Origin of the sequence: Phyllobacterium endophyticum (assembly GCF_003010935.1) — a bacterium.
Taxonomy (GTDB): Bacteria; Pseudomonadota; Alphaproteobacteria; order Rhizobiales; family Rhizobiaceae; genus Phyllobacterium; species Phyllobacterium endophyticum.
The window spans coordinates 230,686-288,356 of record NZ_PGGN01000004.1 but is presented as its reverse complement, the minus strand read 5'-3'; the positions used below and the strand labels follow the sequence as shown (position 1 = coordinate 288,356).

Annotated in this window: 51 protein-coding genes and 1 tRNA gene (1 of these 52 running past the window's edge); 39 read left to right on the top strand and 13 right to left on the bottom strand. The window is 56.8% G+C overall.

Annotated elements, in window-relative coordinates:
• The 3 genes in view from CU100_RS19590 to CU100_RS19580 are tightly spaced (at most 49 nt apart) and all read left to right on the top strand, a layout consistent with a single transcriptional unit that may run on beyond the window.
• Positions 1 to 119 carry the 3' end of an SARP family transcriptional regulator gene (locus CU100_RS19590; protein ID WP_245419135.1) on the top strand. It extends 1,708 nt beyond the left edge of the window, so the window shows 119 of its 1,827 coding nt (coding positions 1,709-1,827); its start codon lies beyond the left edge, outside the window; it ends in the stop codon at positions 117 to 119.
• 48 nt (positions 120 to 167) lie between these two features.
• Positions 168 to 1,121, top strand: a complete 954-nt coding sequence (locus CU100_RS19585) for a phosphatase PAP2 family protein (protein WP_146141881.1) — start codon at positions 168 to 170, stop codon at positions 1,119 to 1,121.
• A gap of 49 nt (positions 1,122 to 1,170) precedes the next feature.
• The gene (locus CU100_RS19580) at positions 1,171 to 2,865 is read left to right on the top strand and encodes a S8 family serine peptidase (protein WP_106718274.1); all 1,695 of its coding nucleotides are present in this window, start codon (positions 1,171 to 1,173) and stop codon (positions 2,863 to 2,865) included.
• An 85-nt stretch (positions 2,866 to 2,950) separates the two neighbouring features.
• On the opposite strand, the gene CU100_RS19575 is transcribed toward CU100_RS19580, so the two are convergent.
• Entirely contained in the window at positions 2,951 to 4,276 is a 1,326-nt protein-coding gene (locus CU100_RS19575; RefSeq protein ID WP_106718273.1) for a dicarboxylate/amino acid:cation symporter, read from the bottom strand.
• A 266-nt stretch (positions 4,277 to 4,542) separates the two neighbouring features.
• Here CU100_RS19575 and CU100_RS19570 point away from each other — a divergent pair, with 266 nt between their 5' ends.
• Positions 4,543 to 6,381 carry a sensor histidine kinase gene (locus CU100_RS19570; protein WP_245419170.1) on the top strand — a complete coding sequence of 613 codons (1,839 nt, stop codon included), beginning with the start codon at positions 4,543 to 4,545 and terminating at the stop codon, positions 6,379 to 6,381.
• Position 6,382: 1 nt separating this feature from the next.
• On the top strand, positions 6,383 to 7,738 hold the full coding sequence (locus CU100_RS19565) for a sigma-54-dependent transcriptional regulator (protein WP_106718271.1): 1,356 nt from the start codon (positions 6,383 to 6,385) through the stop codon (positions 7,736 to 7,738).
• On the opposite strand, the gene CU100_RS19560 is transcribed toward CU100_RS19565, so the two are convergent.
• Positions 7,735 to 8,778: a LacI family DNA-binding transcriptional regulator gene (locus CU100_RS19560; RefSeq protein WP_106718655.1), complete on the bottom strand. Its 1,044-nt coding sequence runs from the start codon at positions 8,776 to 8,778 to the stop codon at positions 7,735 to 7,737. The two genes, CU100_RS19565 and CU100_RS19560, sit on opposite strands and share 4 nt — an antisense overlap.
• A gap of 271 nt (positions 8,779 to 9,049) precedes the next feature.
• On the opposite strand from CU100_RS19560, the gene CU100_RS19555 reads away from it, so the two are divergent.
• The 9 genes from CU100_RS19555 to CU100_RS19515 all read left to right on the top strand — a co-directional run bounded on the left by CU100_RS19555 (position 9,050) and on the right by CU100_RS19515 (position 19,428).
• Positions 9,050 to 10,024 (top strand): ABC transporter substrate-binding protein, encoded by a 975-nt coding sequence (locus CU100_RS19555; protein ID WP_407070363.1) that lies wholly within the window; start codon positions 9,050 to 9,052, stop codon positions 10,022 to 10,024.
• A gap of 93 nt (positions 10,025 to 10,117) precedes the next feature.
• On the top strand, positions 10,118 to 11,656 hold the full coding sequence (locus CU100_RS19550; RefSeq protein WP_106718654.1) for a sugar ABC transporter ATP-binding protein: 1,539 nt from the start codon (positions 10,118 to 10,120) through the stop codon (positions 11,654 to 11,656).
• Positions 11,653 to 12,648, top strand: a complete 996-nt coding sequence (locus CU100_RS19545) for an ABC transporter permease (protein ID WP_106718269.1) — start codon at positions 11,653 to 11,655, stop codon at positions 12,646 to 12,648. Before CU100_RS19550 ends, CU100_RS19545 begins: the two co-directional genes overlap by 4 nt.
• Positions 12,645 to 13,634 (top strand): ABC transporter permease, encoded by a 990-nt coding sequence (locus tag CU100_RS19540; RefSeq protein WP_106718268.1) that lies wholly within the window; start codon positions 12,645 to 12,647, stop codon positions 13,632 to 13,634. Before CU100_RS19545 ends, CU100_RS19540 begins: the two co-directional genes overlap by 4 nt.
• Positions 13,634 to 14,653 carry an aldose epimerase family protein gene (locus CU100_RS19535; RefSeq protein ID WP_106718267.1) on the top strand — a complete coding sequence of 340 codons (1,020 nt, stop codon included), beginning with the start codon at positions 13,634 to 13,636 and terminating at the stop codon, positions 14,651 to 14,653. The genes CU100_RS19540 and CU100_RS19535 overlap by 1 nt, the downstream gene beginning before the upstream one ends.
• 54 nt (positions 14,654 to 14,707) lie before the next feature.
• Complete coding sequence (locus tag CU100_RS19530; protein ID WP_106718266.1) at positions 14,708 to 16,027, top strand: NAD(P)H-dependent oxidoreductase; 1,320 nt, start codon at positions 14,708 to 14,710, stop codon at positions 16,025 to 16,027.
• Between the two features lie 42 nt (positions 16,028 to 16,069).
• Positions 16,070 to 17,107 (top strand): thiamine pyrophosphate-dependent dehydrogenase E1 component subunit alpha, encoded by a 1,038-nt coding sequence (locus CU100_RS19525; RefSeq protein WP_106718265.1) that lies wholly within the window; start codon positions 16,070 to 16,072, stop codon positions 17,105 to 17,107.
• A complete protein-coding gene (locus CU100_RS19520) occupies positions 17,107 to 18,105 on the top strand; it encodes an alpha-ketoacid dehydrogenase subunit beta (protein WP_106718264.1) in 999 nt (332 codons plus the stop codon). Before CU100_RS19525 ends, CU100_RS19520 begins: the two co-directional genes overlap by 1 nt.
• Positions 18,106 to 19,428: an acetoin dehydrogenase dihydrolipoyllysine-residue acetyltransferase subunit gene (locus CU100_RS19515; protein WP_106718263.1), complete on the top strand. Its 1,323-nt coding sequence runs from the start codon at positions 18,106 to 18,108 to the stop codon at positions 19,426 to 19,428.
• On the opposite strand, the gene CU100_RS19510 is transcribed toward CU100_RS19515, so the two are convergent.
• Positions 19,409 to 20,047, bottom strand: a complete 639-nt coding sequence (locus CU100_RS19510; protein ID WP_106718262.1) for a hypothetical protein — start codon at positions 20,045 to 20,047, stop codon at positions 19,409 to 19,411. The genes CU100_RS19515 and CU100_RS19510 overlap by 20 nt on opposite strands.
• A 170-nt stretch (positions 20,048 to 20,217) precedes the next feature.
• On the opposite strand from CU100_RS19510, the gene CU100_RS19505 reads away from it, so the two are divergent.
• The 5 genes from CU100_RS19505 to ptsP are packed head-to-tail and all read left to right on the top strand — an operon-like array spanning position 20,218 to position 24,917.
• Positions 20,218 to 20,652: a transcriptional regulator GutM gene (locus CU100_RS19505; protein ID WP_106718261.1), complete on the top strand. Its 435-nt coding sequence runs from the start codon at positions 20,218 to 20,220 to the stop codon at positions 20,650 to 20,652.
• 41 nt (positions 20,653 to 20,693) lie between these two features.
• Positions 20,694 to 21,452 (top strand): PTS glucitol/sorbitol transporter subunit IIC, encoded by a 759-nt coding sequence (srlA, locus tag CU100_RS19500; protein WP_106718260.1) that lies wholly within the window; start codon positions 20,694 to 20,696, stop codon positions 21,450 to 21,452.
• Positions 21,453 to 21,473: 21 nt separating this feature from the next.
• The gene (gene srlE, locus CU100_RS19495; RefSeq protein WP_106718259.1) at positions 21,474 to 22,499 is read left to right on the top strand and encodes a PTS glucitol/sorbitol transporter subunit IIB; all 1,026 of its coding nucleotides are present in this window, start codon (positions 21,474 to 21,476) and stop codon (positions 22,497 to 22,499) included.
• A 29-nt stretch (positions 22,500 to 22,528) separates the two neighbouring features.
• Positions 22,529 to 22,906 carry a PTS glucitol/sorbitol transporter subunit IIA gene (locus CU100_RS19490; RefSeq protein ID WP_106718258.1) on the top strand — a complete coding sequence of 126 codons (378 nt, stop codon included), beginning with the start codon at positions 22,529 to 22,531 and terminating at the stop codon, positions 22,904 to 22,906.
• A gap of 34 nt (positions 22,907 to 22,940) precedes the next feature.
• Complete coding sequence (ptsP, locus tag CU100_RS19485) at positions 22,941 to 24,917, top strand: phosphoenolpyruvate--protein phosphotransferase (RefSeq protein ID WP_106718257.1); 1,977 nt, start codon at positions 22,941 to 22,943, stop codon at positions 24,915 to 24,917.
• Here ptsP and CU100_RS19480 read toward each other — a convergent pair.
• Complete coding sequence (locus CU100_RS19480; RefSeq protein ID WP_106718256.1) at positions 24,909 to 25,661, bottom strand: hypothetical protein; 753 nt, start codon at positions 25,659 to 25,661, stop codon at positions 24,909 to 24,911. The genes ptsP and CU100_RS19480 overlap by 9 nt on opposite strands.
• Positions 25,662 to 25,814: 153 nt before the next feature.
• On the opposite strand from CU100_RS19480, the gene CU100_RS19475 reads away from it, so the two are divergent.
• From CU100_RS19475 to CU100_RS19430, 9 genes are all read left to right on the top strand, one after another.
• Positions 25,815 to 26,837, top strand: coding sequence for a sugar-binding transcriptional regulator (locus CU100_RS19475; RefSeq protein ID WP_210280551.1), 1,023 nt, complete (start codon positions 25,815 to 25,817; stop codon positions 26,835 to 26,837).
• Between the two features lie 279 nt (positions 26,838 to 27,116).
• Complete coding sequence (locus CU100_RS19470; RefSeq protein WP_106718254.1) at positions 27,117 to 28,094, top strand: TRAP transporter substrate-binding protein; 978 nt, start codon at positions 27,117 to 27,119, stop codon at positions 28,092 to 28,094.
• A gap of 74 nt (positions 28,095 to 28,168) precedes the next feature.
• On the top strand, positions 28,169 to 28,759 hold the full coding sequence (locus CU100_RS19465) for a TRAP transporter small permease (protein ID WP_106718253.1): 591 nt from the start codon (positions 28,169 to 28,171) through the stop codon (positions 28,757 to 28,759).
• A 3-nt stretch (positions 28,760 to 28,762) separates the two neighbouring features.
• Complete coding sequence (locus tag CU100_RS19460; RefSeq protein WP_106718252.1) at positions 28,763 to 30,043, top strand: TRAP transporter large permease; 1,281 nt, start codon at positions 28,763 to 28,765, stop codon at positions 30,041 to 30,043.
• Positions 30,044 to 30,051: 8 nt separating this feature from the next.
• A complete protein-coding gene (locus tag CU100_RS19455) occupies positions 30,052 to 30,828 on the top strand; it encodes a FadR/GntR family transcriptional regulator (protein WP_106718251.1) in 777 nt (258 codons plus the stop codon).
• A gap of 18 nt (positions 30,829 to 30,846) precedes the next feature.
• Positions 30,847 to 31,698: a 5-dehydro-4-deoxy-D-glucuronate isomerase gene (gene kduI / locus CU100_RS19450; RefSeq protein WP_106718250.1), complete on the top strand. Its 852-nt coding sequence runs from the start codon at positions 30,847 to 30,849 to the stop codon at positions 31,696 to 31,698.
• Positions 31,699 to 31,723: 25 nt separating this feature from the next.
• Positions 31,724 to 32,062 (top strand): cupin domain-containing protein, encoded by a 339-nt coding sequence (locus tag CU100_RS19445; protein ID WP_106718249.1) that lies wholly within the window; start codon positions 31,724 to 31,726, stop codon positions 32,060 to 32,062.
• A 667-nt stretch (positions 32,063 to 32,729) separates the two neighbouring features.
• Positions 32,730 to 33,464 (top strand): hypothetical protein, encoded by a 735-nt coding sequence (locus CU100_RS19435; RefSeq protein WP_146141880.1) that lies wholly within the window; start codon positions 32,730 to 32,732, stop codon positions 33,462 to 33,464.
• A 388-nt stretch (positions 33,465 to 33,852) separates the two neighbouring features.
• Positions 33,853 to 35,136, top strand: a complete 1,284-nt coding sequence (locus CU100_RS19430) for a calcium-binding protein (RefSeq protein WP_170113906.1) — start codon at positions 33,853 to 33,855, stop codon at positions 35,134 to 35,136.
• 214 nt (positions 35,137 to 35,350) lie between these two features.
• Here the strand turns inward: CU100_RS19430 and CU100_RS19425 are convergent.
• The 5 genes from CU100_RS19425 to CU100_RS19410 form a co-directional block, all read right to left on the bottom strand.
• Positions 35,351 to 35,427: transfer RNA gene (locus CU100_RS19425), tRNA-Ile, on the bottom strand.
• A gap of 173 nt (positions 35,428 to 35,600) precedes the next feature.
• Positions 35,601 to 37,487 (bottom strand): adenylate/guanylate cyclase domain-containing protein, encoded by a 1,887-nt coding sequence (locus tag CU100_RS19420; protein ID WP_170113905.1) that lies wholly within the window; start codon positions 37,485 to 37,487, stop codon positions 35,601 to 35,603.
• A 126-nt stretch (positions 37,488 to 37,613) separates the two neighbouring features.
• On the bottom strand, positions 37,614 to 37,754 hold the full coding sequence (locus tag CU100_RS26995) for a hypothetical protein (protein ID WP_170113904.1): 141 nt from the start codon (positions 37,752 to 37,754) through the stop codon (positions 37,614 to 37,616).
• Between the two features lie 65 nt (positions 37,755 to 37,819).
• Entirely contained in the window at positions 37,820 to 38,218 is a 399-nt protein-coding gene (locus tag CU100_RS19415; RefSeq protein WP_106718244.1) for a hypothetical protein, read from the bottom strand.
• 83 nt (positions 38,219 to 38,301) lie between these two features.
• On the bottom strand, positions 38,302 to 39,633 hold the full coding sequence (locus CU100_RS19410; RefSeq protein WP_106718653.1) for a PAS domain S-box protein: 1,332 nt from the start codon (positions 39,631 to 39,633) through the stop codon (positions 38,302 to 38,304).
• A 264-nt stretch (positions 39,634 to 39,897) separates the two neighbouring features.
• Between CU100_RS19410 and CU100_RS19405 the strand changes: the two genes are divergently transcribed.
• Positions 39,898 to 40,341: a hypothetical protein gene (locus tag CU100_RS19405; RefSeq protein ID WP_245419134.1), complete on the top strand. Its 444-nt coding sequence runs from the start codon at positions 39,898 to 39,900 to the stop codon at positions 40,339 to 40,341.
• A gap of 436 nt (positions 40,342 to 40,777) precedes the next feature.
• Here the strand turns inward: CU100_RS19405 and CU100_RS19400 are convergent, their stop codons facing one another.
• Complete coding sequence (locus CU100_RS19400) at positions 40,778 to 42,958, bottom strand: sensor histidine kinase NtrY-like (RefSeq protein WP_106718242.1); 2,181 nt, start codon at positions 42,956 to 42,958, stop codon at positions 40,778 to 40,780.
• 125 nt (positions 42,959 to 43,083) lie between these two features.
• Between CU100_RS19400 and CU100_RS19395 the strand changes: the two genes are divergently transcribed.
• A complete protein-coding gene (locus CU100_RS19395; RefSeq protein WP_106718241.1) occupies positions 43,084 to 43,587 on the top strand; it encodes a peptide deformylase in 504 nt (167 codons plus the stop codon).
• Here CU100_RS19395 and CU100_RS19390 read toward each other — a convergent pair.
• Positions 43,578 to 44,072 (bottom strand): cupin domain-containing protein, encoded by a 495-nt coding sequence (locus CU100_RS19390; protein ID WP_106718240.1) that lies wholly within the window; start codon positions 44,070 to 44,072, stop codon positions 43,578 to 43,580. The genes CU100_RS19395 and CU100_RS19390 overlap by 10 nt on opposite strands.
• Before the next feature lie 244 nt (positions 44,073 to 44,316).
• Here CU100_RS19390 and CU100_RS19385 point away from each other — a divergent pair, with 244 nt between their 5' ends.
• From CU100_RS19385 to CU100_RS19350, 8 genes are all read left to right on the top strand, one after another.
• Positions 44,317 to 45,198: a glycine betaine ABC transporter substrate-binding protein gene (locus CU100_RS19385; RefSeq protein ID WP_106718239.1), complete on the top strand. Its 882-nt coding sequence runs from the start codon at positions 44,317 to 44,319 to the stop codon at positions 45,196 to 45,198.
• Between the two features lie 111 nt (positions 45,199 to 45,309).
• On the top strand, positions 45,310 to 45,930 hold the full coding sequence (locus CU100_RS19380; RefSeq protein WP_106718238.1) for an ABC transporter permease: 621 nt from the start codon (positions 45,310 to 45,312) through the stop codon (positions 45,928 to 45,930).
• 1 nt (position 45,931) lies between these two features.
• On the top strand, positions 45,932 to 46,573 hold the full coding sequence (locus CU100_RS19375; RefSeq protein ID WP_106718237.1) for an ABC transporter permease: 642 nt from the start codon (positions 45,932 to 45,934) through the stop codon (positions 46,571 to 46,573).
• A complete protein-coding gene (locus tag CU100_RS19370; RefSeq protein WP_106718236.1) occupies positions 46,570 to 47,502 on the top strand; it encodes an ABC transporter ATP-binding protein in 933 nt (310 codons plus the stop codon). Before CU100_RS19375 ends, CU100_RS19370 begins: the two co-directional genes overlap by 4 nt.
• Positions 47,503 to 47,510: 8 nt before the next feature.
• Entirely contained in the window at positions 47,511 to 48,602 is a 1,092-nt protein-coding gene (locus CU100_RS19365; RefSeq protein WP_245419133.1) for an LLM class flavin-dependent oxidoreductase, read from the top strand.
• Entirely contained in the window at positions 48,599 to 49,915 is a 1,317-nt protein-coding gene (locus tag CU100_RS19360; RefSeq protein ID WP_106718234.1) for an LLM class flavin-dependent oxidoreductase, read from the top strand. Before CU100_RS19365 ends, CU100_RS19360 begins: the two co-directional genes overlap by 4 nt.
• An 8-nt stretch (positions 49,916 to 49,923) precedes the next feature.
• Positions 49,924 to 50,925, top strand: a complete 1,002-nt coding sequence (locus CU100_RS19355; RefSeq protein WP_106718652.1) for an ornithine cyclodeaminase family protein — start codon at positions 49,924 to 49,926, stop codon at positions 50,923 to 50,925.
• Positions 50,922 to 52,394: an HAL/PAL/TAL family ammonia-lyase gene (locus CU100_RS19350; protein WP_106718233.1), complete on the top strand. Its 1,473-nt coding sequence runs from the start codon at positions 50,922 to 50,924 to the stop codon at positions 52,392 to 52,394. The genes CU100_RS19355 and CU100_RS19350 overlap by 4 nt, the downstream gene beginning before the upstream one ends.
• Positions 52,395 to 52,396: 2 nt before the next feature.
• On the opposite strand, the gene CU100_RS26990 is transcribed toward CU100_RS19350, so the two are convergent.
• Positions 52,397 to 52,543 (bottom strand): hypothetical protein, encoded by a 147-nt coding sequence (locus tag CU100_RS26990; RefSeq protein WP_170113903.1) that lies wholly within the window; start codon positions 52,541 to 52,543, stop codon positions 52,397 to 52,399.
• 439 nt (positions 52,544 to 52,982) lie between these two features.
• Between CU100_RS26990 and CU100_RS19345 the strand changes: the two genes are divergently transcribed.
• The gene (locus CU100_RS19345) at positions 52,983 to 54,743 is read left to right on the top strand and encodes an acyl-CoA thioesterase (protein ID WP_245419132.1); all 1,761 of its coding nucleotides are present in this window, start codon (positions 52,983 to 52,985) and stop codon (positions 54,741 to 54,743) included.
• A 13-nt stretch (positions 54,744 to 54,756) separates the two neighbouring features.
• Here the strand turns inward: CU100_RS19345 and CU100_RS19340 are convergent, their stop codons facing one another.
• A complete protein-coding gene (locus CU100_RS19340) occupies positions 54,757 to 57,048 on the bottom strand; it encodes a putative bifunctional diguanylate cyclase/phosphodiesterase (protein WP_245419131.1) in 2,292 nt (763 codons plus the stop codon).
• Positions 57,049 to 57,671: the final 623 nt, after the last annotated feature.

Below are 57,671 nucleotides of genomic sequence, written 5' to 3'. Positions count from 1 at the left end.
CTGTCGAACCGAATTTCTCGATCGAGTCTCTTCAGGAGAATCGCTATCCGCTGTTGAACACTGGGGGAGGCAAGATGCTCATCGCCGGCCTTAGAAAAGCCGGCGTCAAGCTCCGGTAACCCTTCCCTTCATCGATTTCTGTTCGAGCTCATGAAGGATACCAGACGATGGACCATGCGCCGCAATCGCCACTGACTCAGTTCCTCAACAGTTTTCGCTTTCAGGTTGATGCTGACCACGTGTCGCCCTGCCCTCAACCACCATTCGTGGCGACTGACCGGCGACCGGCAATGCCTTCGGCAGATCAACCCGGTATCGACAGTCCGGCCTTGCCGATGGCGGGGGCAGCCGTGGCGAGCGGCGGCGTCGCCAACAAAGCCGTATTGAACAAGTCCTCGCTGAACAAGAATAAGAATAAGAATAAGAATAAAGCCGCATTCGGCGGAATCAGTACCGGCGATGGGCAATTGATACCCGCGTTCCAGTTGCGCAGGCTACATCAGCAACCTTCCAGGAATGCCTTCACGGCCGCGGCGCGGTTCACATGGGAACTGCTCGACATCACCCCTCCGCCAGGTCCGGATTTCACTCGCCTTGAAACCAAAGTGCTCCTGTCGATGCAGAAGCGCGACCGCGAACGGGTTAGAAGGTTGCCCGATATTCAACAGGAAACGGCGCTGACTGTCGCCGAGTTTACGCGACCTCTCTACATCGAGAACATAGCGGGATATGAACAGACCGACGGCCTTTTTCAGGGCATTCTGACGGCGTGCGAATATGTTGGGCTGATTTACAAGAGTAAGTTCAACCGGCTGCGACCCAACCAGTTCGAACCGCGCCTCCGGCCGCTTTTGCCAGTTCCAGCGCACGAAGCTTTCCCAAGCAATCATGCATTCCAATGCTTTTCCATTGTATTTGCGTTCAACACGATCCTTCCAGAGCATCCTGCGACCGAAGAATTGGCGCGAGTTGCCCAAAATGTTGCAGAGAACCGTGAATGGGCAGGTCTTCACTATCCGAGCGATACAAAGGCGGGACGTGATCTTGCCCGCCGTTTTGCTCCTTATCTGAGAGACGCGTTCGCTGCGACGTATAATGCAGTACACAAGGAATGGGTGTGACGAAGATACATTCATCTTCAGTGGTTCCTCTAAGTGAACGAGGTTTGTAATGTCCCGCCAGTCAGACAACATGAGGCCACCCGCCAGTTACTATTTTCTCTGGCACCTGGCTGCTCTAAAGGTAGTTTCCGTGGACTTCGGGCCCCCTGGTGAGCCGCCGACCTCCAACGAAGAAAGTGCGGTGCGGACTGCTTCTTCTCCCCATATCAACGGTTCGGTCTGGGATAGTATCGCCAATCTGGGTCAGACTTCGCCGGCCAGGGTCGCACTGATTGACGTGGGAATATCTCCCGATCATCCAAATCTCACGACGAGGATCGACCATGATGCCTCGATCGACCTTGCAACGCACAAGTATGGTGCGCGCGCCCTCGAAATACTCGACGACACAAATACCTCCTACAAGGAGGAGAAAAAGGCATTCTTCGCCGGGCTGGACATTTCAGGACTTGGAAACCTCGGGCTGTCGGAGGACGACAAGGAGTACCTGGACGATATTGTAACCGAGTATGCAGCCTCCTATGGCACTTTGCGGCGCATTCTCGATTCGAACACGATGTTCGCATCTCACGGTACCGCCTGCGCCGGCTTGATTGTGGGTGAGCCGGCCGCGCTGTTATCTGAAGGTGGCGAAAGTTTATCGCCTCCAGAAACCTTTCTCACCAGTTCAAAGCCAGGTGAGACACGTCCCAACAAGAATCCCAACCTCTTGCCTTATTTTGGCGCCGATCCTTTTTCCCGTCTCGTGAACATTACGACATCATTTGAAGAAGATGCGAGACAGTTCGTTGCGGCTTTCCTTTATGCCTATTCGCAGAACGTCGATGTCATCGTCATACCCCGGGGCATACCCGATCCGAAGCGAAGCGTCGTCGAACCCAAGAACGAATTGAAGGCTGATCTCGAGCGCTGGGCAAATCGGGATGCTGCGGATCTGTTTGCGCGCATATCGGTGGCCGAACAAGGCACGGCGGAACTCGAACCCAAGGCCATCCAGCCAGGTTCGAACCCGGACAGATTGTGGAATATCCTCAGAAGTCTGATCATTGGAGTCAGTCGCAAGATCCCGGTAATCTGCGCCGCCGGCAATAGTGGTGAAAGCCAGCTTATCTATCCAGCGAACCTGGCAGCTCACGACAATGGCATTGTCGCGGTCGGCGCCGTAACAGTCGAGGGTTTTCGGGCAGGCTACAGCAATTACGGCGAAGGCCTCACCTTGGTTGCCCCTTCTGACGATAGTGAGGTTTTAAATCGTCATCAATTGCGTGTCGATCGCCGGTCTCCCTTCACGGCCAAACATCAGTATAGTGCAGGTACCGGAAAGGAATATTGCTATTCCTACTTCAGTCTCCTCAGTACTGACCTTCCAGGCGTCTTCGGTTATGATGAAGGCAAAGCACCATGGTCCTCACTGCTTCCGTCTGCAAACAATCCGGGCGTGGGTGGGGGCTACTATACGAGCTTTGGCGGTACATCCGGCGCGGCAGCTCTGGTCGGCGGCGTTGCCGCTCTCGTGCAAAGAGCCCATCGCGCCGTTCACGGATCAGGAAAGTTGAGCGGCGTCGCTCTGAAGAGCATCCTGGAGGAGGCGTCCAATCGTAACATCAATGTCGAACCAGGTGTACGACCTCTCACCCCCGACTGCATGAACGCGGATAATGAAGACGTCATCGATCCAAGGTACTTCTTTGGAGCGGGGCTGCTTGACGCGGCGGCGGCGGTGAACGCAGTGCTGAACAGCTGATGCGCATCTGTTCGCGCCGAGAGAAATAACCGGATTGAAGGCGGGCCCTGGTGGCCCGCCTTCTGCTTCAACCAGCCGGATGCATTCAGCTTGCGAGCACCAGTGCATCCTCGTCGGCGAAATCGCCGTTGAGTGCTTGCGCAAGCCTGTTGGTGTCAAGCTCGCCCTCCCAGCGGGCGACGACGATAGTCGCGACTGCATTGCCCACGAGGTTGGTGAGAGCACGGCATTCGGACATGAAACGGTCTATGCCGAGGATCAGCGCCATCCCTGCTACGGGAACCGCCGGAACGACGGAGAGCGTCGCGGCAAGCGTGATGAAGCCAGCGCCGGTGATGCCTGCAGCACCCTTGGAACTCAACATCGCAACGAGCAGGAGCAGTACCTGATCCGTGATCGTCAGGTGGGTGTTTGTCGCCTGCGCAATGAACAGGGCGGCCAAGGTCATGTAGATATTTGTACCATCGAGATTAAACGAATAACCGGTCGGAATGACGAGACCGACAACTGACTTCTTGCAGCCTGCCTTCTCCATCTTTGCCATCAGCGTCGGCAGTGCGGCTTCCGACGAGCTCGTTCCAAGAACAAGCAGCAGTTCTTCCTTGATATAACGGATCAGTGCAAAGATGGAAAACCCATTATACCAGGCGACGGCGCCAAGCACCACGATCACAAAAAGCAAGGAAGTGAGATAGAAGGTTCCAATCAGGAAGATCAGGTTGGCCACCGAGCCAATACCATATTTCCCGATGGTGAAGGCCATCGCACCAAAGGCGCCAATGGGTGCAGCCTTCATCAGGATCGCAACGAGCTTGAAGATCGGCGCCGAAAGCACCTGCAGGAAATTGGTCACCGGTTCCGCCTTCTCGCCAACCATGGCAAGCGAAAGGCCAAAAAGTACCGAGAAGAACAGGACCTGCAGAATATCACCCGAGGCGAAGGCGCCGACGATTGTCGTCGGGATTATGTTCGTAAGGAATCCTGTAATGCTTTGTTCATGCGCCTGTTGCGTATAGGTTGCCACGGCAGCGGGATCGAGTGATGCTGCATCGATATTCATGCCGGCGCCTGGCTGCACGATATTGGCAACGATCAGGCCCACAATCAGCGCGAGCGTCGAGAAGGTCAGGAAATACAGCATCGCCTTACCGGCAACGCGGCCGACCTTCTTCAGGTCGCTCATGCCGGCAATCCCTGTTGTGACGGTTAGGAAAATCACCGGGGCGATGATCATTTTCACCAGCTTGATGAAGGCGTCCCCGAGCGGCTTCATGCTGGTGCCGATATCAGGATAGTAGTGCCCGAGCAGGATACCGATCGTGATGGCAACGATGACCTGGAAATAAAGGTGGGCGTAAATAGGTGTTTTGCCACGCGGCTGCGGGACTGTGTTGATCGTCACAGGACTCATAACTTCCTCCAAAGGTGCGAGCCGCGTCTGGCGCAATAGCTTGCCAGCCTCCTGGGCTCTCGTTACAGGGGCGGGCAAACCAGCCCCTCTCGACAAGTCATTGCAAGCACCGTGCCAAGTTGGCGCCATCACCTAATCAGTTGAAGTCTTTGTAAAACTTGGTAATCCCGCTCGCGCCGCTACCTCTGCGTGTGCGGATGGCCGCACATTTTCCTTGAGGTATGTGCGAATTTCGGCACAATGCTGTCATGGAAAGTAGGTTGGCAATGCGCCCGGAGAGCGGTCCCTGGGCGGTATCGAACGGCCGGGTTGCACAGCTGGTCTACGCCGCTGTCGCCGTCGCGGTTGTCGCAGGTGCGTTTTTCATTGCCAATGAATATGGTCGCAACCGCGCCTACGAAACACTCGAGGTACGCGCGCGAAGCGCGGCCGAACTCAATGCGGTACTGCTGCGAACGGTCCTTGAAAAGCAACGATCCCTGCCTTTCGTCCTTGCGCAGGACCGCGATGTGATCGGGGCATTGACGACGCGAAGCGACAGTCTGTTGCAACTGGTCGACCGCAAGCTTGAAAGTCTGGTCGGGGAAACCCGCTCTTCGGTCATTTACCTTTTGAACGCGGATGGCCTGACCCTTGCATCTAGCAACTGGCGCGAACCGACAAGCTTCGTCGGCACCAATTACAGCTTTCGGCCCTACTATACCCGCGCTGTCGCCGCCGGAAGCGCCGAGCACTACGCACTTGGGACTGTCAGCAAACGTCCAGGGCTTTACATATCGAAACGTGTCGACGGGCCGTCGGGGGTGCTCGGCGTAATCGTCGTCAAGCTCGAGTTTGACGACCTTGAAACCGATTGGAGGCGTAACACCGATCCCTCGCTCGTGATCGACCAGCGCGGCATCGTGCTGATCGCGAGCGTCCCTGAGTGGCGTTTCATGACAGAGGGTCCGATCCTTGATAGCCAGATGGGCCCGATCCGTGAGAGCCTGCAATTTGGCGATGCACCACTTGCACCGCTCGACATCAAGCCAGCCTTGCCGCAGGGCCAGCCTGACATCGTCCAGGCCCGGCTGCCGGGTACGGCGAAGGCTGAAGAGTTCGTCCGCGTACAGACGCCGGTTCCCACCACGAGCTGGAAGCTGCAATTGCTCGCGCCTGCGGCCCCTGCGGTTGCGGAGGCAGTCCGAACTGCCCAATTGCTGGCATTGATCGTTCTTGCGCCGCTGCTCGCCTTGACGGCCTTTTTCCTGCGCCGGCGCGGATTGGCGCTTCGGCGCGCCCGCGCGCAGGAGGCGGCACGGCTTGAGCTTGAGCGGCGTGTTGCCGAACGCACGGAAGATCTCAGTACCGCCCATGCCGAACTCGTGATGCAGGTCGAGGAACGCCAGAAAATGGAGACGAAGCTTCAGACGGTCCAACAGGACCTGGTACAGGCAAACCGTCTAGCCATTCTCGGACAGGTCACGGCTGGTGTCGCCCACGAGATCAACCAGCCTGTCGCCGCCATCCGCGCCTATGCAGACAATGCCGAGACCTTTCTTGGCCGCAATCAGATCGATTCCGCCAAGGGCAATCTGAAAGCCATCGCCGGGCTGACCGAGCGCATCGGCGGGATCACCGAAGAGCTGCGGACTTTCGCCCGCAAGGGCACGGGCGACACGGGTCCGATCAGTGTCAGCGATGTCATCGAAGGTGCTCTCCTGCTGCTGGGCAGCCGGTTCCGTCAGCGGGCCGGACAGATCATCACGCAGGCGCCACCGCCTGATATCAAGGTTCACGGCAACCGCATCCGGTTGGAACAGGTGCTCATCAATCTCATGCAAAACGCGCTGGAGGCAACGGAAGGCGGCCCCGCGAGCAGGATCAGCGTACGGACCGCTGTTACCGACGGCGATGTCCATCTGATCGTCTCCGACAACGGGCCGGGTATTCCCGAGGCGGTCATGCGCGCTCTGTTCACTCCGTTCAACACGTCGAAGGAGCGCGGTCTTGGGCTTGGCCTTGTTATCTGCCACGACATCGTCGCTGACTACGGGGGACGGATCGAGGTCAGGAGCACCAGTGCCGGAACCGAGTTCACGGTTCATCTTCCGAGGGCCAGCTGACATGGATATTCAGACCACCGTAGCGTTTATCGACGACGACGACGACCTGCGCAACGCCAATCGTCAGACCCTGGAGCTTGCGGGTTTCAGTGTCATGCCCTTTGCGGATTCCATGAGCGCGCTGCAGGTTCTGACGCCGGATTTTACCGGCGTCGTCGTCACCGATGTGCGCATGCCGCACATCGACGGCCTGGAATTGTTCCGGCGCCTGCGCGCCATGGACGCCGACCTGCCCGTCATTCTGGTCACAGGTCATGGTGATATCGATATGGCCGTCGAGGCCATGCAGGATGGAGCCTATGATTTCATCGCCAAGCCCTATCCGGCCGAGCGGCTTGTCCAGAGCATCATGCGTGGGGCTGAAAAGCGGCGCTTGGTGATTGAAAACCGCGAGCTGCGCCTCGCGCTCGAGACATCCGATGACAATCTCCCGTTGATTGGCCAGACCCCCGTCATGCAGAACCTGCGCAAGACCTTGCGTCACGTGGCCAATGCGGATGTCGACGTCCTGATTGCCGGTGAAACCGGCACCGGCAAGGAAGTTGCGGCAAGCCTGCTGCACGAATGGAGCCGTCGCAAGCGAGGCAATTTCGTCGCTCTCAATTGCGGAGCGCTGCCGGAAACAGTGATCGAAAGTGAACTGTTCGGGCATGAGGCGGGGGCATTTACCGGAGCGCAGAAAAAGCGCGTCGGGCGTATCGAACATGCCAGTGGAGGCACGCTGTTTCTCGATGAGATAGAAAGCATGCCGCTGTCGACACAGGTCAAATTGCTGCGCGTACTTGAAACCCGCGAGATCACGCCGCTGGGCACCAATGATCATCGTGCTGTTGACCTGCGTGTCGTGGCCGCCGCAAAGGTCGACCTCGGCAGCCCGCAACAGCGCGCGAATTTTCGCGAAGACCTGTTCTATCGTTTGAACGTCGTCACGATCTCGATCCCGCCGCTGCGCGAGCGCCGGGACGATATTCCTTTGCTGTTCACGCATTTCCTGCAACGGGCTGCAGCGCGGTTCAAGAGCGAAACGCCAGAATTGACAGGGGCGTTGCGCTCGCGCCTTATGGACCATGATTGGCCGGGAAATGTGCGCGAGTTGTCACATTTTGCCGAGCGTGTTGCGCTGGGGCTCGAGGAGACGGCTATTCAACCCGCCGGTCCGGACACGAGCATTCTCAATCTGCCGTTGGCAATGGAACAGCACGAAGCGAAACTGATCCGCGATGCACTGAGCGCGAACAATGGCGACGTGCGCTCGACCATCGAAACCTTGGGAATTCCGCGCAAGACCTTCTATGACAAGTTGCAACGTCACGGGATCGATCGCTCCGACTATGCGCAGCGGACGCCCGGAGACTAGCTGAAGACCGCGAGTTTTTCGGCGCACTCCGCAACAGACAGCCGCTCCACCAGCGGGCACTCGAGTTTGGTGATCGGATAGCGCGTGCCTGATGATGACGGGGCATATCCATCCAGTTGCTCTATTGCCCATCGCCCCATGGCTCGATGCGGCAGGACCGACGTCGTCAATTGCGGATGGAGATGGCGGGAGATTTCCTCGTCGTCATAGCCGATGACGGAGATATCCTCGGGAATCCGCATTCCGGCTTCCTTCAGGGCTTCGTAGCAGCCAATCGCGGTGCGATCGTTTTGGCAGAAAATGGCGGTGGGGCGATCATGCAACGTCAGCAGTTTTCTTGTGGCGTCGTATCCGGCGCTTGCCGACCAGTCGCCGTCGATCACCAGTTTCGCGTCGAAGGGAATATCTGCCGTCGCCAGGGCGCGACGATAGCCCTTGAGCCTGTCCTTGGCTGCCTCCATCCATGGCTCGCCAGTGATCGTGCCAATGCGCCGGTGACCGTGCTGGATCAGGTGACGGGTCGAATGCTGGCCGCCGGCGATCTCGCTCGGCACGACGGCAGGAAACGCGTGGTCCGCCGTATAGCAGTTGATGAGAACGACCGGTACATCCAGTTCGTAAACCGCCGCCGGCAGGACAACCTCACGTGTAAAGATCGCCATATAAATCAGCGCCGATATCCCCTGCTCGCGCAAGGCGCGTATCGTGCGCGGTTCCATCTCGGGATCGTTGAGTGTCTGGGCAACGAGTATGATGTTTCCCGCATTCCATGAAGCCTGGCGCGCACCCTCGATGGCGACCACTGCCTCGGGACTGGTTGCAAGCTGATCGACCACAAAGCCAATCTTGCCGTCCAATGCGGGCGCGAGGATATCCGCGGTGTCGAGATGGGCGAAATTCGGCGCCGCATAGCCAAGCGCGCGCGCTGCGTCTATCACCCTTTCGCGCGTTTCGGCGGCGAGTTTGATGCCTGGCGTCTTGTTCAAGACGAAGGAGACGGTGGCCTGTGAACAACCTGCGGCACGGGCAATGTCGGTCATCGTCACACGCTTGCTGACGCGCTTGCGGCGCATTGCAAGCCGCGTGGCCTTGCTCTTCCCAGTGGTCGAATTGTCCACCGTATCACCCACCCGGAACGACGCTTCCCGCTATCCGTAGACTGGCCGGAATCGATGAAGTTGCAGCGAATATTACGAACAGTTGGAGTGACTAATCAACATAAATAATTATTGACTAATTATTATAAGCAGCGATGATCGCGGGCAGTGGAATCCCCACGAGCTAATTTCTGGGAGGAAATTTTCAATGACTATGACCCGTCGGACTCTGCTCTTCACATCGGTTGTTGGACTGGCTGCGACAATGGTTGCTGGCAGCGCATTTGCCGCGGCGCCGCCGCTCAAGAAGAAAGACACCTACAAGGTCGGCTTCGCACAGACCGAGAGCAACAATCCCTGGCGTCTGGCCCAGACCGCCAGCATGCAGGAAGAGGCCAAGAAGCGAGGTTGGCAACTGGTTTACACCGATGCCGCGAGTTCCGCCGCCAAGCAGGTCGCCGACGTCAATTCCATGATCGCCCAGGGGGTGGATCTGATCTTCCTTGCGCCACGTGAGGAAAAGCCGCTTATTCCAGCAATCAAGGCAGCCAAGAACGCCGGTATCCCGGTGATCCTGCTTGATCGTAACGTCGACGCTTCGCTGGCCAAGGCCGGTGAGGATTATGTCACCTTCATCGGCTCCAATTTCATCGAGGAAGGCCAACGCGTTGCCGACTGGCTGGTCAAGAACGCCAATGGCAAGACCACGATCATCGAGCTTGAAGGCACCACCGGCTCTTCCCCGGCCAATGACCGCAAGAAGGGCTTTGACGATGTGATCGCCAAACATCCGGAGTTCAAGATCGTCGCCTCGCAGACCGGCGATTTCGCCCGCGACAAGGGGCGCCAGGTTGCCGAAACGCTGTTGCAGGCGCATCCCGACGCCAATGTGATCTATGCACATAATGACGAGATGGCGATGGGAGCGATTTCCGCGATCGAAGCTGCGGGCAAGGTGCCAGGCAAGGATATCCTTGTCCTGTCCATCGACGGCGGCAAGGAAGCAGTTCAGGCCGTGGTCGATGGCAAGATTGCAGCTGTCGTTGAATGTAATCCGCGCTTTGGGCCAAAGGCGTTCGACACGGCTGTTGCCTATGCCAATGGAGAAAAGATTCCGGAAAAGATCATCAATCCGGATCAATTCTACGATGCCAGCAACGCCAAGGATTTGCTGAGCACCGCCTATTGATTTTGTAGCTCCGCCAGCGCTCTTATGGAGCGCTGGCTTTTTTTCGGCACTATGGTGCCGGTGCTTTTTGATGGTTCGAGAATTGGCATCGTTATGAACACCGACAGTCTTTTATCGATGACCGGTATCGACAAGCGCTTTGCCGGGATTCCTGCTCTGGCGGCTGCTTCGTTTTCGGTCGGGCGCGGGGAGGTTCATGCACTGATCGGTCAGAACGGTGCGGGCAAATCGACGCTTATCAAGGTACTGACCGGCTACTACAGGCGAGACGCCGGTGAAGTGATATTCGATGGCAAGCCATTCGAGGTTACGTCCCCCCAGCAGGCGCAGGCAAGCGGCATCAGCACCATCTATCAGGAAATCAATCTCGTTCCTTATCGCTCGATCACCGAGAACATTTGCCTTGGCCGCGAAGCTCGCCGTTACGGGCTGCTCGACTGGAAGTGCATGCACCAGGAAGCCGAGGCACTGCTCCAGCGTTTCAACGTGCGCGCCGATGTGCGCCGACCGTTGATGGAATTCAATACCGCCACCCAGCAGATGGTGGCGATTGCCCGTGCGATAGGTTTTTCTGCAAAACTCGTCATCATGGACGAGCCCACTTCATCGCTCGATGAACGCGAAGTATCTGTGCTGTTCAATGTCATCCGGCAGTTGAAGCAGGAAGGCGTTTCGGTTGTTTTCGTCAGCCACAAGCTGGATGAGCTCTATGAGGTCTGCGATCGCGTCACGATCATGCGCGATGGGCGGACCGTCAGGACCGCTGCCATGAACGAGATCGACAGGATCGGTCTCGTGTCGTCCATGCTGGGGCGCACCATCGATCGCGCCGAAGGCCACGCCACCGCGTTCAGTGATCGCGACGAGAAGAAGATCGGCGAGGTGCTGCTGTCGGCTGAAAGTCTCGCCATAGGCCAGATCGTGCGGGACGTATCGTTCAACGTGCGCAGCGGCGAAATCGCCGGGTTCGCCGGGCTGCTCGGTGCTGGACGTACCGAGACGGCCCGGCTTGTTTTCGGCATAGACCGGCCCCGTGCGGGAAAGATGACCTTCAACGGCCAGGAGTTTGATCCGCACAATCCCTCCGACGCCATTGCCGCCGGTATGGGATTCTGTACCGAGGATCGCAAGAGCGAGGGCATCGTCCCCGACATGAGCGTTGCAGAGAACATGATGCTGGCGCTGATGCCGAAGCTCTCAAAGTCCGGCATCATCGACGAGAAGGCGCAGCGCGAAATCGTCGAGCGCTTCATCCGGCAACTCGGGATCAAATGCTCCGGTCCTGATCAGAAAGTCCGCGAGCTTTCCGGGGGCAATCAGCAGAAGGTTCTGCTTGGCCGCTGGCTGGCAATGAACCCGCGCCTCCTCATCCTGGACGAGCCGACGCGCGGCATCGATGTCGGAGCCAAGGGCGAAATCCAGGCACTTATCAAGACGCTCGCCGATCAGGGGCTTGCGGTCCTGATGATCTCCTCCGAACTCGAGGAGGTGATTGAGGGAGCCGATCGTGTTTTCGTCCTGCGCGAAGGCGTCAGCGTCGCGCAATTCGGTCGCGACGAGGCGACGGAGGACGCCGTCATGTCCGCCATGGCACATGGCAGCGCACCAGCCATAGCGGAGGCTGCAACATGACCGATACTGCGCGTCAACAACGCGTTTCGCGCCCGCTCGACCTGTTTGAGTTCATGGCGCGCTACGGCACCTTGATTGCACTTGCTCTGCTCATCCTGTTCAACTTCGCTTTCACCCGCAACTTCGCCACGATGCAGACGCTCAATGTCAATCTCACGCAGGTTTGCACGATCGTCATCGTCGCGGTCGGCATGACGCTCGTCATCGCTACCGGCGGCATCGATCTTTCTGTCGGATCCCTGATGGCGATCTCCGGCGCGCTTGCGCCGATGATTTTCCTGGGGAAGATCGTTCCCATCGACAATGTTGCTCTCGCAGTCGCGGCAGCCATGATCATTGCAATCGGCGTTGCCGGACTTTTCGGTCTCTTCAACGGCTGGCTCATCGCCAGGTTTCGCATCCAGCCCATCGTCGCCACGCTGGTTTTGTTCATTGCCGGTCGCGGCATTGCCCAGGTTCTGACCAATGGCAATCTTCAGACATTCCGCGTTCCGGAGTTCCAATGGATCGGTCTTGGCCGCCTCTTCGGCGTTCCCGTGCAGGTCGTGCTTATGGTCCTCTTGGTCATTGCCGCGGCCTTTGTGCTGAAACGGACTGTTTTCGGCCGTCAGATCATCGCCATTGGCGGCAACGAACGTGCGGCAGAGCTCTCCGGTATCGCAGTCGCCAAAGTGAAGCTCATCGTTTATGCGATCAGTGGTCTTTGTGCCGGAATTGCTGGTCTCGTCGTGATCGCCATCAATTCGTCCAGCGACGCCAATCTGGTTGGAATGGGCATGGAACTTGACGCCATTGCTGCTGTTGCCGTCGGCGGCACCCTGTTGAGCGGCGGCAAGGCAACCATCATCGGCACATTGCTTGGCGCCATGACAATCCAGCTCGTGCGTTATACTCTGCTCGCCAATGGCGTGCCGGACGCCGCGGCCCTGGTGGTGAAGGCGGGCATCATCGTTCTCGCCGTGTGGATTCAGCAACAGGGTAGGGCCGCATGACTGAAAACCGCCCTGGAACTCGCCTGATCTCCCTGCTCGGCAGCTATGGCGTCGTTCTGGCGCTGCTGCTGCTCATCCTCTTCGGCTGGGCGCGCTATGATTATTTTCTGGGCCTGTTCAACATCACCAGCGTGCTGCGCTATAATTCGATGTTCGCGCTCGTGGCCCTCGGCATGTGTTTTGTCATCATGACCGGCGGCATCGATCTGTCAGTCGGTTCGACGGCTGCGCTCGGCAGTGTCGTTGCCGCCCTTGCCAGTCCGCAGGGTCCCTGGATCGGTCTCGGTGCCGGTCTCGGCGCCGGTCTCCTCGTTGGCTTCATCAATGCCATTATGGTCACCCGGTTGAAGATCATGCCCTTTGTCGCAACCCTTGCCATGATGCTCGCCGCCAGCGGCACGGCGCTGCTTCTCGCCGACAACCAATCTGTCTCGGTGTCTTATGAAAGCGGCTTCACGTCGATCGGCCAGGACAATTTCCTTGGCTTTCCGATACCCGCCTGGATTGCGCTTGTCGCCTATGTGATCGGCTGGATCGTCCTGAATTTCACCAGTACCGGCCGGGGCGTGCTTGCCATCGGCGGCAATGAGGACGCGACACGTCTGATGGGCCTGCCCGCCGACCGGATCAAGTTCCTGGTCTATCTTGCCAGCGGCGGGCTGGCGGGTCTCGCCGGCGTTATCCTTGCTTCGCAGTTCGGGGCCGGGCAACCCATCGAAGGCGTCGGCTGGGAGCTCTTCGCCATAGCGGCAGTCGTTGTCGGCGGCACTTTGCTCACAGGCGGCGTGGGGTCGGTCGGCGCGACACTGGCGGGCGTGCTCCTGCTCGGCATCCTCTTCAACGTTCTCAATTTTGAGAATGGAAAAGGCTGGATTTCGCTCTCCGCCTACTGGCAATCGGTGATACGTGGCCTGTTCCTGCTGGTCGTCGTGATTCTGCAGGCCAAACTTTCCTCGCGCGGCAGCGTCGCTGTCAGGGATCATTGATGCGTGACGATGCGAACCCCGAGCCATTCGGCACATTCCACGGCGAGCCGGTATTCCAGGTAACGATCCGCTCGCCTGCCGGTGCCGTTGCCAGGATTTTGAACTGGGGTGCAGTCATCAGGGACTTGCAAATCCCCCTGACGGACGGGGCCCTCCAGCGCGTTGTCCTTGGCTTTGACGAGTTCGGCGATTATCCCGCCCGTTCGCCCTATTTCGGGGCTCTGGTCGGGCGCTACGCCAACCGCATAGCGGCCGGGCGTTTCCAGCTTGATGGAAAGACGGTTCAGCTCGACCTCAATGAACACGGTATCCAGACCTTGCACGGCGGAAGCGGCGGGGTTTCGCAGCGCTTGTGGACCATCGCTGCCCTTACCCGGTCTTCAGTCACGCTCGCCATGAATTTGCCCGATGGCGATCAGGGTTTTCCGGGCAGTATGGATGTGCAATGCACCTATAGCCTCGTCGACGACCTTACGCTTCGCGTCGAGGTTGAGGCGGTCACAGATGCGCCAACGGTCGCCAATTTTGCCCAGCACTCCTATTTCAATCTTGATGGGTCCAGCGATATCCGCAATCACAAGCTGCGGATCCTTGCCGATGCCTATACGCCCGTCGACGGCAATCTTATTCCAACAGGCGAGATCGCCGCAGTCGGTGAAACGGCCTACGATTTTCGCCTGCCGCGCCGGATCGGCACGAGCGGTTCAACCCTCTACGACCATAATTTCGTCCTGAGCGAGCCCATAAGCGATGGCATGAGGTTTGCCGCATCGCTGGTGGCGGGCAATGGCCTTGCCATGCAGGTTCACACAAGCGAGCCCGGTCTGCAATTCTATGATGGGGCGAAGATTGCGGCTGTTACCGGCCATGGTGGCACGCAATATGGCCCGCATGCCGGACTTTGTCTGGAAGCGCAGCATTTCCCCGACAGCCCTAACCAGCCGCAGTTTCCGGGTACGGCGCTTCGCCCCGGCGAGACCTATCGCCAGCGCACTGAATTCCGCTTTCATAACGTCTAACTTGCCAATCACAATTTCCCGTCCTATGCCGGTCCCAGCAAAGTGGAGGCATTGATGGCTACGAATGTTGCATTGACGGGATTGGCGCGGGACATGCAGGCGCGGGCGGATACGGGCCGTCCGATCCGCATCGGCCTGATCGGTTCGGGCGAGATGGGCACGGACATCGTCACGCGGGTGGCGCATATGCCCGGCATCGAGATCGGGGCGATTTGCGAACTGAACCTTGCGGGTGCGCTGAAGGCCGTGGACATCGCCTATCAGGAGGAAGGCCATTGGCGCGAGGTGTCGAATGCACCGGCGCTCACCGCGGCAATGGAAGCCGGCAGGATCGCCGTCACCGATGATGCCGATCTGGTGCTTGACAGCGATCTGATCGACGTTGTCATCGATGCGACCGGGGTTCCGGCGGTCGGGGCCGAGATCGGCCTGAAGGCGATGGAACGCGGCAAGCACCTCGTCATGATGAATGTCGAGGCGGACGTGACCATCGGCGCCTACCTGAAGAGCGAGGCCGACCGGCTCGGCGTCACCTATTCGCTCGGTGCCGGCGACGAGCCGTCTTCGTGCATGGAACTGATCGAGTTCGTCTCGGCCATGGGCCATCCGATCGTTGCCGCCGGCAAAGGCAAGAACAATCCGCTCAACATCGATGCCATACCCGACGATTACGAGGAAGAGGCCAGGCGCCGCCACATGAATGTGCGCATGCTGGTCGAGTTCGTCGACGGCTCGAAGACCATGGTGGAGATGGCGGCGATCGCCAATGCCACCGGGCTCGTGCCGGACAGGCCGGGCATGCATGGTCCGGCGGCAACGCTCGACCAGCTGTCGAAGGTGCTCGTGCCGGAAAAGGATGGCGGCGTGCTCTCGAGGGTCGGTGTCGTCGATTATTCGATCGGCAAGGGCGTGGCGCCGGGTGTGTTTGTCGTTGCCGACATGTCGCATCCGCGCATTTCGGAGCGCATGGAGGACCTGAAGATGGGCAAGGGTCCCTATTTCACCTTCCACCGCCCCTATCACCTGACCTCGCTGGAGGTGCCGCTGACCTGCGCGCGCGTCGTGCTCTACGGCAAGGCCGACATGGTGCCGCTGGCCAAGCCGGTCGCCGAGGTCTGCGCCGTCGCCAAGAAGGACCTGAAACCCGGCGACCGGCTCGATGCGATCGGCGAATATTGCTACCGCGCCTGGATCATGACGGCGGGCGAAGCCCGCCAGGCGGGTGCCATCCCTTGCGGCCTGTTGCAGGGCGGCAGCGTCACCGCATCGATCCGGAAGGGCGAACTCATCACCAGCGCCAATGCCGCCCCCGCGCCAGGCTCGAAGATCGTCGAGCTGCGCGCGAGGCAGGACAGGCTGGTTTATGGCTCGTGAACCTCGAACGTATCCCGCTACAATAGGACAAGGAGTGCCGATATGGCATCCGCCAGAAGCTCAAGTGCAAAGCGCCGCGATGACGGCAGCAATCTTCCGTTTGCCTTCCGGCACTATCCGCCGGAACAGCTGAAGGAAGCGCTGCGCAAGATGTATTTGATACGCCGCTTCGAAGAGGGCGCAGAGGAATCCTATACGCGTGGTCTCATCCACGGCACCATGCATTTGTCCATTGGTCAGGAAGCGAGCGCGGTCGGCATTTCCATGCCGCTCGCCGAAGATGACATGATCACCTCGACGCATCGCGGTCATGGACACTGCATCGCCAAGGGCGCGGAAGTCTCGAAAATGTTCGCGGAGTTTTTCGGCAAGGAAACCGGTTACTGCAAGGGTCGTGGTGGTTCCATGCATATCGCCGATGTATCGAAGGGAAATCTCGGTGCCAATGGCATTGTCGGCGGCGGAATTCCGATTGCGGTCGGCGCGGCTCTGTCAGCGAAAAAGCAGAAGAACGGCAAGGTCGTCATCTCCTATTTCGGCGATGGCGCCAACAATGAAGGTGCATTTCACGAAGCACTCAACATGGCTTCAGTGTGGAAGCTGCCTGTGGTTTTCGTCTGCGAGAACAATGGTTACGGCATGTCGACGTCGACCAAGCGTTCGACCGCCGTCGCCAACGTCGCCGACCGTGCAGTTGCCTACAACATGCCGGGTGTCATCGTTGACGGCAATAATCTATCTGACGTGGCGGAGGCCTCGCATGAGGCTGTTGAGCGGGCGCGACGGGGCGAAGGACCTACCCTGATCGAATGCAAGACCTATCGTCATCGCGGCCACTCCAAGAGCGATCGCAACCGCTATCGGACCAAGGAAGAGATCGAAGACTGGATCACCAATCGCGATCCGATCCACCTGTTCGAGGATCAGCTCAAGGAATTCGGTTTCGTCAACGATGCCGACATCGAAACGATCCGTACAAGTGCTGAGGCGGAGATTGCCGAGGCGATCGAATTCGCCAAGAACAGCCCATCGCCGACCTTGGATAATCTGACACGCGACGTCTATACGGTTGAAATTTGATGGACAATACGATCCGTGAGCTGAGCTATTCGCAGGCAATACAGGAAGCTATGGCAATTGCCATGGAAGCCGATGACCGTGTGTTCCTCATGGGTGAGGACATTGGCGTCTATGGTGGCGCATTCCAGGTGACTGGTGATCTCGTGCACCGTTTTGGTGAAGACCGGGTGATGGACACGCCGATCTCCGAGCTCGGCGGTGCGGGCGTTGCCGTCGGTGCGGCCCTGACCGGCATGCGGCCAATCTTCGAGTTCCAGTTTTCGGATTTCGCAGCGCTGGCAATGGAACAGATCGTTAACCAGGCGGCAAAGATCCGTTACATGTTGGGTGGCGCGGTCTCGGTTCCGCTGGTAATGCGGTTTCCTGCGGGCTCGGGTACAGGCGCTGCCGCACAGCACAGCCAAAGTCTGGAAGCCTGGTTCGGCCACGTACCTGGCTTGAAAGTGATCCAGCCGTCGACGCCGTATGATGCCAAAGGTATGTTGCTTGCGGCCATCGAGGACCCAGATCCGGTCATGATCTTCGAGCACAAGTTGCTCTACAAGATGAAGGGACACGTTCCGGAAGGGCATTACACCGTGCCGATAGGCAAGGCTGCCGTGATGCGTGAAGGAACCGACCTGACGATCGTTGCTTCGGCCATCATGGTGCACAAGGCCCTGGAAGCGGCCCGCGAGCTCGAGAAAGAAGGCATCAATGTCGAGGTAGTCGACCTGCGAACAGTGCGACCGATGGACAAGGAAACAATCATCGCCAGCGTCAAGAAGACGTCGAAGCTGATGTGCGTCTATGAAGGCGTCAAGACGCTCGGCATCGGGGCGGAAGTCAGCGCCATGATCGCCGAGAGCGAAGCCTTCGATTATTTAGATGCGCCGATCGTGCGCCTTGGTGGCGCGGAAACGCCTATTCCCTATAATCCGGAGCTAGAGAAGGCGACTGTGCCGCAAGTTCCGGGAATTGTGACCAGTGCGCGCGATCTCGTCAAAGGGGTGCGTTAGATGCCCGTCGAAGTAATCCTGCCCAAGGTCGATATGGATATGGAGAGCGGCCAGATATCGCGGTGGTACGCCAAGGATGGTGATGCTGTAACCAAAGGGCAGGTGTTATTCGAGATCGAGACGGATAAGGCGGCCATGGAAGTGGATGCACCGTCTTCTGGAATTCTGCGCAACGTGACAGCAGCGGAGGGAACGACAGTTCCCGTCGGTCAGGCCGTAGCTTGGATCTTTGCCGAAGATGAGGCTCATACTGCGGCGACGCCAGCAAGCAGGGCAGAGGCGCCGGCACTTGTCACCCAGAAGCCGACCTCCGTACCAGGGCCAGCTGATGCGCAGCTTCCCGCGGTGGCAACGAGCGCTGAGAGAGACGCGGGGATCCGCGCGACGCCCCTTGCCCGGCGTGTCGCGAAGGAAGCAGGTATCGATCTGGCATCTGTTTCAGGATCGGGACCGAAGGGGCGTATCCAGAAGAAGGATGTCGAGAGTGGCGTGCGAAATGACGCTGTCGCAAAACCTGCCGTGCATGTTCGACCGACAGCTGTTGAACCGGAGGCCGCGCTTCATGCCTCGTGGCTGCGGGAAGGCAAGAATTCAGAACTTGCTCCGCTCGTCCTGATCCATGGGTTCGGCTCCGACCTCAACAGCTGGAGGCCGATGCTTGGTGGCGGCGCGCTGGATAACCCCATCCTTGCCATTGATCTGCCCGGTCACGGCGCTTCCACGCACAATATCCCGGATGACCTTCATACTATCGCCAGCCTGGTAGAACAAACGATTGCCGCCTATCACTCCGGGCCCATCATACTTGTCGCACACTCGTTTGGCGGCGCGGTTGCGACCGAAATGGCTGCGCGCAGCCATCTGGACATTCGTGCACTCATCCTGATCGCACCGGCAGGCCTCGGTCCCGAGATAAACAGCGCATTCATCTCGGGTTTTGTCCGCGCCAGGACTGAGCCGAGCCTCGTGGCATGGATGAAGCAGCTGGTCCAGGATGAGAGCATCCTGACCAAGCCTTTTATCGAAGCGACACTGGCTCAATCGCGAAATGTGGCGCTGCGCGAGGCTCAGCAACTTGTGGCGGACCGCTTCTTCGCAGATGGAACGCAGGTGATCGATGTCAGGCAAAGCCTCGGAAGCCTGTCCATTCCCGTCCGGGTTATTTTCGGCGCAGCCGACCGGGTCATCCCTGCCACGCACGCGGCCGGATTGCCGGGGGAGATTGCGGTGCATCTCTTCGCCGCTACAGGCCACATGCCTCAGCTCGAACAACGTGAAAAGATCATGCGTATTCTGGGGGAAGTCAGCCGTTCGGTAGCCTAGCGCTGCCGGGTTTTGGCGAAACCAGCGCTCGTTGAACGGCGCTACGTGCCGAAGCCAGATTGGGCATGATCCAATTTGGCTCCGCGCCAAGGAACTTGTCGAGAAAGGCTATTGCAGAGTCCGGAATCTCCCGGACGTTTTCGCGATAGGACCACCAGGTGCGCAGGTCATCGGCACAGCTGTCGATTGCAGGTGCCGTCCCGAATTCCTGTTCGCAGATGGCCGCAATCGCACCCACGCAATAGTTGGTGTACAGGAAACCCTCGGGCCAGAACTCGATGATGCTTTGCATCTGGGTGAGTTCAGAAACGGGCTGAGCCGGCCGACTTTGCACCTTTGCCGGTGCTTCGATGATCAGCTCTTTTAATACAAGGCCTGCGGCGAAGATGATGAAATCCTTGCGATCGATCCGCGCATAGGACTTTTGTTGCTCGACAGTCTCGACCCAGTTGAGAAAAGCACGCGTCAGCCTCGTCTCATCGATGGCAAATTGATAGCCGTAATGCTCCGCAATCAGCGCGGCATTCTTGCGAAAAGCCATGCGGAACCAACGCAGCTGGCGCAGCCGATGCCGTAAATCCGGCATGTGGATCAATTCGTCCCTGAACAGAAAATCCATGCCTTCTCACCTTCAATTCCATTGTAACACGTCATAGGCTGTGATGCAGCACAAGCCAAGGGTTAACAGAACAGAAATCATACATATTGACATTACGAAAAACAAATGTTCTATGTTTTTTCGTTCGATCATAGCATATGTTTGCGGTCGGGCGTTGGGAGGTTGACGACATGGCAATGTGGCAATGGGGATTGCTTGCCCTTGGAATTCTGTGGGCGCTGCAATCACTGGGCGTCTGGTATCAGATGCGCCACTACAGCGACGTGATGAAGGGCATCACTTCCAACTATAATGACGGATTTGTTGGCGCGGGCAATGTTCGCGGCCGCTTTGGCAAGGGCGTGATCGTTCTCATTCTGGTTACACCGGATCTCGTGGTTCAGCGGTTCCTCGTGATGAGCGGCAGATCGGTGTTTGCGAAATTCAAGCGGCGCGAAGAATTTGAAGGTATTTCGCTGAGTGCGTTGCGCACCGATCCTGTGATGACAGGTTTAGGAGAGCCGAACATCGCCAAAGCGGCGGAACGTGCAATAGAACAGATAGACAAGGCCAGGGCGGAGCCAAAGCGGCCCGGACTAATCGGGATCAAGCCAGTCAACGCATAGGGACCGGCCGTTTGGACAACGGTCGTAAAGGAGGAGGGAACATGTCAATTCTAACAATGCTGGCGCAACATGCGGACATCGCCGCGCACCATATTTCGGTTGCTGGGTCGATGGTCTCGGATGCGGCGCTCCATGGCAAACAGGCCATTACACACGCGGGCAACGACCTTGTCGTTCTCGCTCAGTCGACGGGAGACATCACCGTCGAAGAGTTCAAAGACAGGCTGAAGAACGTCCAGCAGGAAGAGCAACTCGGCTGGCTGACGAATATCGGCAAATACTTCATTGGTATCTTCCAGAAGGGCGGCGAAGTTTTTGCCGGCTTTGTCACGGGTATCATCCCGACGCTCGTTGTGCTGATGACCGCCTTCTACGCTTTGACGGAACTGGTTGGCGAAGAGCGTGTGCACGGGATCGCACGAGGTGCAGGCCGTATTGCGTTGACGCGTTACACTGTTTTGCCCGTCCTCTCGGTGTTCTTTCTCACAAACCCGATGGCCTATACGTTCGGTTCGTTCCTTGAGGAGAAGCACAAACCTGCCTTCTACGACGCGGCGGTTTCCTATGTTCATCCGCCGCTCGGCCTCTTTCCGCATATCAACCCCGGCGAATATTTCGTATGGGGCGGTATTCTCGTCGCGCTTCTCGAACTTGAGAAAAAAGGCGCGGTTCCCGCCGGCTATCACATCAACGTGGCCATCTGGTATGCGCTCGTTGGTCTGGTTGTCATCCTTCTCAAGGGCATGCTGACCGAGCGCATTACTGCCATCATGGCGCGCCGTCAAGGCATTGAACTTTAAGTTGGGGTGGGGAGCAGCAAAATGTCGAAAACCTATAAGGCAGTCAAAATTTCAAAGGGCAATAATGGTTGGGGCGGCCCGCTGGTCATCCAGTTGACCCCAGAGCGCAACAAGGTCGTGTCGGTGACAGGTGGCGGGATCCATCCGGTTGCACGGCGGATCGCCGAACTGACGGGCGGTGAAGCGGTGGACGGCTTCAAGGCGCCTCCCGTCGAAGGTGAAATGGGCGTCGTCGTCGTCGATTGCGGCGGTACTGCCCGCTGCGGCGTGTATCCACGGAAACGCATTCCGACCGTGAATCTGACGCCGGTTGGTCAATCGGGTCCGCTGGCGCAGTTCATTACCGAAGATATCTATGTTTCAGGCGTGAAAGAGGCGAATATCGAGCTTGCCGACGGATCGCAGCCCGCAGCTGTTGCGGGCGCAAGATCATCGCAATCCTCTCCACCCACGCCCGCCGAACTTGCCGCATCGATGGCAGGCCGGGCGGAAGCATCGGACGCCGGTGAGGGCGGTTTGATTGGCTTTATAAGTACAATCGGGCGGGCCATGGGCCGTGTGGTTGGCATATTCTTTAACGCGGGACGGCGTACTATCGATCAGGTCGTGCGCAACGTGCTGCCGTTCATGGCCTTCGTGACCATGTTGATCGGCTTCATCCTTTATACCGGAATCGGCGATGTGCTGGCGCAGCCCATGGGGCCGCTTGCCAACAATATCGTGGGCTTGCTGATCCTCTCGGCCATCTGCGGCCTGCCATTCCTGTCACCGATACTGGGGCCAGGTGCGGTTATCGCCCAGGTTATCGGAGTTGCGATCATCGGACCGCAGATCGCCAATGGCACGATCTCGCCAGCAATGGCCCTGCCTGCGCTGTTCGCCTATAACACGCAGGTAGGCTGCGACTTTGTCCCCGTTGGGTTGGCGCTTGGTGAGGCCAAGCCCAAGACAATCGAAATCGGTGTCCCAGCGGTTCTGATCAGCCGCCAGATCATGGGGCCCGTCTCCGTTGTTATCGCTTGGGTCGTCAGCCTGATCGTATTCTGATTAACGAGAAGAAAAAGAGGTTCGCCATCATGTCAGTCCTATTGAAAACACGGGTAACAGCCGTCGGACCTGAAGTGGCGGATCTTGCCGAGGGAGGCGTCGTCATTCTGTTTGCGGATGGCGCGCCGCCTGAACTCGCGGAGGTTTCGATCCTGCATGCCATGGAGGGCAAGCCATCCGATGCAGCCCCTCCCATTGGATCTGCGATCCGCATCGGGGACGTATCTGCCAGCATAACCGGAATTGGCGATTATGCCTGGCAGAAGGTCAAGGATATCGGCCATGTGGTCATTACCTTCAACGGATCGGGTCAGGTGGAACGCCCGGGCGAAATCTGCGCCTCGGAAATCGATGCGGCCGAGCTGGTTTCGGCGTTGAAAGTTGGAACGACGATTACCATCGGGTAATTATCGACACATGAATTATCGAAGAGAGATTTGAATGGAACGCTCGACAATCGTTCGGGTGCATGACGGATTGCATGCACGGCCGGCCACCAGGTTCGTCAAACTCGCCAAGGGTTTCGAATCGGATATCGAGTTGATCAAGATGGACAAGTCGGTCAGCGCCAAAAGTTCCGTCAAGCTGATGCTGTTGGGTGTCAAGGAGAACGAGGAAGTCACCGTCCGTGCGACCGGCGCCGACGAGATCGAGGCCATTGAGGCACTCATCGGCTACCTTGAAGATCCGCATGCAGGTACGGCGGATGAGGCAAGTGCTGAAGCACGTGCTGCTGAATCTGCTGCGCCTGTCAAATCCACGGTCGCTTCGGCGGATACAATCATCCCAGGCACTCGCAAGATTCGCGGTGTTGCCGCGAGCGAAGGTTTTGCTATCGGACCCGCCTTCGGCTTCTTCCCTGCAGAGATCAAACAGGAAAACCGCCTGCTCTCGCAGGATGAAATTTCCGCAGAGGCTGGAAGACTGACCCAGGCTTTCGCAACGGTTCAGCGTCGCATGGATGCGTCGCTGGCTGCGACGGATCTTGCGGAAAGCGATCGCGGCATTATCGCTGCGCTTAAGGATATTGCCTGCGACGATGAACTTACACGGGCCGCTGAAGCTCTGGTGAAGGATGGAATGGATGCGGTGTCCGCTGTTATTGGCGCCACGTCAAGGATTGCGGCGGATTTCGCATCGATGGATGATCCTTACCTCAACGCCCGCGCGGACGACGTGAACGCAGTCGGGCGGCAGATCTGCCTTGCGCTATTGGGACAGGACGATGCCAATCTGGACGCCATTCCTTCCGGTGCAATTCTGATCGCCGACGACATTGGGGCATGGGATCTTGCCCGCGCACCCTTGAACCGCATCGCGGGCGTCATATGCGGGCATGGCGGCGCCACATCGCATGTGGCGATTATCGCCCGCGCGCACGGAATACCGGCTGCGCTGGGGCTCGGGCCTTCCATCCACGACCTGCAAGAGGTCAAGACCATCGCGCTCGACGGCAATAGTGGAGATGTATTCCCCGATCCGGACCAGTCGACTGCCGATCGCTTCCACGCGCAAATTGGTGCTGAGGAAACGGAAAGGCAGGCATTGAAAGCCTACAAGAATATCATACCTAAACGCGCCGACGGCACGATCATCGAGATAGCAGCCAATCTCGGCTCTCTTGAGGAAATCGAAACGGCGCAGGAAGCGGGTGCCATGGGGGTTGGCCTGTTCCGCACCGAACTTCTTTTCATGCGGCACATTCATTTGCCATCGGAAGACCTGCAGACAGAAACTTACATGAAGCTTGCCACAGCGTTTGCGCCCGATCCCGTCATCGTCCGAACGTTGGACATCGGAGGCGACAAGCCGATATCGGGCATTGATTTTCCTGACGAAGAAAATCCTTTTCTAGGCTGGCGTGGTATTCGCATGTGTCTTGACCGCCCGGATGTCTTCAAACCCCAGTTGCGTGCTCTTCTACGTGCTGCCGTGCATGGGAACATCAAGGTCATGCTGCCTATGGTCTCCGATATTGGCGAAGTCCGCGCCACACGCAGGCTGATCGACGAGTGTGCCGCAGAACTCGTGGTCGAGGGTAAGGACCACAGGCAGTTCGACCTTGGTGTCATGGTCGAGACACCAGCTGCAGTGATGATTGCACCGATGCTCGCCAAGGAGGTGGCGTTCTTTTCCATCGGCACCAATGACCTGACCCAATACATCATGGCGGCCGATCGCCTTAATCCTACAGTTGCGAAGTTGAATGATGTCACGCATCCCGCTGTGATGGCGGCAATCGAACTGACTACCAAAGCCGGCGTCGATGCCGGTATCATGGTAGGCATGTGCGGTGAGGCGGCCGGCCGCGTCGATCTCATTCCGGCGTTCGTGAAGATGGGCCTGACAGAACTCAGCATGAGCCCGTCATCCATACAGCGCGCCAAGAAATGCGTGTCGGAACTTGCCCTAGGGTAGGTGGGGAATCAGGAACGCGAACAGAGCCGCAAGCGTTTTTGCCCTGTCGGTTGCCTCGATAGCCGCATCGAACTTTTCCTGGCGGGCCTGTAGAGCCAATAGAGCACTATCGACCAGTCTTTCACCGCCGGGCTCGTGATCGGCATAGGTCGCAAGGGCGATTGCGAGAGCGATCGAGGAAAAGCACAGATGCTGGGACTTCAGCTCCGGACGCTGTTCGGTATATCCAGGCAGCGGAATATGCGCAGACTGGTACTGCGATTGCAGTTCGATCGCCAGACGGGCGCATGCGTCTGAAATGTGCCGCAGATCTCCATCCCTCGCCTCGTACAGCAATACCCCATGACGCCGAATCATAGCCGTGTGAACGGATGTGAACGTCGATTCGTGGATAAGTGCGTTGCGCGATCCCAAGACGCTCAACAGGCGCTTCGTCAGATAATACACATCACGCCGGAACCGTGCCTCGCCTTTGGCGGTGTCAGCAGGGAAATAGATATCTAGGCTGCACGCTTCGATGGTCGTCGAATGAGCGGCCGGGTCTTGCGAGACCAGGGAAATGGAGATGGTTTCGGCGGCGGTCAAAGCCTTGTCCATCACACGGGCGGCTTTACCCAGCAACATATCCGGCAAATCCTGGGTAGCAGGTTCGCTATCTTTCCGGCTCGCTCTGATCAGATGACGCACATCGCGCAACCTGTCTTTCAGGCTAACGACAATCTCGTTCGAAAAGTCCCGGATCATTGTGGCAAACCTTTGCACGCAACTGGATAATCGTTTGTACCTTGTTTTGGTGGCTTGCTAAACAACATTCTCGTGAGGTTTAGTATGTAAGTCGCGCTTCATCTATGCAGCATTGCCGCCGCGGGAGAACGGGAGCGATCAAAGGGGGGACGATTGAGCGATCGACGCAAGCGAACCAACACGACTGCGAATCAGAAAAAGGCCGCATTGGATGTAGGCCAGCCGGACACCAAGATAAGCCGGATGCGCATGCGTGCCGCCTGGATGTATTACATCGAGCAGATGACGCAGAACGAAATCGCAGAAATTCTCGGCGTTGGCCGGGTGACCATTGTACGAATGTTGGCGGAGGCGCGGGCGCGCAATGAAGTCAAGATCGGCATCCAGGGTTATCTATCGGATCTCATCGCGCTCGAACGGCAGGTCGAGCAGCAATTCGGCCTGGAAAAGGTGATCATCGCGCCATTGTCGCATCCGGACAACGATCCGATTCCTGCGATCAGCGCAGCAACCGGGGCCTATCTCTCCGGTGTCGTGAGCAATGGGATGCGGGTCGGCGTCGGCTGGGGCAGGACGCTTCTTAGTACGTTGTCCTATCTTGAGGCGCGGGCGCTTGACGATTTTACCGTCATCTCGCTTCTGGGCGGCATAAGCCAGCCGCGCCGTTTCAACCCGGCGGAATTTGCCTGGCAGTTCGCTCAACTTTTTCAAGGCGACGGATACCTTATACCTGCGCCCGCCATGGTAGACAGCGTCGAAACCAAGACGGCTCTCATCGAGCGATGCGGGTTGAAGAGCGTATTCGAGATGGCCGAAGACCTGGACCTTGTCCTGCTCAGCGTCGGCGCCATCGAAACGGCGTCCAGCACTCCTTACCGCATTGGCTTTCTCAACGAAGGCCACCAGTCATCCTTGGCGGAGCGGGGCGCCGTGGGAGATCTCCTTTTCCATTTTTATGACAAGGAGGGTCGCCTGGTCGATCATCCGATCCATGACCTGGTGATGTCGGTGGGTATCGACACCGTCCAGCGCGTTCCGGTGCGAGTCCTGACCTCGGGTGGCAAGGAGAAAATCAACGCTCTTTATGGAGCGATGAAGCTAATTCGGCCGACGGTATTCATTACCGATGAGGAAAGCGCCAGGCAGTTGTTGGTAGTGGCACAAACGGAATTGTGACTGGCAGCAGGCTGGCATTGCCCCTGGTGACGGACGCCATTCCAATCATAGAGCAGCTTGTATGGAACGCGTAGTGTAGCGATCGTCCCAATGGGACGAGGGTTGTCATGTTTGATTGAAGTCATCATACAAAAAGCAAATACTTGTATATTGACATTATGAAATCGTCCCTTTACCCAATGGCTTGGGAGAATACCGACCACGCCAAGCTGCCATTCGCCTGTTCCTGAAGTGGCCGAATTGCATGCAGGGCGAGATCGTTCAAAAAGGGAGGAACTTTTGATGCATTTTTCACGATTAACGACGATGGCCTTTGCTTTCGCTTCATTGCTGGCCAGCTCTGCCAGCGCCCAGACGGTACTGCGCTCGGCTGATACTCACCCGGATGGCTATCCGACAGTGGAGGCAGTGAAGTATATGGGTGAGCTCATCAAGGAGCGCACAGGCGGACGGTATGCGGTTGAAGTCTATCCCTCTGCGCAGTTGGGCGAGGAGAAAGACACTATCGAGCAGACGCAAGCCGGCGTTTTGGATTTCAACCGTGTTTCCATGGGACCCTTCAACGGCATCGTCCCGGAAACGCGGGTACCCTCGTTGCCCTATATCTTCCGTTCGGCCGATCATATGCGACACACTATGGACGGGCCGATCGGAGGTGAACTTCTCAAAGCATTCGAAGCCCATAATCTCGTGGGTCTGGCCTTTTACGACTCTGGTGCACGCTCGTTCTACAACAGCAAAAAGCCGATAACCTCGCTTGCAGATATGAAGGGGATGAAGTTCCGTGTCATTCAATCCGACGTCTTCGTCGATATGGTAAATCAACTTGGCGCCAACGCCACCCCGATGGGATATGGCGAGGTCTATTCCGCCCTTGAGACTGGCGTCATCGATGGAGCTGAAAACAATTGGCCAAGCTTCGAATCCGCAAAACACTATGAAGTCGCAAAATACATCACGCTTGACCAGCACCAGATGGTACCGGAAGTGCTGGTGATGTCAAAGACGAGCTGGGACAAGCTCAGCTCTGAGGATCAGGCGATTGTAAAGCAGGCAGCGAAGGATAGCGTCAGCAAGATGCGTGAACTCTGGGATGCACGGGAAAAGAAGTCACGCGCGATCGTGGAAGCAGCGGGTGTCAAGGTCAGCGAAATTGACAAGCAACCGCTGATCGATGCCATGAAGCCGGTCTATGACAAGTACTTGTCCACGCCTGAGTTGAAAGATCTCGCCACCCGCATCCAGGCTACCGAGTAGCGGTCGATGCTGACGAAGGCCGGATGCCGTGGCGTATCCGGCCCAAGCTACCAAGGGATTTGTGGGAGATCGATATGGCTAATGCCAATGGCCCAGTTGAAGGTCTGACTGGCGCTTCACGGCGAGGACGCATTCTTCGCTATAGCGCGGTACTATCCAGAATATGCGACGGAGCGCTTTATGTGGCCGGCTTTGGACTTGTTCTCATGACGATGCTTGTTGCCTATCAGGTGTTTTCCCGTTTCGTCCTCAATTCGTCACCAAGCTGGACCGAGACGGGGGCCATCATGGTGATGAGCTGGTTCATTTTTCTCGGCGCAGCGGTCGGTGTACGCGAAAACTTCCATATGGGCTTCGATGTACTGCTTTATGTATTGCCGCAAGGCAGCAAGGGTGTCCTGCGGCTGGTTTCGGACCTCATCGCGCTAACTTTCGGTCTGGGCATGGTCTGGTATGGCTGCAAGCTTGTTGCTCTTACCTGGCAATCGACCATCCCGTCACTCGGTCTGCCGGGCGGTTTCGATTACTTGCCGCTGGCAACGGGAGGAGCGTTGATCTGTCTCTTCTCCTTGGAACGCATGATGCTGCGGTGGGCGGGGGTCAGTGTCGACAAGGACATCAACCTCGAAGAAGTGCCCGACATGCCTGTCGTGCAGGAGGCCTGACACATGGACCTCTGGGTATTGTTCGGGGTATTCACGCTGCTGATGTTTATCGGCACGCCCATCGCCTTTTGTCTTGGTGCTGCCAGCTTTGCCACGGTGGTCTACCTGGGGCTGCCGCCCATGGTTGTGTTCCAACGTTTGAATTCCGGCATGAGCGTCTTCTCGTTGATGGCGATACCGTTCTTCATCTATGCCGGGGATCTGATGGTCCGCGGTGGCATTGCCCAGCGCATCGTTGCATTTGCCGGATCTCTGGTGGGTCACCTGAGGGGCGGGCTGGGGCAAGTCAATATCATTGCGGCGACCCTGTTCGGCGGTATCTCCGGATCGGCAGTCGCCGAGGCGGCAGCTGTTGGCGGACTGATGATTCCACAGATGAAAGCTCGCGGCTACGGCGCCGACTATGCAGTCAATGTGACCTCGATGGCGGCGCTCATCGCTTTGCTGCTGCCACCCTCGCAAAACATGATCATCTATTCTATCGCAGGCGGCGGCAAGATCTCCATTGCCGACCTGTTTACCGCCGGCATTCTTCCCGGTTTGCTGCTTGCCTTGGCGCTCATGATCACAGCCTATCTCGTAGCGCGAAGCCGCGGCTACCCGATCGAGAAATTTCTTGGCTTCGCCAGGGCCGGCCATCTCGCGATGATCGCACTGCCTGGTTTGCTGCTTATCGGCATCATATTCGGTGGCGTTCGTTCCGGCGTGTTTACCGCCAGTGAAAGTTCCTGCATAGCTGTCATCTATGCGATCCTTGTGACAGTACTCGGATACAAGTCGATGAAATGGACGGACTTCGTCCATGCGACACTCGGGGCTGTTCGAACGACAGCGATGGTTCTTCTTATCATCGGTACAGCGGCCTCCTTCAGCTGGCTCATGGCTTATCTGAAGGTGCCGTTGGCGCTGATCGCGGGAATGAACGCCATCTCCACTGATCCGCTGGTAGTGCTTCTGCTGCTCAATGTTCTGATGCTGGTGCTGGGCACATTCATGGATATGGGGCCGATGATCATCATCTGCACCCCGATCTTTCTGCCCATGGCACAGCACTACGGTGTGGACCCCGTGCATTTCGGCGTCATTCTTATCCTCAACCTTGGCATTGGGCTGAACACGCCGCCTGTCGGTACGGTCCAGTTCGTTGCCTGTGCGGTAGGCAAGATCACCGTGTGGGAATCGATGCGTTCGATCTGGCCGTTCTATGGTGCCGGAATTGTGGTTCTGGGACTGGTGACTTATATTCCGGCGATCTCGCTCTGGCTTCCGAGCGTCTTCAAATAGGAGGCAGAATGGCAACGGACATAGTCGGTAATCTCAAGGTCGCTCGAAAGCCCAAATTGTCGGAGACCGTGGTTGATGCAATTCGCGAGCAACTGCGATCCGGCATGATCCAGCCGGGACAGAAATTGCCGACCGAAGGTCAGCTCACCGAAGCATTCGGTGTCAGCAGGACAGTCATCCGAGAAGCGCTGGCAACGCTTGCAGCCTCAGGTCTCGTGGAGCCACGGCAGGGCGCGGGCGTCTTCGTTGTCGAGCAGATATCGACAGCATTCGGCGCTCTCACATCGGAGATGGGCACCAAGGATTCCATCGCGCTCAATGTGCTCGAGGTGAGGTTGGCGATCGAGATCGAATCGGCGGGCCTTGCTGCCATCCGCCGCAATGCCGCGCAGGAAGCGGCGATACAGGAAGCATTCTTCGAGTTCGACGACTTGCTGCTCAAGAGCGAACCGACAGGGCCTGCGGATCTTGCCTTTCACAGGGCGATTGCCAGTGCGACCAACAATCCTTTCTATGTCGAAATGCTTGACGTGCTAGGAAGGCGTGCCATTCCCTGCGACGTGACTTCGCCCTGGTCCACCGAGATCGTGCAGTCAGATAACTATCAGCGCGGGTTGCAGCGCGAGCACCTGGCGATCCTGGGGGCCATCTCTGCGGGTGATGCCGAGACTGCCCGCAATGCGATGCGGCTGCACCTCACCGCCAGTCAGAAGCGCTACCGCGAACGGCTTCAGGCGCGCCAAAGCTTTTACAAATCCGCCTCGGCGGTACCGTCGAATAAATGAACAGAATTGCAGGATTACATGACTCAGGACCGAACCGAATATACCTCCCGCTATGCCATCGATCCTGCCGCTGCCGCAGTGATGGGAACAGATGAACTACGACATAACTTTCACATCGGAGACCTGTTTCAGCAAAACCGCGTTCTTCTCCATTACACACATTACGATCGCATGATTGTTGGAGGTGCCACGCCGATTGGCGGACCGCTCGCCCTTGAGACGATTAAACCGGCGGGAACAAAAAATCTCCTCGATCGCCGCGAGATGATCGTCGTCAACATCGGCGGCACGGGCCAGATCAGTGCGGATGGGCAGTCATACAACCTGGCTCAGCGCGACATGCTCTATCTGGGCATGGGAACCAACGAAGTGTCATTCACCTCCACCGACAGGGACTTGCCGGCGAAGTTTTACCTCCTGAGCGCCCCGGCGCATCAAACATATCCTACCCGCCACATTCGTATTGGCGACGCCAAGCGTGTCGATCTCGGTAGCCAGGCAACGTCCAACGAGCGGTCGATCTTCCAGTTCATCCATGCGGACGGTGTAAAGACCTGCCAGCTCGTCGTCGGAATGACGCAATTGGCGAAGGGGTCTGTCTGGAACACGATGCCTTGCCACGTGCACGATCGGCGCATGGAGGCATATCTCTATTTCGATTTGCCGGAGACTGCTTGCGTGTTCCATTTCATGGGTGAACCCGATGAGACGCGCCATATCGTGATGCGGAACGAAGAAGCGGTTCTGTCTCCGGGCTGGTCGATACATTCCGGTGCTGGCACCTCGAACTATGCTTTCATATGGGCGATGGCCGGCGACAATGTCGACTATACGGACGTCGATCCCGTAGCAATCGAAGATCTGCGATGAGCGCATTGCCGACAGGAGGCTTTTCATGACCGCAACGAAGATATTCAACCATGCGGACGAAGGAACTTGGACCGGGACGCCAGACGGCAACCGGCGGCGCGTTCTCCTTCACACGGACGAGTTGATGCTGGTGGAGTTTGCCTTCGAGAAGGGGGGAATAGGTGCCCTGCATTCCCACCCGCATGTGCAGGCAAGCTATGTAGCCGAAGGTCGGTTCGAAGTTACGATCGATGGAAAGACAGAAGTGCTGGAGCAAGGGAGCAGTTACATCGTCCCCTCGAATCTCGTCCACGGTGTGAAGGCGCTGGAAGCCGGAAGACTGGTGGACACTTTCACGCCACACCGCGCCGACTTCCTCGATTGATACTGCCCGGGGGGCGGGGGCGGCAGCGAGGCTAACATGCCACGTTTCAGTCAAAAGGCGATGGAGCGGCCACGTTCATTCGCGGCGGCGAGGTAGACGTCAATCGCCCGCCCGACCCCATTCTAGATTTAATGGCAGTCGCGCCCACTTTGCTCGTAAACGATGTTGCCCGAGATTGCCACACCCGACGCTTGAGGCAGGCCGGCTGCTAGCTATTGCCCGCCCACGAGGGCCGGCGCGGAATTCCGTCGTTTTCCGGGGAAACGTTGGACACACAGCCGCTCAACATCGCCAGCACAATAACGAATAACAAACGCATCTTCTGCTCCGGGATTGTCTGAGGTGTGGGCAAGAATGCCCAGATCATTTGAATGTAGGTGCAACAAGACAGGCGGACAAGCTCGGGCGTCCTGCGTTCACACATGCGCAGGGCAAAACCAATGCCATGGCCAGTCAGCCTCTCGGCAGCGCGATCTCGATATCAAGGGCCACGACTGATATGGCGAGCATCGTCAGTGTCGCCAGCACGAACAGACTGACCGCCAAATTTAAATGTTGTCCACCGGGAGCCATTTGGTGCCTCCATGCGTTGACATTGAATTGAGGAAAATGCGACAGATTTGTGATGGTTTTGTGACATGTCAAGTTCACGTAGATCGGGTGGTTCATGAGTGTCCGGCTCACCGATGTAGCCAATAGCGATCTCCCATTGACGGCGTCCGCTTCTATGAAGCCGGGTGGAGTGTTTTTACTTGCCTGCATGGTTTCGGCGCTGCTGCTAGGGGCCGGTCTCCTGCAGGATCTGTTACTCTATTCTAACGCCAAACCGGACCTTTCCAGCAAGATTTGGCTGCTCGACGTCGACTCGGAGGAGAGTGCTTTCACGTGGCTTTCTGTCGTGGTGGCGTTTTCCGCTGCATGGCTGCTTTTTCTGGCAAGCAATGAGGCGGCCATGCGCGGCGGCCGGTTCAGATACCACTGGTACGCACTCACAGTCCTTTTTCTATTGCTGTCATTCGACGAATTCGCAGGCATTCACGAAAAGATCTCGGCCGCCTTATCGGGAAGGATGGAGCACACCGGCCTGATGTATTTTGCCTGGGCCGCGCCGGCCGGTATCCTCAGCCTGATCGGTCTTGCTGCCTTCATCCCGTTTATACGATCGTTTCCCTTGGCTCTCGCCGGGCTTCTCATGCTTTCCGCGCTGATTTTTCTTGGCGGCGCCGTCGGGTTCGAGATGGTGGGGGGCAGTGTCGCGGAAGTGGAGGGCATCGCGTCGTTTCGTTACCGGATATTGACGAATCTCGAGGAAGGTCTCGAAATGGCAGGGATACTGATCTTCATTTATGTGTTGCTGTGCCATCTGAAGCGCACCGGAGTGACGCTCCACCCGAACGCGTAGATCGTAGATCATTCGGCCTTCGCCCACCGATGGAGCAGGTCCAGTACAGTCGGCGTGTACATGTCATCACGCCCGAGCGTCTTTCCAAGCGCTGCTTCCATAAGAATGATATTGGCTAGTAGTAGCATCTTTCTTGAAATCTAGCCTTGCCGCGCGCCGTTGCGAAGAATGGTTAGGAACAGTCTTAAATGCCATTTGAACGTGCTTTAAGATCATCTTTGGCAGCCGGCGAGAGTTCTGCGAGCAATATCAGCCATGTAACTATTTTTTAAGTATAGTATAATTGCGTTCTAAATAAAACGGCGTAGAGTTCATTTCTGTTGGCTGCGGAGTAGCAGGCCTCGGAAGGGAAACCGGCTCATGCAGCCCGAACAGGGAGTGCATGACCATGGCATTAGATCCCGCACTTTTTGCATTTCTAGAAGTTTATAATGGAAGTTGGGTGCCGCTTCCCATCAATCGGGGCGGTGGGACCACCGGCGATGACGATATTCTGATTACCGGTCTTCTCGCCGGTCTTGCGGTCGATGGAGGGGGCGGTGATGACCGTATACGCGTCACCGGCCTCGCCGGCACTGTGCAGGGTGGTATCGGCAGCGATCAGATATATGGCGGTGCCGGCATCAACATCATAGATGGTGGTGCAGACAATGATTATATTGAAGGCGGGGGAGGCATCGATACGCTCAATGGCGGCGATGGTGATGACACGCTGAGCTATGAGAGCGCGACAGGCGGCGGTATCACTCTAACGCTTAACGCAAGCGGTGGCGTCAATGTCGGCCAGTTCCTTCCCGGCAGAAGCAATGCCGGGGTCGATGTTATCATTGGCGGCTTTGAAAACGTCGTCGGCACCAACCTGAATGATTGGATCACCGGCAATACCGAGGCAAACAAGCTTATTGGCCTTGACGGCAACGACACGCTGAATGGTGGGGTTGGCGATGACACACTGATCGGCAGTGCTGGCAACGATACACTCGTAGGCGGCGCGGGTGCGGATACGCTCAATGGCGGCGATGGCATCGACACGTTGAACTATGGGGCCACGACAGGTGGAGGCATCATTCTAGTTCTTGAGGGTGGAGATATGGACTTGCCTATTTTCGACCCTGAAGACAGCAACGCCGGCTTAGATGAAGTGCTTGTAGGTTTCGAAAACATAATTGGAACAAACCAGGATGATAGGATCCATGGCAGTTTGGGTGTCAACATCCTGAGTGGGCTTGCCGGCAATGATACAATCTACGGCGACTGCAGAATTCCTTTCCATGAAGCCGGAGGAGACGACATCATCATCGGAGGCTTGGGCGCAGACGTGATGGACGGGGGTGGCGTTCTAACCGGTGGCACCGGCAACGCTGATAAAGGTAACGATACTTTCCAGTTCCTCACCAAGGCCGATTTGATCGGAGATGTAATAAACCACTTTCATTGTCATGACGGCACGAAGTTTGACGACACACTTGATTTCAGTGCGATCGATCCAGACGGCAATCCGAGCAACGGAAATGGAACTTTCACGATGGGGAGTGCGGCCGGGCAAATTCTTTTATCTTACATATCGGTCAATCAGTGGACGGTGCAGATTGTCGGTCAAGCAGGTGTAATGACCGTAAACACCGAAGCCAACTCATATTGGGGGCTGTCAGCCGCCGATTTCATTTTGTGAAATGTGTTCGGTAACGGAAATTGAACGCGAGTGCGAACACTCTGTCTAAGTGAAGCTGGACACGTCATGGATTCCATGGCGTGTCCATTCCGACCGCCTGTACAGTAATCGCTACTTCAGCGAAGATAGCGCAGCAAATTTGGAAAGCGATTTGCTCTAAAACTGGGTGTCAAAATCTCAAAACTGCGCGACAAGCTACAACGGTCAAGAAGAATGGTGGGCCCGGAGGGACTCGAACCCCCAACCAAGCGGTTATGAGCCGCCGGCTCTAACCAATTGAGCTACAGGCCCCACCTGAAAATCAGACCTCGCGACAGAAGCCGAACGTCTGACCGCGATCAATAGCGGGAAAAATATCGAATGCAATCCCCGACTTGACCTATCCGCTGTCTCTTGGCCATTTTCCGCAGAAAACAATGATGGCCAAGGCGGAAAAGGCATGCCTGACCCCGACACATGACCACCTAGCATTCAATTTCGCCTTCGAGACCGAGTTCCTTCGCTCGTGTTGAACACATCTGCCTGAAGCGGGGATGCTCCCTTAGGGGATCAAGATCCGAATCATACTTGAACCACATCATCTGCTCTCTTGTGTTGCGCGGTACGACGTGCTGGAGGAGGTCAAGCGCCTGCTCGGCGTCACCGAGGATAGAATAGGCGCACGCGACATTGTAGTGACCATAGATATCGTCAGGTGCAATCGCCAGCGCGCGGGCAGCCCAGTCTCTCGCCCGCTCCTTTTGGCCAAGGTGAGCGAGCGCGAGTGCGCCCCGATGGGCCGGGCTTGAGTTTTCCGGATGCAGGAGCAGCGCGCGCTCGGCTCGCTCTATTCCGCGTTGGGCCCAGTTTTCGGTCTCCGTTTTCATTCCCAGCGCCTGGTACACCGAAGTCAACAGGATCGGCGAGACGTAATCATCGGGTCTTATTTCCGCAGCCCTGACAAAATAGATGGCTGCGTCGTGGAGATCGCCCTGAGTATAGAGCAACCGCGCGTAGAAATAGTTGGCTTCGTATAGGTCCGGCTCGAGTTCCAGCGCACGCTTGAGTTCGACGATCCCTTCCGCGCGCCTTTCATTGCGCAGCAAGGCCAGTCCTCTGGCCGCGTGCGCCTCGGCGAGGTCCGGGTCGAGCGCCAGGGCCTTTGCACTCATTTCCAAAATGCCATCGAGAGACACTTCTTCGGAATGCCAGCCGTGCAGGGCTGAGTCGCAATTGGCAATTCCGGCATAGGCACGGGCATAATGCGGATCGATTTCCACGGCCCTGGTGAACATTCGGCGCGCAAGCAGCAAGTAGGCCTTGGTCCATTCATGCGAGAACTGCCGCCCTCTAAGGTAATATGTATAGGCTTCGACGTTTTCCGTCGGCGGGCGTGCAACAGCTGCGCTTTCTTCGGGCAGCAGTTTGACCTTCAATTGATCGACAATAGAACGCGTGATTTCATCCTGAATGGAGAAAATATCTGTCATGCTGCGATCGTAGCGATCGGCCCACAGATGTCCGCCATTCTTCGCATCGATGAGTTGTCCCGTGATGCGTATGCGCTCTCCAGCCTTGCGGACACTTCCCTCGAGCACAAAACGGATACCGAGTTCCTGGGCGACCTGCTTTACCTTTACGGACTTGCCCTTGTAGGTGAAAACCGTATTGCGAGCAACGACGTGCAGGCCCGAAATCTTCGAGAGGTCGGTGATGATGTCTTCTGTAATACCGTCTGAGAAATATTCCTGTTCGGGGTCGCCGCTCATGTTTGTGAACGGGAGCACGGCGATGGACAGGTCGCTCATGTCCTTGGCGGAAACCGCTGCGGGCGGGCGAGGCTGCGTTGTGGAACCCGCGTTGAGCACGATATTATAAACGCGGATTGGGCGCTCGATATTCTTTAGCGCACGTTCACCCATATCTTCGAATGCGAGATCGAGCCGGCTGCCGACGTGTTCCCGTACCGACGCGGAAACCGAAATGCCCCCCGGAGCCGCGATACCTTCGAGGCGAGCCGCCACGTTGACGCCATCCCCGAAAATGTCACCGTTCTGAACTATCACATCGCCGAGATTGATGCCGATCCGGAACTCGATACGGCGATCGGGTTGAACGTTTTCATTGCGCTCGCGCATGCCGCGCTGGATTTCGGCAGCACAGAAGACGGCATTGACAACGCTCGTAAACTCAACGAGCAGCCCATCTCCGGTCATCTTCACTATGCGCCCCTGGTTTTCCGCTATCCTCGGGTCGATCAATTCAGACCGGTGCCGATCAAGAGCGGCGAACGTTGCCGCCTCATCGTTGCTCATAAGCCTGCTGTAACCCGCTACATCGGCAACAAGAATAGTGGTCAGTCGACGTTCCACGCGGCCCCCAAGCATCACGATTATTGATTATGCGGCTATACTATCCGAAACTTTTCGGAACGTCGCCTGACTACATTTTCGTATGGAGGCGCAGACCCGGCCCCACCACGCTATATCTTGGAAAGTTCAGTTGGATTGGTCGAGGGCATGCGGAGCAGGCTGCCCCGGATTTTCAGACTCCCCAGTCCGATTGCCCGTCAAGAAGAAGGCGGCAATGACTACCACCAGTGCAACTGCTGCAATGAGGATCGTTGTTCGTCTGTGCATGACATCCCTCCGGTCTCCTCGTTAAATCCGGGACGGAGCGTATGGTTCCGGACGAAGCAGTGCCTTCACGCCCGTCCGGCTTCGGGGACAACGGCTATCGCCCTGGAAAAGATGATCACGGCGAAGAGCAGAACACCAACGAGAACTATGATGGAACCTATGCCCACGAGTGGCTCCAGCTGCCGATTGCCGAGTTCCATGAAGTAGAGCGCCGGCAGCATTACGATGAGACCCAATGTATATACGAAATATTGGACCATCGCCAATTTCTTGCCCGCCTTGGATGGATTGAGCGCGTAATAACCGCCGAATATCGCGCAAGTTACCCACCCGAGGAGATTTAGATGGGCATGAGCTCCGATCACAATGTGATTGCCGGAAATTCCCATTTGCAGGCCCATTGCCAGCCCGACGATGAGGCAAATGACCGCCGTCTTGAAGAAAAGCTGAGAAATCTGTGGCATTTGGCTCCCCCGAACCCGTGTTTAACGCTTAGCAGGGACAATACACCCGAGCTGGGCGTGTTTCCAGCAAGTTGACTTAATCATTAAGAATGAGGGGGCACGGGGGCGGCTGCCGCAATATTTTCCATCGGGGCGCGTACGGTCCAGACGACGCGGGTCGGTGTTTGCTCAAGGATGCCTTCTCCGCCAAGCGACAGCGGCGTCACGCGCTCCAGAACAACCCTGCCAAATCCCTTGTTGGGGTGGAGCTTTACCGGTGGTCCTTCAGTCTCCGTCCAGGCGAGATAGAAGGTTTTGCCGCTATCGCCAACATGCCAGTCGACGGCGATATTACCGCGCTCAGCCGAAAAAACGCCATACTTGGCCGAATTCGTCGCAAGTTCATGGAACGCAATTCCCAGATACTGAACAGCATTGGGCTGGAGGACAATCGAGGGACCAGAGATGGCTATGCTATTCTCATCGCCGAACGGTTTGATTTGCGCCAGAAGCAAATCCGCCACGGTTGCGCCGCGCCATTCGGCGTGGACGAGAAGATCATGCGAGCGCGCGAGCGCCATGATCCTTTCGCGAACCTGTTGCTCGAACTCAGCGCTGTCTCCAGCGCGATTGCTGGTTTCGCGGATCATGGAAAGGATGACGGCATATTGGTTTTTAACGCGATGGTTGACCTCGCGCATCAACATGACGATGCGATCTTCCTTCTCTTTCCTTTCGGAGATGTCCCGAGCGATCTTGGAGGCTCCAACAATCCGCCCCGTGGAATCCTTGACTGGCGATACGGTTAGCGACACGTGAATACGCGTTCCATCCTTCCGCCTGCGGATCGTCTCATAATGATCTATCCGCTCGCCCTTGCCGACCTTATTGACGATCGACGCCTCTTCGCTCAATCTTTCCGGCGGGATGATCTTGGTAATTGAAGCGCCGACCATTTCTTCGGCCGTGTAGCCAAAAATACGCTCCGCGGCCTTGTTCCAGCTGCGTACGATACCTTGGAGGGATTTGCTGACGATGCCGTCGTCAGACGATTCGACGATTGCCGCGAGATGCTGCGCCGACTCTTCGTTTCGTTTCTGGTCCGTAACATCGACCAGCATGTTCAGAGCGCCAATGGTTTCGCCGAAGCCATTTCGGAGCAGCACGGGGAAGGGGCGAAAGATAATCCGACTGCCATCCGGGCGCTCGGCTATAGCCTCAAGTCCTCGAACTTCGCGATCCTCGTGCAAGCTTATTGCCATCGGACATTCGTCGTGCCGCATCGGCGTTCCGTCTGTGTAATACAGCTTCCACGTACCGCACCACATTTCCTCGCCGATCCGGGGCTCGCGTCCCCAGAACTCGGCTGCTGCACGATTGTAGAATGTGATGACACCAGACTTATCCGTCGTATAGACCGGAATCGGTAAAGACATGACCAAGGAATCACGGCTGAAGCTGTCTAGGCTATGCAAAGCCGCAAGTGAAGAAGCAAAATTGCTTTGCGCAATATCCACTATTTTTCCTGCTCGGTAACGTATCGACTATCCAATATAAGTGAATAGCCCCCCATCTACAACAAAGTCCAACGCTCATCCCCAAACTGTCGTTAGAGGCTTTTGGTTCCACTATTCAAGTCTGATGGATTGGTGTGGCAGCTTTCGCGTTACATGAGGCAAATGGGGGTGAGGAGGTTCGCTGTGACCTACGCGCTGAGATTTACAAGTCTGCTGTTTGTCGTGCTCGCCCTCGTTCCGGCAGGTGCTCATCTTTTCTCCATGCTTGGCAAGTTGCGGCTCAGCCGCGCGGAATACCTAGCCGCGCAAAGGGCCTACGATGGATGGAGCCTCTTTGGGATTGTGGTGTTCGGCGCGTTGATCTTGTTGTTCGCGCTTGCCGTAAGGCTTTATCGCTCAGGGGAGCCTTATGCACTGACGGTAACGGCATTTCTTTGCGTCGCCGGCACCCAGGCCGTTTTCTGGCTGTTCACTTTTCCAGCCAACAGGGCGACGCATAACTGGACCGTTTTACCGGAAGGTTGGGAGGCGATCCGTTTACAATGGGAGTACTCACACGCCGCAAGCGCAATCCTGAATTTCATTGCACTTGTCGCCATGCTCATTTCGATAATCAGAACGAACTGAAACGGCGCACGAACAAGGTTCATGCGCGCCTGTAATCAAGTGGATGAACTGTCAATGCGAGTTTACAATATGACTGTCAAACCGCGAAGACGACAGCTGCAACCGCCAGTGCGCCAAACAAAATCATAGAGCATGTCATCCAATTGGAGATATCGCCGTTTTCTTTCGTATGTCGCATCGCCTGACTCCTCATGAGCGTAGCCGGGGGGACCGGCGCGTTCTCAAAAAATCATGAGCACCCGTCGCTGACATTCTCTGCCAGCGATCAATCTGAATTTTTGTGATCATGTGCGAACCAGAACAACGGAAAATCCATCCCATCGCCTACTTCACCGGAGGGGATTATAGCGCTTTCAATGTAGACTGCAATTTGCGCCATGCCTCCGTTTCATCACATTTTGATATCGAGTGAAAGGAATGTGATACCAGCCGATTCCTATGCCGCGTTCGCCTCGACAAGCTTGGGAAAGGTCATTCGCACCATTGCCCCACGCCCCGCAAAACTCGCCGGCACGTCGAGCATCTCCAAGTGGCCGCCATGGTCCTCGACAATTTTCTTGACGATGGCGAGCCCGAGCCCGGTGCCCTTTTCACGGGTTGTCACGTAAGGTTCCAGCAGTTGATGACGGTTCTCCGCAGGCAGCCCTTTGCCATTGTCCAGAACCTCGACAATGATAGATGAACCGGTGCTCGCCGCGCGAACGAGGATAAGCCCCTCCTCGACTGTTCCAGCCTTGACCACCGCCTCGATGGCTTCTGAAGCGTTCTTGATGATATTGCCGAAGGCTTGACCGAGCAGGCGATTATCGAAATTGCCGACGAGCGGTTCGTCGGCAAAGTCATGCTGAAACCTGATCTGACTATTGCTGATTTCCACGAGGAACGACGCATCACGTAGCACATCGCGGATGTCAGTCGGCGCCAGCTGCGGCTTGGGCATCCGTGCGAATTCCGAAAATTCGTCCACCATGCGGCCTATGTCGCCAACCTGACGGATGATGGTCTCGGTGCATTGGTCGAAAACCTCGCGATCCTCGGTAATCACCTTTCCATAGCGACGGCGTATCCGTTCGGCGGAAAGCTGGATAGGTGTCAGCGGGTTCTTGATCTCGTGGGCAATGCGCCGCGCTACGTCGGCCCATGCTGAGGAACGATGCGCCGCGACAAGATCCGTAATATCGTCGACGGTGACGACATATGAGGTGTTTTGCGTGTCGGCGTCTTCGCGTGTGATCTGCACGTTGAACGAGCGCGCCAATCCGTTGCGGGTAATGCTGACCTGTTTGCGGCTGGAAGACCTGCCATTTTCGCGTGCCGCCGCGAAGACAGCGCCGATTTCCGGAAGTATATCGATGAGATTTTTGCCTATCGCCTCTCCGCCATCAATCGAGAGCATTTGTTCGGCCGGCCGGTTGAGGCCTGCAATATCGCCATGTGAGTTTACGCTGATGACGCCGGCCGTGACGCCGGAAAGCACCGCTTCCGTAAAGCGCCGGCGCTCGTCGATTTCGTCCTTCGCAGAGATCAGATCATGGTGCTGGGTTTTGAGTTGCCCGACCATATTATTGAATGTGTGTGATAACGAACCGATATCGCCATCCGATGCTCGAACCGGCACGGAGACGTCGAAATTGCCGGTCGAAACATCGCTGGCTGCGCCGATTAGCAGACGAATGGGCCTGACCACGCGATTGGCAACGGCAATTCCCGTCCACACGGCAGTCAGCAGCAGCAACAACGTCAACTCGATATAGAGCAGCGCATAGGCGATCTGCGTGTTCCTCCTGTTGCTGGCGAGGGATTGGTACTCGGCGTTATTGTCGGTCATCACGCGCATATTATTGAGAGCGGACGAGTCGACCGCGCGGATCGTATAGAGATACAAATCCGGCAGTGCCTGCGTCTTGATGATTGCACCCACAAGGCTGGTGGACCCGGGCGGTATCAGCACTGGCCTGTCGCCCGCTGCGCTCCTCAGGGCCTCCAGGGGGGGTGGAGGCAAGGTGTGGTCATTAACGAGCTGCGCGCTCACGACAACCTCGCCATTCGACTTGACCAAGGATGCGCCCAGCAAATTGTTGCGGTCGGCATCATAGGTCAACCAATTGGCGAAAGCCCCGCGATCGAGGCTGTAGAGCATGCGGCGCTGATCGAGATCGATTGCCATGGAGAGCGTGGTAGTCAAAAGGCTCTGCGCGTTGTCTTCCGTGTAGGATTGCGCCGCCTTGATCGACATGTCGATGATCTGGTTGTTCTCTGGATTGATCCAGGAGTTCAACCGGCTATCGAGTACGACGAGCGAGAAACAGGCGACTATGATAGAGGGAATAGAAGCGATCAATGCGAAGATGATCGCAAGGTTCGTATGAAGATCTCTGTGCTTTTCCTTGCTTTTGAAGAGGAACAACTTCCGAAGGGTGGCGTAGGACAGGTAGACGAGCACCAAAATCGAGACAGCGTTGGCGGCGATAACGATCTGCGTCGTCTGCTTCGTGGGTGAAATGTCGGTGACGCCCATCATGATGACGAACGAGACAATGGTCGTTGCCAGCGAGAGGAGCGTCATGATCAACGCGCCTTTCGGCAGAACCTGCGGTTTGACAAGGGTCTTGCTCATCTGCTGTCGATTATCTCTCGCAGCGTTAGTTGTAAAGGAAGCTTGCGTCTGGTGCCGGATTTGCGGCAACAGAGTTCGCGGCGATGCCGCCATCAGAGCACTGATATGCAAAAAGGCGCAGATTTTTGACGATACGACCCATCATGAAATTTCCACATCCGGCGCTCCGTTCACCTGCACAGCCGGTTGCCGAGTTCGGGGATGAGCTTCACCTGCTGAGCGAGGATCTCCTCGACACGATGCGCAATGCTCCAGGGATAGGGATCACTGCCCCGCATATCGGCATCTCGAGCCGCCTTGTCGCTCTTGAAATCGATCGTGCAAGAATGCCCGACTTCTACGTCAATCCCGTTATCGAATGGTCGTCCCCGGAGTTGGTCAGGCACGAGGAGGGTAGCGTTTCCATGCCCGGCGTTTCGGACGAGGTCGAGCGGCCGGCCGCCATCCGGTTTCGTTATCAAGACCTGTCAGGCATGTCACGCACAGAAGAGGCGAGCGGCCTTCTGGCAGTCTGCCTTCAGCACGAAATTGATCAACTCGATGGAGTATTCTGGATCTATCGCCTGTCGAAACTGCGGCGTGACCGTGTGGTAAAACGCTATGAAAAGCTGCAGCGCGCTCACTTGTGAATAGGATCTTTCCACAGAACGCCTTCAGGCTTTTCGACAGGCTCGATGTCCAGATTCACGACGATCGGCTCCTGGCCTGATCGAACGACAACGCATTGGAGCACTTCGTCCCGGCTGGCATTGATTTCCTGGTGCGGCACATAGGGCGGAACGAAGATGAAATCGCCTGGCCCGGCTTCTGCGACATATTCCAGTTTGTCACCCCAGCGCATGCGCGCCCGGCCCTTGACGACGTATATGATGCTTTCCAGATCGCCGTGATGATGCGCTCCCGTCTTGGCGTTGGCATCGATGATAACTGTTCCAGCCCAGATCTTCTCTGCCCCGGCTCGAGCGCGATTGATCGCAGCAGCACGGTTCATGCCCGGCGTCTGGGCCGTGTTGGGATCAAGTGAATCGCCAGGGATGATTTTCACGCCATGCTCGCGCCAGTCAATCAGATGATCGTGGTCGACTGTGCCGCCATGTTGGTGATCGTCTGACATAAGTTCCTCCCTGCGAATTTGCATCGTGACCTGCATTGTAACGGGAGGAGGGCGATGGCGCCAGAGTAGGAGCCCTGTCAGGATTTGCGCCGATCGCCAGTTGCAATCGTCTGGTAAATAATTTCTACTTCCACGGGAAACATTGGCATATCGTTCTGCCCCCTTGATACCCGAGATTGCTAGCATGCGAACAACGAAACCAGTGGGATAAAAACGATATCCCACAGTAGCTGCAGGGAAAACCATGATCTTGAGAAGTGTCGCCTCCATTGGGTTCGGCGTGTTGGTCGCATTGACCGCGGCTACGTCCGGCTTTGCCCAGACCGTGAAAATCGGCAGCAAGAATTTTACGGAACAGTTCGTCGTAGCCGAAATTTATGCGCAGGCGCTGGAGAAGGCTGGCGTCACAGTCGAGCGGCGGCTCAATCTCGGCGCTACGCTCATCGCTCACTCGGCTTTGACGAGCGGCGAAATTGATCTTTATCCGGAATATACCGGGACCGCGCTTGCTGCAGTCGTCAAGGGTGATCTCTCAGGCTCTGCCGACAAGATCTACAAAGATGTCAAAGACTATTACGAGAAGAACCTGCAATTGACCCTGCTCGAACCGACGCAGATCAACAATGGTTATGCCATTATTACGCTCCCCGAGACCGCGGAGAAATACAAGCTCAAGACGCTCACGGATCTTGGTCCAGCCTCCAAGGAGCTCTCCTTTGGTGCCGAAGGCGGTTTCGGCGAGCGCAAGGATGGACTGCCTGGGCTGAAACAGGTTTACGGCATCGAGTTCAAGGATTTCCGCATCTTCGCCAAGCTTGGCATCCGCTACAGCGCTCTGACCAGCAAGAACATCGATGTATCCTATGGTTTCAGCACAGACTGGCAGATCGCCGACAGCAGCCTGGTCGTACTCGATGACGACAAGCATCTGTTCCCGCCCTACTATCTCGTGCCTGTAATTCGTCAGGATGCTTTGACGAAGAATCCGAAGATCGCCGAAGTCCTGAATAAAGTGAGCCCGCTTCTGACGAATGAAATCATGCGCGACCTCAACGCCGCAGTCGAGCGCGACAAGAAAGAGCCGAAGGAAGTTGCTGCGGAGTTCCTGAAGGAAAAAAATATCTGATTTCGGCGTCGGCGGCGCATTCCGTCCCGCCCATGATCCAAACGTATGGCGGAGATGGCCACATCTCCGCTATTTCATTGCTAGAGCGACGACGCAGGCAGGACGGCACCCTTGAACTGGGCCCCTAAGAACATTCCGGAAATACTCACCGCAACGTGGCAGCATCTGGTGCTCTCGGTGTCTTCGGTGCTGATAGGACTTTTGATCGCGTTGATTCTCGGGATCATCAGCGCCCGCCGTCCAAAGCTCTATGCCGTCGTCCTGACGATAACCGGGATTATCTTCGTCATTCCCAGTCTGGCGCTGTTCGCGCTTCTGATCCCTTGGCTTGGACTCGGCACCAAGCCCGCGCTGGTCGGGCTTTCTTCCTATTGCCTGCTCATACTTCTGCGTAACGTCGTTACGGGGTTGCGCGGCGTGTCCGCCGATGTTCTCGATGCGGCAGACGGCATGGGTTACAGTCCCTGGCAGCGGCTAATTGGCATTGAACTCCCGCTTGCGTTGCCGCTCATCGTGTCTGGTATACGCATCGCGCTCGTGACCGTGATCGGTATTGCCACCGTAGCTGCATTCATCGACGGGGGCGGACTGGGTACTATCATCCTGATGGGGATCGATCAGAACTACACGGAGAAAATACTGGTCGGCGGTATCCTGACATCCTTGATGGCTATCTTTTTCGATGTCGTGCTCAGCCAGGCTGAAAAATATCTGGTTCGGGGGAGGTCATGACATGCTGATGACCGCCTTCAACTGGATCATCGATCATCAACCCGAATTCTACCAGGCCCTTGGCCAGCATCTAATCATGTCTGGCGTCTCGCTGGCATTTGCCTTGGCCATCGGCCTGCCGCTGGCGATCCTGATCATCAATCGCGGCGGACTTGCTTTCGCTGTCATCAACATAATCAATGCCCTGAGAACCATTCCAAGTCTTGCCATCCTCGCGATCATGATGCCCTTGCTCGGAATAGGATTATGGCCTTCCATCGTTGCCCTCACCATTCTCGCATTGCCGCCGATCCTGCTCAATGCCTTCATCGGACTGCGCGATGTTGACCCGGATGCCGTCGAGGCGGCGATTGGCATGGGGATGAGCCGCGGCCAGGTTCTGCGGAAAATTCGTGTTCCCCTTGCAGCACCGGCAATGTTTGCGGGCGCACGTACAGCGGCGGTGCAGGTTCTTGCTGGCGCAACACTCGCCCCGTTCATCGGCGGTGGCGGACTTGGCGATTTCATAGCCGTCGGCATCAGTATGATGGATATGTCGAGGCTGCTGGTCGGTGCCGTTCCCATTGCGCTGCTCGCGCTCACAACCGAGTTCACCCTCGGCCTGGCCGAAAAGTTCTTTTTTGCTGAGAGATCTACCGCATGATCAACATGGAACATGTGACCAAACGTTTCGTCGCAGACGGACCCGCCTCGGTCGACGATCTTTCACTTGTTGTTCCGGAAGGGACAACGACGGCGCTCATCGGACCATCCGGCTGCGGAAAGACGACAACTATGCGCATGATCAATCGTCTGATTGACCCAAGCGAAGGAAAGATCATTGTCAATGGCGAGGACGTCACCAAGGTCGACCCGGTCGAACTGCGCCGGCACATTGGCTATGTGATCCAGCAGGTCGGTCTGTTTCCCCACATGACAATCGCCCAGAATATCGCTGCCGTTCCCAAATTGCTGGGCTGGGCCGAAACAAGAACAAAGAAGCGCACGGAAGAATTGTTGGATCTGGTCGGGCTTGACGCGGGTGAAATGCTGAAGCGGTACCCGCGCCAGCTTTCAGGCGGGCAACGCCAGCGCATCGGCGTGGCACGCGCGCTTGCAGCTGATCCGCCAGTGCTGTTGATGGACGAACCCTTCGGGGCGATCGATCCAATCGCCCGGACGAGGCTCCAGGACGAATTTCGCCAGATTCTGCAGCGTGTGCGCAAGACGGTTGTGCTCGTCACCCATGATCTCGACGAGGCTATCCGGCTTGGAGACCGCATCGCCATCATGAAAAGCGGCAAGATCGTTCAATATGATACGCCGGACGCAGTGTTGTCTCGTCCCGCCGACGCTTTTGTCGAAAACTTTGTCGGAATAGACCGCGCGATCAAGCGGCTCAGCCTGTTCACTGTGAGCGATGCAATGAATGTTGCTTCGCCTCGATCCGGTACCAGCACAGTGGCGCTGACCAGTAATCTGCGCGATGCGCTGGCGTTGATGGTTGCCGCCAATAGCGATGTGCTTGCTGTGGTGGACGAAAGCGGGGCAGTGAAAGGCGAGGTGACGCGGGACGCTATTTTTGCGGTTTGACAGCCAGTATGAAAGCAAGGGTTCTCAACATGCACATCGGAGTATCGATCACGCCATTCGGCCATCATCCCGGCGCTTGGCGTGAAAAGACGGAAGATGCGATTCATTTCAACGCCTTGGCAGCGCAGGTGAAGAAAGCAGAAGAAGGCGGTTTGGACTTCGTATTCTTCACCGATCAGCTTGGCGAGCGCCCTCTGAACGATCTGTCGCCGCAAGCCGTGCCATTCGAGCCAACAACGCTGGTCGCGGCACTTGCCACGCTAGTCCGCAAAATCGGACTGATAGCAGCCGCTGCGACCAGCCAGCACGAGCCCTACAACCTGGCGCGCCGCTTTGCCTCGCTGGACATTATCAGCAAGGGCAAGGCGGGGTGGAACGTCGTCGTATCGCCGGAAGCAGCCGCACGGGATCTGGAATATATCGACGTTATCAACGGTCTCTGGGACAGCTGGGAGGACGACGCCTTTGCTTATGACAAAGCGTCAGGGCGCTTTTTCCTGCCGGAAAAGATGCACGTCCTTGACCATAGGGGAGAATATTTCTCCGTACGTGGTCCGCTTAACGTCAATCGCTCGCCTCAGGGCAAGCCAGTCGTTTCGCACGTGCTGACAGCCGATACCTTGGAAATTGCGGCACGCTCGGCTGAACTTGTCTTCATCGATCCGTCGACCGCGGACGAGGCCGAGACCCTCGTCCTGGACCTTGCGCAAAGACTTCAGCGCCATGGTCGCTCGCGGTCGGATGTAAGGGTCCTTGCAAATGTAATCCCATTCATCGGCACGACGAAAGCTGACGCGAAGGAGCTGCACGAGAGGCTGGATGCGCTGAGCTTCGATGGAGAGAAGCCTTCGGGTCTGGAAATTACCGGCACGCCAGCGGAGATTGCGGATGTGTTGGAGGAGTGGTCCCGCATCGTTGATGGCTTTACCGTTCTGCCACCGCTGGTGCCGGAGAGCACCGATGCATTCGTAGACCACGTCATACCTGAACTGAGAAGGCGCGGATTGTTCCGTAGCGCCTATGAGGGTGGCACCCTGCGGGAGCATCTTGGACTTTCGTATCCGGAACATCCCGCAATCGCAGAGAGGCGAATCTCATGAGCAAGGCCCATATGAAGCTTGGTGCCTTTCTCATGGCGGGCGGGCATCACATTGCGGCCTGGCGGCATCCAGATGCGGTTGCTGAAGCCGGTGTGGATGTCGACCACTTCATTGACCTGACGCAAATGGCCGAAGCTGGCAAATTCGACATGGTCTTCTTTGAAGACGCGGCTGCGATCCGCGAGCGCAACGTCAATACGGCAAGTCAGGCGGCGCGATCAACCATGTTCGAGCCGCTTAGCTTGCTTGCAGCATTGGCGGTCAACACATCACGCATCGGGTTGGTCGCTACAGCCTCCACGACCTACAACGAGCCCTATGGTCTGGCCCGGACTTTGGCCTCCATCGATCAGTTGAGCGGTGGCCGGGTTGGCTGGAATCTCGTAACCTCGGCGAGTGAACTCGAGGCCGAAAATTTCGTGTCAAGCGGCTTGCGGCCTCATGCGCAGCGTTATGAACGCGCAGAGGAGTTCGAGAAAGCGGCAAGGGCGGTTTGGGACAGCGTCGATGCAGGTGCCTACGTTGTTGATGGAAAAACCTACGCGGATCGAGCCAAGCTATGTCCCGTCGATCATCACGGTGCGCATTTCACCGTCCAAGGCTTGCTGGACAGTCCGCGTTCGCCTCAGGGCCGACCGCTGATGGTACAGGCGGGTGCTTCGGACGCAGGCAAGAACCTTGCGGCGCGAACGGCGGACGTTGTGTTCGTGGCGGCGCAGACTTTGCAGGAAGCGCAAACCTACTACGCCGACTTGAAGTCACGCATGCCAGCTTTCGGTCGCGTTCCCGATGATCTGAAGATACTTCCCGGCGTATCTCCCATCGTCGGGCGAACCGAAAGCGAAGCGCGGGCAAAATATGATGCCTTGCAGGAACTCATACCCGACGAGGTGGGGGTGGCGTTGCTCGCCAGCTATCTCAGCATCAAGGACTTGTCGCAATATCCGCTGGAAGGGCCATTGCCACAAATGCCTGACACAGACGGTATCCAGAGCCGTCAGCAATTGATCATCGATCTCGCGCGACGTGAGAACCTCACTATCCGTCAAGTGGCGCGCCAGTTCGCCGGCGCACGCGGGCATTGGCAATTGATAGGCACGCCGGCTCAGATCGTCGATGAACTTGAAGAGCGATTTCATGGTAAAGCCGCTGATGGCTTCAACGTCATGGGCGCGTATTTCCCTGGTGCGCTTGAGGATTTCATTGAGCTGGTCATCCCCGAACTCCGCCGCCGTGGGCTCTTCCGCGATGAGTATGAAGGGCGCACATTGCGGGAAAATCTCGGAATCAGTATCCCGGCACGCGCAGCATGAGCAAAGACATGAAACCTATTTACATCGACTATCTGAATGCACTCGACATTGACGCGCTGGCGCTGACCGATGAAGAGATACTTGCCGCAATCGAAACTTCGCTCGCCGCGCAGGGGAATGGCCAGACTGTGATAGAGCCACGGGTGCATTTGGAACCTGATGCAACTTTCAATGGTCATTTCAACGTGTTGCGCGGATATGTTGCTCCTTTGAATCTGGCGGGCGTGAAAATCGTCGGGGACTTTGTCGATAACTACAAGCTGAATTTTCCCTCGGAGTTTGGCGTACTCAACCTTTTCGATCCGCGTACAGGCGTGCCTCGCGCCATCCTCGACGCCACTGTCATCACCGATATGCGTACGGGTGCCATAACAGCACTGGGGGCGAAGTATCTCGCGCGGAAGAATTCCAAGGTGCTTGGCCATATCGGTGCACGTGGCACGGCATACTGGAATGTAAGGCTGCTCGATCATCTCTATGATTTTGATGAAATTCGTGTGCATTCGCGCCGTCCCGAGAGCCGCGGCGCATTTGCCAAGAAGCTTTCGCATGACCTCGGCAAGCGGATCATCGTTACCGACGACTGGCGCTCCTGTGTCGAAGGCGCCGACATCGTCGTCGAGGCGTCGCGCCTGCCGGAGCCACAGCCAATGCTGAAAACAGAATGGATCAAGCCCGGCGCATTCGTCGTGCCATATGGAACGATGAGCGCAGTGGAGTTGTCGCTGACGGATATAATGGACAAGCTTGTCGTCGATGACTGGGGTCAATGCAAGGGTGGAAAATTTGGATCGCTGCGTGCGCATGTGGAGGCGGGCAGGCTGTCTGAACAGACATTGCATGCCGAGCTTGGACAGATCGTTGCCGGGCACAAGCCTGGGCGGGAGAGTGAGGATGAGACTATTCTTTTCTGGCACCGCGGGTTGTCGCTAAGTGATATCGCCTTGGGCTATGCCATGCTGGAGAAGGCCCACGCATTGAATATCGGCCAGCGGTTGCGCTTTGCATGAAACGGGTGGTCTTCAGTGGTGCGGCCACCACGATCGCTGATATCGCCGCGATCGCGCGCGAGAATGCGTTGATCGAAGTCGAGCCCGACGTTTATGGCAGACTGGAAATGGCACGCGTAATTCTCGACAGGGCCGCAGCATCGGGACAGCAAATCTATGGTTTGAATACGGGGCTTGGCGCAAACCTGAAAACGCCGGTGACCGATGGCATAGCCGCATTCCAGCAGCAACTGGTGCGCGGACGCGGCATGGGCGTCGGGCCGTCTATGCAACGCGACGTCACCCGGGCTGTCTTGGCCGCGAGGCTCGCAATGCTCTCGGTCGGCGGATCCGGAATTTCCCCTGCTGTTTTCAATGATTTGCTCGCATTGCTCAACAAACAGATTCACCCGGTCCTTCCCTCCATTGGTTCCATAGGCGCTGGCGATCTGGTCTTGCTGTCGGCTTTGGCGCAAACGCTGATCGGCGAAGGCGAAGCAGAATATATGGGAACGGTTCATCCGTCCGCTCGCGCTTTGAAAATGGCAGGTCTCGAACCGGCTTCGCTTGGACCCAAAGACGGGTTGTCGCTGCTCAACGCCTCGGCTGTATCTGTCGGCCAAGGTGCGCTGGTTGCCGCCGACGCAACGTTGCTTCTGGAGCTCCAGCGGCGAGCGGTTGCCATGAGCTTTGAAGCTTTGGGCGGCAACCCACAAATTCTGACGCCGGCGATCCAGCGCGCGCGCCCCGCAGCGGGTCAGGTGGAAGAGGCGGAAAAGCTTCTGGCTCTGCTTGACGGCTCGTCATTGTTCGAAACAAAGACAGCCATACAGGATGCGCTGAGCCTGCGTTGCGTGGCTTCAATCCAGGGGGCGCTTGCGCATACCCTGGAGACGACCACGGGTGCGGTCGAAATCGAGCTCAATTCGGCGGCGGACAATCCGCTGGTGATCATCGATGAAGAGCGGGTACTTTCGACGGGGAATTTTCACACGCCATCATTGGCGCTGGCTTTCGAAACCCTTGGGCTCGCGATCGCGCAAACGGCGCTGGCAAGTGCTGCGCGTTTCATTCAGATCACTGGTTCTGGCCGTCATGGCCTGCCGCGGTATCTGAGTCCTGTTGGCGGAGCTTCGGCCGGATTTGTGCCGTTGCAAAAAACTGTGGCCGCACTCGCCGGTGCCATTCGCCACAAGGCCAATCCTGTACTGCTGGATTTCCTTGCAGTTTCCGAGGGCGTGGAGGATCATGCGACGCAGACTCCGCTCGCGGTGGCGAAATGTGCTGAGATCGTCGACCTTTGGCGACAGCTCGTTGCCTGCGAAATGCTGGCTGCAGCTCAGGCCATGGATTTGAGGCCGGAGCATCGCTGCGGAAAGGGCGCCAGGCTAGGCTGTGATAGCGTTCGGACGATCTCGCCTGGGCTGGAAACCGACAGGGCGCTTGGAGCGGATGTTTCGGCACTCGCGGAAAGTCTGCGCCGTCTTTGAGATCAATTCTCCTGTATCGAAACGCCACCCTCGCCGATCTTCAGCTCGATGCCCTGAGGTCTGGTTTCCTTGTCATAGACGTAGTAGCCGAGACCTGCAACGATAACGATAAGGCCGCCGATAACCAGATAAAGCATATTGCGATTCATGAAACTGTCCCTCTACGTCCGCATGTTTGCCAGGCGTTAGAGCATCTGTGACGGAACATGACAAGCAGCCAGAATTCGTCTCGATCAACGAGCTTTCTGTTTGCCAGGCTGACTTTAAAATTTATCCGACGCTCGCCGTGCATTTTGCCGGTGTGCAACGGTTTGGACACCTTTGCGTGCTAGCATGGTGAACAAGTTGTGAATTCGCCACGGACAAGTTTCATGGTCTGCTCATCGTCTAACGCCAAGTACCTGCAACATTACTGAAACGGTATTTCTTCAAGGCGGCGCAAGAACAGAACATTTGACTTATTTCGGCGAATAACATCGACTAAAGTAGGGTGCTGTAAATCAGCGTGTCTTGTAAAGCTGGGTAGTCATGACGGTCGTGCGGAATCTTTTGTGGGCACCAACAATAGGCTTATCCTGGCTGTGGGGGTTGGGTTTCTTTTACTCCATCCACGTCACATTGACCTATGGCTGGTTGGGTTTTTTTGGCTTCGCCATAGCCAATGTCGCAGGGCTGTGGCTGTTTGGCTATATTCTCGGGCGCACCAAGCGATCGCCCGATCAGATCATCAAGGATATAGAAGGCCGTTACGCCGGCGTATTCCTGCTGTTTCAGATGGCCGCACTGGTAGTGACGATCTTCGGGTTTGTCGCGTATCTTTGGCAGCCAATCGTCGGGGAGGGGTCTCCGGTCGGCGTTGCGCTATTGTTGTTGTTTGCATGTGCCATCGGCCATGCGCTGTCGTTACAGCAGCTCAAGCTCTTGCATATCTTTTATACGATCGTTGGGGTCGCGGCCGGCATTGTGCTGCTCCTTGGGCTGCGGCAAACATCAGACTACCCGGGCGTACCGCTTGAGCAGTTCGACAGCCGCTTCTATGGGCTTATCATGCCTACGCTCATCGGGTTCTTGCTCGGACCCTGGCTAGATATTCAGCATTGGCACCGGGCGGTTACCATCAAGCGGGAAGGCGGCGATGTCGGCATGGCCTACGGTGTCGGCGCCCTGTTGTTCTTCGGCTTTCTGTTTCTCAATGCGCTTACCGCTTCGGCAGTCGGCCCGATAGGCAGTATACTGTCCATCGATGGCCTGCCCAGTGCCCAGGGTTCGGTATCGGCAGCAACGGTCCTCGCCGCGGAAAACGGGCAGCCATACCTCGCACTTGCTTTCGTTATCTGGACAGTCATTGCCCTGGCATCGACCGTCGACAGTTTTTATTGTGCAACATCCTGGTTCCTGAAGGGCAAGAATCTGCGCAGTAACAGTCCGTTGCTAGCCCTCATCCCTGATGGGGTCGCTTCATCGCCGCTTTGGCTGTTGATCGGCGCCACGTGGATCGCTTTCACCGCGGTTCCCGCCAATTTCTCGCTCATGTATTTCATGATGCCGTTTGCGACCTTGTTCGTGAGCGCGTCTGCCAACCTCGTATGTGAGGCCTTGGGTACCAAACCAAAGTTTGATCCTGTGCTCAGCTTCATGATTGGTTGCGGCTCGTCACTCATCTTCATCATCGGCTATATTCAACCGGTGCCGGGTTTCTTGCTCATTTCCCCTTTTATCGGCCTGATAGGCGCCTTGCCGGCAATGATCGAGCTGTTCAGGCCTGCCTCCAAGGCCATCCCCGTTGAAATAGTCGATCAACCTATCCGCATGATGTCGCCTTCGCCGCTTGCCACCGTCGCGGGCAGCCAGGACGCCACGCCTTCGCATGGATTTGACGGCGAATGGTTCGTCATGCAACTCGTTCCGACCTATGACGACACGAACTCCGTCGGCAATGTATATTTTGCCAACTACGTGCGCTGGGTCGGCAAAGCGCGGGAACTATTCTTCAATGTTTGCATGCCCGATTTTGACCTGGCAACGACGCGGTTCTACATCCTCACGCGCTCGTTCACCCACGACTACCGGCGCGAGTCGAAAGAATTCGAGCAGATCACCGTTCGCATCAAGATCGCTCGCCACAACCGGAAGTTCGTGACATTGCAGCATGAGATCCACAGCGCTGCGCAGGGCTTGCTGGGGCACGGCGAGCAGTCATTGATGTTCGTCGACCGCGAACACTATAATCCTCTCGATATTCCGGGTGAAGTCATCAAAGGGTTCCTGCCATATTGGCCCAAGGACTCGCGCCTGTCTGCGAGCTACCGCCCTGCCAACATTCAGGATGCCGCCAAGCGGCAGGCGTGATCTCAGCGAAGTATCAGCTGGCTACCTGGTAACGATCACGATCGAAAGCGAGCAATTCGAAAGTCTTTTCGACCGGTTCTGCCGGGCTGAACAGAAAGCCTTGCACCTGATCGCAGCCTTCCTTTTGGAGGCAGGCAAGTTGCTCGCGCGTTTCGACTCCTTCGGCAGTTATCTTCATGCCCATGCTAGCGCCTAGGCCCATTACGGCACGAATGATCGCAAGACTGCCCCGATTGTGTGGGAGATCGCGCACGAAGGACTGGTCGATCTTGATTTTGTCGAACGGCATCTTGCGCAGGTAGCTCAAGCTGGAATAGCCGGTTCCAAAATCATCGAGCGCGATGCTGACGCCCATGGCGCGAAACTGGCGCAGCAGCGAAATTGCGGCGACGTTGGCCTCGAGGAAAACGGACTCAGTGATCTCAAGTTCAAGCCTGTTCGGCTTCAGTTTGTTCTTCGTCAAGGCATCGCGAACGATTGAAGCAAGGTCGGAATGCCGAAACTGTATCGCCGATATATTGATCGCGACGTGGATGTCCTGCGGCCATGAGACGGCGATACGGCAGGCTTCCTGAATGATCCACTCGCCAAGCGGAATGATGTTGCCTGTCTCTTCCGCGATGGGAATAAAGATGGTCGGGGAGATGAAACCGTGCACGGGATGCTTCCAGCGCAGGAGCGTCTCAAATCCAACAGTTTTCAGCGTCTGAGCCGAAATGATCGGCTGGAAATGCAGGATGAATTCATCCCGGGCCAGTGCCCCGCGCAGATCCATGGCCAGCGCGCGTTTGGCTTCAATCCGCGCGTCCATCTCCACCTCGTAGAAACGGAAGCTGTTGCGGCCTTCGTTCTTGGTACGGTAAAGGGCGAGATCAGCACAGCGCATGATATCGTTGACGCTGTCGGTCGGCGCGATTGCGATACCAACACTGATGTGAATGTTGATCTGAATACCATCGATCCAGAAAGGCTGGGCAATGCTCTGGACAAGCTGCTCGGCTAGCTCGGTGGCGGCGGTCTGGTCCGCGCCGCGAGCCAGGATGGCAAATTCGTCGCCCGACAGGCGGGCGACCACATAAGTTGCCGGGGCTGCACCACGCAGGCGATCAGCGACCTGTTTGAGCAACTGATCACCTATGCCATGACCGAAACTGTCATTAACCGTCTTGAATTCATCGAGATCGATACAGAATACTGCAAAGCTGCGGAGCCCTTTCTCAAGGTCTTTGGTGGCCTGCGAAAGCTGGTCAGTAAACAGCGTGCGGTTCGGCAGGTCCGTCAGAACGTCATAGCGGGCAAGATAGGAGAGTTGATCGTCCGACTGCTTTGCAGCGGTCACATCGGAACCCACGCCGCGGTAGCCGACAAACTGGCCCGCATTATCGAAGATCGCCTTGCCGGTCAGAGACCACCAGCGTGTCTCTCCCTTTATATTGATCGGCAGAATATGGTTGCGAAACGTCGTGCGGTTCTCAATTGCCTGCCAGATGGAGCCAACCTTGACGGCTTCTTCCGCATGCGACTGGTCGATCTTGAACAGTTGGGCAAACGGCATCCCCTGGAGCTCTTTGGTCGTTTTGGCCGCGATCTGCGCCAAGCGGGGTGATGTATGCTGCAGCTTGAGATCCGCGTCGGTTTCCCAGATCCAGTCGCTGGCGTTTTCTTCGAAATCATACAGAAGCAGACTGATGACTTCCTTCTGCTGCTCGACTTTGATCTGGTCGAGCGTACGCATGACGATAAGATTGCTCATGTGAACGATGGTGAAAAGAATGAAGAGCGCATAAAATGCCAGCAGGATGGCTATGAAAAGAAAGAAATCTTCGCCAGTAGACGCGAGGGCGAAGAACGAACCTGTAATGATCGTGCCAGAATAGGCGATTGCGGCAAGGGGGACCACAGCCACGCCTATCCCCGTGGCCATCAGACCTGCTGCCGTGCAGGCGATCAAAAGCCGGTGGTAGGCATCGGCGTCGAGAAACAGCATCAGCGGTATGCTGGCGAGACAGATGCCATAGAGGGCCGAGATGATGATCAGATATTTAATCGCATCGAAGCCAAGTTCCTTGACCTTGGGGACCGTGTACCACTGCCAGCAGGCAACGAGCGAGCCCGCGGTCATGAGCGCGACCATGATGGATACGCCGGCAAGATAGGGGCGGGGGCCGAGATCCCAGAATACGAACGCCACGACGAATACGACGCACATCGCCACCAGGACTGTAAAGGGTGCCAGTCTGAGTGCGACGTCCATCTGCTCGGCATAGACACGACGTTTTACTGCCGGGTTGATGGCCCCGCGCATTCCGAACATCGATCGGATAGCCTCAAATGTATGGAAATTGGACAATCGCACGCACAGACCTCAGGCAGGTGAGTTCATCTTTGACCCATGTTAGTTTTTTTGCGTTCGGCATTGGTTAATATACTTAGCATTTTTTCTGTTAGTTACCAATGTCTTTATCCCTTTGTGGTGCAGCGTGGTTAAGATAAAATTTGGGGACTACACGGTATTAACACCTGAAAACGCGGCTATTTCTTTATTTGCAACTATATGTTGAATTTAGGCTTAACCTCAAAAGTAATATTGCTCAAAAATTCTTTTGTTACTCAAATATATTCGGTGACCAAGGTTTTTTCAATCTGTGACCAGACCGATCGGGTAGCTCTTAGGCATTAGCTCTTATTGAGCAAATATCAAGCGCTTTCAAGTCGAATTATGTCATCGAGCAGGATCGGAAGTCGATGTTCTATCTGATGCCTCCTTACTGGAAAGACATTCCCGAAACCTGGGCAAATATGAAATGAGCTGTGTGTAAGCGACACACGTCATTGCTTATCGTCTGTTCAACAATGTGTTGTTCTCCCCAATCAGAGCCGAAAATGTCGATGTCTTCCGTCAAGGTCTATCGAAACTCGCAGATGGTC

Excerpts from the sequence above, each read along its gene's own strand:
- CU100_RS19585 (WP_146141881.1), top strand. The coding sequence starts at position 168 with ATGGACCATGCGCCGCAATCGCCACTGACTCAGTTCCTCAACAGTTTT.
- CU100_RS19580 (WP_106718274.1), top strand. The coding sequence starts at position 1,171 with ATGTCCCGCCAGTCAGACAACATGAGGCCACCCGCCAGTTACTATTTT.
- CU100_RS19575 (WP_106718273.1), bottom strand. The coding sequence starts at position 4,276 with ATGAGTCCTGTGACGATCAACACAGTCCCGCAGCCGCGTGGCAAAACA.
- CU100_RS19570 (WP_245419170.1), top strand. The coding sequence starts at position 4,543 with ATGCGCCCGGAGAGCGGTCCCTGGGCGGTATCGAACGGCCGGGTTGCA.
- CU100_RS19565 (WP_106718271.1), top strand. The coding sequence starts at position 6,383 with ATGGATATTCAGACCACCGTAGCGTTTATCGACGACGACGACGACCTG.
- CU100_RS19560 (WP_106718655.1), bottom strand. The coding sequence starts at position 8,778 with ATGACCGACATTGCCCGTGCCGCAGGTTGTTCACAGGCCACCGTCTCC.
- CU100_RS19555 (WP_407070363.1), top strand. The coding sequence starts at position 9,050 with ATGACCCGTCGGACTCTGCTCTTCACATCGGTTGTTGGACTGGCTGCG.
- CU100_RS19550 (WP_106718654.1), top strand. The coding sequence starts at position 10,118 with ATGAACACCGACAGTCTTTTATCGATGACCGGTATCGACAAGCGCTTT.
- CU100_RS19545 (WP_106718269.1), top strand. The coding sequence starts at position 11,653 with ATGACCGATACTGCGCGTCAACAACGCGTTTCGCGCCCGCTCGACCTG.
- CU100_RS19540 (WP_106718268.1), top strand. The coding sequence starts at position 12,645 with ATGACTGAAAACCGCCCTGGAACTCGCCTGATCTCCCTGCTCGGCAGC.
- CU100_RS19535 (WP_106718267.1), top strand. The coding sequence starts at position 13,634 with ATGCGTGACGATGCGAACCCCGAGCCATTCGGCACATTCCACGGCGAG.
- CU100_RS19530 (WP_106718266.1), top strand. The coding sequence starts at position 14,708 with ATGGCTACGAATGTTGCATTGACGGGATTGGCGCGGGACATGCAGGCG.
- CU100_RS19525 (WP_106718265.1), top strand. The coding sequence starts at position 16,070 with ATGGCATCCGCCAGAAGCTCAAGTGCAAAGCGCCGCGATGACGGCAGC.
- CU100_RS19520 (WP_106718264.1), top strand. The coding sequence starts at position 17,107 with ATGGACAATACGATCCGTGAGCTGAGCTATTCGCAGGCAATACAGGAA.
- CU100_RS19515 (WP_106718263.1), top strand. The coding sequence starts at position 18,106 with ATGCCCGTCGAAGTAATCCTGCCCAAGGTCGATATGGATATGGAGAGC.
- CU100_RS19510 (WP_106718262.1), bottom strand. The coding sequence starts at position 20,047 with ATGGATTTTCTGTTCAGGGACGAATTGATCCACATGCCGGATTTACGG.
- CU100_RS19505 (WP_106718261.1), top strand. The coding sequence starts at position 20,218 with ATGGCAATGTGGCAATGGGGATTGCTTGCCCTTGGAATTCTGTGGGCG.
- srlA (WP_106718260.1), top strand. The coding sequence starts at position 20,694 with ATGTCAATTCTAACAATGCTGGCGCAACATGCGGACATCGCCGCGCAC.
- srlE (WP_106718259.1), top strand. The coding sequence starts at position 21,474 with ATGTCGAAAACCTATAAGGCAGTCAAAATTTCAAAGGGCAATAATGGT.
- CU100_RS19490 (WP_106718258.1), top strand. The coding sequence starts at position 22,529 with ATGTCAGTCCTATTGAAAACACGGGTAACAGCCGTCGGACCTGAAGTG.
- ptsP (WP_106718257.1), top strand. The coding sequence starts at position 22,941 with ATGGAACGCTCGACAATCGTTCGGGTGCATGACGGATTGCATGCACGG.
- CU100_RS19480 (WP_106718256.1), bottom strand. The coding sequence starts at position 25,661 with ATGATCCGGGACTTTTCGAACGAGATTGTCGTTAGCCTGAAAGACAGG.
- CU100_RS19465 (WP_106718253.1), top strand. The coding sequence starts at position 28,169 with ATGGCTAATGCCAATGGCCCAGTTGAAGGTCTGACTGGCGCTTCACGG.
- CU100_RS19460 (WP_106718252.1), top strand. The coding sequence starts at position 28,763 with ATGGACCTCTGGGTATTGTTCGGGGTATTCACGCTGCTGATGTTTATC.
- CU100_RS19455 (WP_106718251.1), top strand. The coding sequence starts at position 30,052 with ATGGCAACGGACATAGTCGGTAATCTCAAGGTCGCTCGAAAGCCCAAA.
- kduI (WP_106718250.1), top strand. The coding sequence starts at position 30,847 with ATGACTCAGGACCGAACCGAATATACCTCCCGCTATGCCATCGATCCT.
- CU100_RS19445 (WP_106718249.1), top strand. The coding sequence starts at position 31,724 with ATGACCGCAACGAAGATATTCAACCATGCGGACGAAGGAACTTGGACC.
- CU100_RS19435 (WP_146141880.1), top strand. The coding sequence starts at position 32,730 with ATGAGTGTCCGGCTCACCGATGTAGCCAATAGCGATCTCCCATTGACG.
- CU100_RS19430 (WP_170113906.1), top strand. The coding sequence starts at position 33,853 with ATGGCATTAGATCCCGCACTTTTTGCATTTCTAGAAGTTTATAATGGA.
- CU100_RS26995 (WP_170113904.1), bottom strand. The coding sequence starts at position 37,754 with ATGCACAGACGAACAACGATCCTCATTGCAGCAGTTGCACTGGTGGTA.
- CU100_RS19415 (WP_106718244.1), bottom strand. The coding sequence starts at position 38,218 with ATGCCACAGATTTCTCAGCTTTTCTTCAAGACGGCGGTCATTTGCCTC.
- CU100_RS19410 (WP_106718653.1), bottom strand. The coding sequence starts at position 39,633 with ATGTCTTTACCGATTCCGGTCTATACGACGGATAAGTCTGGTGTCATC.
- CU100_RS19400 (WP_106718242.1), bottom strand. The coding sequence starts at position 42,958 with ATGAGCAAGACCCTTGTCAAACCGCAGGTTCTGCCGAAAGGCGCGTTG.
- CU100_RS19390 (WP_106718240.1), bottom strand. The coding sequence starts at position 44,072 with ATGTCAGACGATCACCAACATGGCGGCACAGTCGACCACGATCATCTG.
- CU100_RS19385 (WP_106718239.1), top strand. The coding sequence starts at position 44,317 with ATGATCTTGAGAAGTGTCGCCTCCATTGGGTTCGGCGTGTTGGTCGCA.
- CU100_RS19375 (WP_106718237.1), top strand. The coding sequence starts at position 45,932 with ATGCTGATGACCGCCTTCAACTGGATCATCGATCATCAACCCGAATTC.
- CU100_RS19370 (WP_106718236.1), top strand. The coding sequence starts at position 46,570 with ATGATCAACATGGAACATGTGACCAAACGTTTCGTCGCAGACGGACCC.
- CU100_RS19365 (WP_245419133.1), top strand. The coding sequence starts at position 47,511 with ATGAAAGCAAGGGTTCTCAACATGCACATCGGAGTATCGATCACGCCA.
- CU100_RS19360 (WP_106718234.1), top strand. The coding sequence starts at position 48,599 with ATGAGCAAGGCCCATATGAAGCTTGGTGCCTTTCTCATGGCGGGCGGG.
- CU100_RS19355 (WP_106718652.1), top strand. The coding sequence starts at position 49,924 with ATGAAACCTATTTACATCGACTATCTGAATGCACTCGACATTGACGCG.
- CU100_RS19350 (WP_106718233.1), top strand. The coding sequence starts at position 50,922 with ATGAAACGGGTGGTCTTCAGTGGTGCGGCCACCACGATCGCTGATATC.
- CU100_RS26990 (WP_170113903.1), bottom strand. The coding sequence starts at position 52,543 with ATGAATCGCAATATGCTTTATCTGGTTATCGGCGGCCTTATCGTTATC.
- CU100_RS19340 (WP_245419131.1), bottom strand. The coding sequence starts at position 57,048 with ATGCGCGGGGCCATCAACCCGGCAGTAAAACGTCGTGTCTATGCCGAG.